At 68.3% G+C, this 45,902-nt stretch carries 33 protein-coding genes; 7 read left to right on the top strand and 26 right to left on the bottom strand.

The window, feature by feature from the left end:
* A partial coding sequence (locus tag WBA97_RS28260; protein ID WP_424233983.1) for a Scr1 family TA system antitoxin-like transcriptional regulator occupies positions 1–173 on the top strand: 173 nt, incomplete at its 5' end.
* 73 nt (positions 174–246) lie between these two features.
* Here the strand turns inward: WBA97_RS28260 and WBA97_RS28255 are convergent.
* The 8 genes from WBA97_RS28255 to WBA97_RS28220 all read right to left on the bottom strand — a co-directional run bounded on the left by WBA97_RS28255 (position 247) and on the right by WBA97_RS28220 (position 9,689).
* Positions 247–861, bottom strand: coding sequence for a GNAT family N-acetyltransferase (locus WBA97_RS28255; protein WP_424233982.1), 615 nt, complete (start codon positions 859–861; stop codon positions 247–249).
* A 216-nt stretch (positions 862–1,077) separates the two neighbouring features.
* Entirely contained in the window at positions 1,078–1,602 is a 525-nt protein-coding gene (locus tag WBA97_RS28250) for a DUF6879 family protein (RefSeq protein ID WP_424233981.1), read from the bottom strand.
* A gap of 354 nt (positions 1,603–1,956) precedes the next feature.
* The gene (locus WBA97_RS28245) at positions 1,957–2,730 is read right to left on the bottom strand and encodes a hypothetical protein (RefSeq protein ID WP_424233980.1); all 774 of its coding nucleotides are present in this window, start codon (positions 2,728–2,730) and stop codon (positions 1,957–1,959) included.
* The gene (locus WBA97_RS28240) at positions 2,724–3,347 is read right to left on the bottom strand and encodes a NucA/NucB deoxyribonuclease domain-containing protein (protein WP_424233979.1); all 624 of its coding nucleotides are present in this window, start codon (positions 3,345–3,347) and stop codon (positions 2,724–2,726) included. Before WBA97_RS28240 ends, WBA97_RS28245 begins: the two co-directional genes overlap by 7 nt.
* Before the next feature lie 1,358 nt (positions 3,348–4,705).
* Entirely contained in the window at positions 4,706–5,104 is a 399-nt protein-coding gene (locus WBA97_RS28235) for a hypothetical protein (protein ID WP_424233978.1), read from the bottom strand.
* 47 nt (positions 5,105–5,151) lie between these two features.
* A complete protein-coding gene (locus WBA97_RS28230) occupies positions 5,152–6,645 on the bottom strand; it encodes a nickel/cobalt transporter (protein WP_424233977.1) in 1,494 nt (497 codons plus the stop codon).
* A 32-nt stretch (positions 6,646–6,677) separates the two neighbouring features.
* Positions 6,678–7,976 carry a tetratricopeptide repeat protein gene (locus WBA97_RS28225; protein ID WP_424233976.1) on the bottom strand — a complete coding sequence of 433 codons (1,299 nt, stop codon included), beginning with the start codon at positions 7,974–7,976 and terminating at the stop codon, positions 6,678–6,680.
* Positions 7,977–8,129: 153 nt separating this feature from the next.
* Positions 8,130–9,689, bottom strand: coding sequence for a DUF4331 domain-containing protein (locus WBA97_RS28220; RefSeq protein WP_424233975.1), 1,560 nt, complete (start codon positions 9,687–9,689; stop codon positions 8,130–8,132).
* 228 nt (positions 9,690–9,917) lie between these two features.
* On the opposite strand from WBA97_RS28220, the gene WBA97_RS28215 reads away from it, so the two are divergent.
* Positions 9,918–10,382: a hypothetical protein gene (locus WBA97_RS28215; RefSeq protein ID WP_424233974.1), complete on the top strand. Its 465-nt coding sequence runs from the start codon at positions 9,918–9,920 to the stop codon at positions 10,380–10,382.
* Positions 10,383–10,620: 238 nt separating this feature from the next.
* Here the strand turns inward: WBA97_RS28215 and WBA97_RS28210 are convergent, their stop codons facing one another.
* The 7 genes from WBA97_RS28210 to WBA97_RS28180 all read right to left on the bottom strand — a co-directional run bounded on the left by WBA97_RS28210 (position 10,621) and on the right by WBA97_RS28180 (position 26,550).
* Entirely contained in the window at positions 10,621–11,049 is a 429-nt protein-coding gene (locus WBA97_RS28210) for a hypothetical protein (RefSeq protein ID WP_424233973.1), read from the bottom strand.
* Positions 11,050–11,077: 28 nt separating this feature from the next.
* On the bottom strand, positions 11,078–12,133 hold the full coding sequence (locus WBA97_RS28205; RefSeq protein WP_424233972.1) for an MDR family NADP-dependent oxidoreductase: 1,056 nt from the start codon (positions 12,131–12,133) through the stop codon (positions 11,078–11,080).
* Positions 12,130–13,809: a phytoene desaturase family protein gene (locus WBA97_RS28200; RefSeq protein WP_424233971.1), complete on the bottom strand. Its 1,680-nt coding sequence runs from the start codon at positions 13,807–13,809 to the stop codon at positions 12,130–12,132. The genes WBA97_RS28205 and WBA97_RS28200 overlap by 4 nt, the downstream gene beginning before the upstream one ends.
* Before the next feature lie 2 nt (positions 13,810–13,811).
* Entirely contained in the window at positions 13,812–15,485 is a 1,674-nt protein-coding gene (locus WBA97_RS28195; RefSeq protein WP_424233970.1) for a phytoene desaturase family protein, read from the bottom strand.
* Positions 15,475–24,636 carry an amino acid adenylation domain-containing protein gene (locus WBA97_RS28190; protein WP_424233969.1) on the bottom strand — a complete coding sequence of 3,054 codons (9,162 nt, stop codon included), beginning with the start codon at positions 24,634–24,636 and terminating at the stop codon, positions 15,475–15,477. Before WBA97_RS28190 ends, WBA97_RS28195 begins: the two co-directional genes overlap by 11 nt.
* A 37-nt stretch (positions 24,637–24,673) precedes the next feature.
* The gene (locus WBA97_RS28185; protein WP_424233968.1) at positions 24,674–25,471 is read right to left on the bottom strand and encodes a sterol desaturase family protein; all 798 of its coding nucleotides are present in this window, start codon (positions 25,469–25,471) and stop codon (positions 24,674–24,676) included.
* A gap of 428 nt (positions 25,472–25,899) precedes the next feature.
* Entirely contained in the window at positions 25,900–26,550 is a 651-nt protein-coding gene (locus WBA97_RS28180) for a TetR family transcriptional regulator (RefSeq protein WP_424233967.1), read from the bottom strand.
* Between the two features lie 116 nt (positions 26,551–26,666).
* Between WBA97_RS28180 and WBA97_RS28175 the strand changes: the two genes are divergently transcribed.
* A complete protein-coding gene (locus tag WBA97_RS28175) occupies positions 26,667–27,686 on the top strand; it encodes a hypothetical protein (protein ID WP_424233966.1) in 1,020 nt (339 codons plus the stop codon).
* A 25-nt stretch (positions 27,687–27,711) separates the two neighbouring features.
* Here WBA97_RS28175 and WBA97_RS28170 read toward each other — a convergent pair whose 3' ends face one another.
* The 6 genes from WBA97_RS28170 to WBA97_RS28145 form a co-directional block, all read right to left on the bottom strand.
* Positions 27,712–28,461 (bottom strand): class I SAM-dependent methyltransferase, encoded by a 750-nt coding sequence (locus WBA97_RS28170; RefSeq protein ID WP_424233965.1) that lies wholly within the window; start codon positions 28,459–28,461, stop codon positions 27,712–27,714.
* Between the two features lie 63 nt (positions 28,462–28,524).
* Positions 28,525–29,064: a hypothetical protein gene (locus WBA97_RS28165; RefSeq protein ID WP_424233964.1), complete on the bottom strand. Its 540-nt coding sequence runs from the start codon at positions 29,062–29,064 to the stop codon at positions 28,525–28,527.
* 276 nt (positions 29,065–29,340) lie between these two features.
* The gene (locus tag WBA97_RS28160) at positions 29,341–29,655 is read right to left on the bottom strand and encodes an AMP-binding enzyme (RefSeq protein ID WP_424233963.1); all 315 of its coding nucleotides are present in this window, start codon (positions 29,653–29,655) and stop codon (positions 29,341–29,343) included.
* A 77-nt stretch (positions 29,656–29,732) separates the two neighbouring features.
* Positions 29,733–30,266 carry a hypothetical protein gene (locus tag WBA97_RS28155; RefSeq protein WP_424233962.1) on the bottom strand — a complete coding sequence of 178 codons (534 nt, stop codon included), beginning with the start codon at positions 30,264–30,266 and terminating at the stop codon, positions 29,733–29,735.
* Positions 30,267–30,383: 117 nt separating this feature from the next.
* The gene (locus tag WBA97_RS28150; protein ID WP_424233961.1) at positions 30,384–31,304 is read right to left on the bottom strand and encodes an aminoglycoside phosphotransferase family protein; all 921 of its coding nucleotides are present in this window, start codon (positions 31,302–31,304) and stop codon (positions 30,384–30,386) included.
* 64 nt (positions 31,305–31,368) lie between these two features.
* A complete protein-coding gene (locus tag WBA97_RS28145; protein WP_424233960.1) occupies positions 31,369–32,118 on the bottom strand; it encodes an esterase/lipase family protein in 750 nt (249 codons plus the stop codon).
* Positions 32,119–32,427: 309 nt separating this feature from the next.
* Here WBA97_RS28145 and WBA97_RS28140 point away from each other — a divergent pair, with 309 nt between their 5' ends.
* Positions 32,428–32,646 (top strand): hypothetical protein, encoded by a 219-nt coding sequence (locus WBA97_RS28140; protein WP_424233959.1) that lies wholly within the window; start codon positions 32,428–32,430, stop codon positions 32,644–32,646.
* A 26-nt stretch (positions 32,647–32,672) separates the two neighbouring features.
* Here WBA97_RS28140 and WBA97_RS28135 read toward each other — a convergent pair whose 3' ends face one another.
* From WBA97_RS28135 to WBA97_RS28120, 4 genes are all read right to left on the bottom strand, one after another.
* Positions 32,673–34,112, bottom strand: coding sequence for a hypothetical protein (locus WBA97_RS28135; protein WP_424233958.1), 1,440 nt, complete (start codon positions 34,110–34,112; stop codon positions 32,673–32,675).
* Positions 34,113–34,346: 234 nt separating this feature from the next.
* Positions 34,347–35,384, bottom strand: a complete 1,038-nt coding sequence (locus tag WBA97_RS28130) for a toll/interleukin-1 receptor domain-containing protein (protein WP_424233957.1) — start codon at positions 35,382–35,384, stop codon at positions 34,347–34,349.
* 445 nt (positions 35,385–35,829) lie between these two features.
* Positions 35,830–36,411, bottom strand: coding sequence for a hypothetical protein (locus tag WBA97_RS28125; protein WP_424233956.1), 582 nt, complete (start codon positions 36,409–36,411; stop codon positions 35,830–35,832).
* Positions 36,412–36,531: 120 nt separating this feature from the next.
* Positions 36,532–37,053 (bottom strand): hypothetical protein, encoded by a 522-nt coding sequence (locus WBA97_RS28120; protein WP_424233955.1) that lies wholly within the window; start codon positions 37,051–37,053, stop codon positions 36,532–36,534.
* A 258-nt stretch (positions 37,054–37,311) separates the two neighbouring features.
* Here WBA97_RS28120 and WBA97_RS28115 point away from each other — a divergent pair, with 258 nt between their 5' ends.
* Entirely contained in the window at positions 37,312–37,896 is a 585-nt protein-coding gene (locus WBA97_RS28115; RefSeq protein WP_424233954.1) for a hypothetical protein, read from the top strand.
* 101 nt (positions 37,897–37,997) lie between these two features.
* Positions 37,998–38,219, top strand: coding sequence for a hypothetical protein (locus WBA97_RS28110; RefSeq protein ID WP_424233984.1), 222 nt, complete (start codon positions 37,998–38,000; stop codon positions 38,217–38,219).
* On the opposite strand, the gene WBA97_RS28105 is transcribed toward WBA97_RS28110, so the two are convergent.
* A complete protein-coding gene (locus WBA97_RS28105) occupies positions 38,119–38,334 on the bottom strand; it encodes a hypothetical protein (protein WP_424233953.1) in 216 nt (71 codons plus the stop codon). The genes WBA97_RS28110 and WBA97_RS28105 overlap by 101 nt on opposite strands.
* Before the next feature lie 194 nt (positions 38,335–38,528).
* Between WBA97_RS28105 and WBA97_RS28100 the strand changes: the two genes are divergently transcribed.
* Positions 38,529–45,902, top strand: a 7,374-nt coding sequence (locus tag WBA97_RS28100) for a beta-ketoacyl synthase N-terminal-like domain-containing protein (RefSeq protein WP_424233952.1), incomplete at its 3' end; no start/stop codon positions are given.

Below are 45,902 nucleotides of genomic sequence, written 5' to 3'. Positions count from 1 at the left end.
TCTACCTCGAATATCCGGCTGGAGGTGAGTGGGTGGACAATGCGGACGACGTACAACGCTTCACCACCACGTTCGACCAGGCGGCAGCCCGAGCGTTGTCCCCGGCCGACACCACCCACCTCATCCAGCGGCAACTCGAGACGCTCGCGCGGCGAGGCGAGGCCATCACGTAGCGGAATCGGGCGACGCATCCCGCGGCGAGCCCGCCAGCCAGGTGCGGATCGACGGCAGTCGCCTGGGAGGCGGCTACCAGTCCTGAATCCGACCGGCGGCGCGGTCCATGTCGGTGCAGTAGTCCGGCTGGCCGAGCGTGCCTGGCCACGAGATGCCCGACCAGAACGCCCTGGCGACCGGGTCGTCCGCGATCGGGGTGGTCGACCAGCGGTACATGCTCGGCGGTGCGCGCACCAGTGCCGCGGCGACGAGCACGCGCCCGTACCCCCGGCGTGGTTGGTCGGTACGTACGTGTTCGATCACGGCACGCCTGCACGGCCCGCACATGGCGAGGTCGAGGTCGGCCTGCGCCTCGCCGTCGACCCAGAGCGCGAGCTGGCCGACGCCTCCGCGCTCTGCCGGGGGAGTCCGGACCAGCACCAGCCCGGAGCCGGGCGCGGACCTGGCGTCATGCTGCTCGCCGGGGTCCACCAGGCACCAGCTGGCCAGCGGGTCGCCGAGGGCGTGGCAGGCGCCGCAGGTGATCTCGGTCAGGTCGTACCAGTGGTGGTAACCCGACCGCGCGGTGGCGATCGCCAGGTCGTGTCCACGCGGGCACCTGACCGGGGAGCGCCCGCCGGGCGCGGGCCGGACCGGCACCGCGCGGCCGTACATGCCGCGCCCGAGGTCCCGCCGCTGTTCGCTCACATGTTCGATTATGAGCATGGCGGGTACGCGGGCGAAAGAGTTTCTCCTGGTGAGCGGACTCACGAGGGCCATTTGTTATCGACATGGCGTGCGCACGGCCGCCGTCGGCGTCGGTTGGAGGACGGTCGTGAGCGCGGGCGTCTGTCAGCCGAGTTCGTCGGCGAGTGCGAGCCGCCGCTGGTCCAGCTCGGTCAAGTGGTCATCCGTGTCGTTGGCCTACTCGGTCAGGTGCCGTTCGTGCGGCACCGCGCGTGGCCAGATCAGATCGCGCCAGGCGATGTGCCGCGCAACCACCTCCACCGCCTCGTTCGTTCTGGCGCCCGCGAACCGGCCGCCGCTGTCGAAGTCCAGGACGGCGACCATGTCGTCGTCGATGACGTAGAAGTCGTGGTCCGGCATACCCGCGCCGGTCGCGACCGACGGCGCGACCCAGCGAACGTCCTCACCCGCGTCGACGTTCATGTAGGTGAAGTCCAGCTGCATGCGCAGGTACTCGGTCAGCGGCTCGGTGAACCGTCTGGCTCGCTCGAACCGCACACCTCGCCGCCGCAGGCCCTGGACGTACTCCGTCCAGAAACGGTCGTCCGCGGGGTCGCGGCCGAGTCCATCGCGCCACCGCCGCAGCAGGTCCGCGTCAACGGCGGAGTAGTCACCGCGGCACTCCCACCGCCACAACCGGGCCCTCGCATCGTCGAGCAGCGCGGCGAGCCGGTCAGGCCCGACGCGCTCCCAGGCGGTCACTCGACCGGGTCCGCGAACCGGAGCAACGCGGCCGGGATCTCGACGACCGTCTCGTGATCGGGCAACTCGCCTGCTACGGCCGGGCCACGTCGCAATCTACCCCGACGTTCACGACCGTCGGCGGCAGCGCTGGGCTGACATTCACCTACAACTCCCAGCAAACGCGACGCGGTCGGGCTGCGTGCCTCAGTCGGCCAACAGTCGAGACGGTGCACCATCCGGCGCCAACGGTTGCAGGTACGGTGTCCGGTCCGGGACGGAGTCACGGATGTCGACATTGAACACGGTCCTTCCGTGTGCGCTGGAATCCGGTTGATCAATCGCATGAATATGGTTGTAGGCCGATTCGGGTCTTCAGATACCGAACGGCCACCTCGGTTCTGGCGGTCCGTCGGGGCGCGGTCCTTCGGTGACGGGGTCCCTGTCGCCACGCTTCTGGTCTGTGTCGCGGACCTCCTGTCCGCTGGCGGCAAGCTCGTCAAGGTCCGGCAATGCTCCGGGAGGACGTTCATCCTCACGAAGGAAGTCAGTGGCCACGAACCGTGCGGTCTCCATGTCCTTCAGCCTCTCGTCCGCGTCCGGCATGCGGTACGTCGGCAGCCTTCGCTCCAACCAGACACGGTCGAAAGCCACCCCGGTCTGCTGTTCCATCGCCGCCAGACACGATGACTTGAGGTGTTCAAGCGGGAAGTCGTTGTCACCGACCCAGCCCGGCAGGAGATCGTTCGCGCCGGCCGCGAAGCCTGTGAAGTTCGGGTCGAAGTTTGCGGTGACCTGCCCATCTCTGGCCTGAACGACCCGGAAGGCGGACGGGCTCCAGTAGACACTGATGAAGCTGCCACCAGCTCGTGAGGCTCGCCGGGCGATCTCCGGGAGGTTGCCAGTCCAGCCGTTGGGTTCGACAGCCACCACGAACCGCTCGTGGACGAGCAACTGGAGGACGGCGTGGTCGTCGAAGTGCTCGTTGCGGTCGTTCATGGCTTCGGCGAACGTCAGCTCGCCGAGCCGGGTAGTCGCGCTGCCGCCGTAGATGGTCAGCACTGTCTCGATGTCGAGGTCCTGGATGACGGCCACCGTCCACGCCAGGTCGTAGTCCTCGTCGGCCCAGGCGTACCTGTCCCTCAGCATGTGGTCTGGTCCTCCGCGATGTCCGGGCCGGTGAAGGCTTGCTGGGCAACGTTGGTCGGGTGCGAGATGATTACCAGGAACTCCTCGCCCTGCTGGATACCGGCCTTAGCGTAGCCAGCGTTGAGCGCACCGCCCTGACACCGCTGCTCCCGGATCGGTACCTCTTCAGTGCGGGCGTTGGCGCCACCCTCGTCTGTGGTGGCGAACGCATATTCGTCACACGAGCCACCCGGATACTTGGCCACGAATTTGCCGCAGGCTGCGGCCCGGTTGGTGGCCTGCTTGGCCGAGTTGCGGTGCAAGATGTACGGCTGGCCCTCGCCCCAGGCCAGTTGGATGTTGCGAGCGATGAACGGCATCTTGGCCGCGTTTATTTCCACCGCCTTGAGGTCGTAACAGCGCTTGTCGACTAGGAGTTGGGTCGTGGTGCACTGCTCGACCTTGGATTTGGCCCCACTCGCCACCATGACGGCCGTGTCGCCAGCCCCGATGATGACCGGGTCATCACTGAAGAAGTCCTCGATGTTGTCCCACACCTTGGAGCCGCCGAAAACCGCCACCAGACCGACGACGATGACCACTGGCAGGAGCAGGCCGGAGCCGGTGCGTTTGGCCATGGAGGGACTCCCCGGATGACTCTGGAAGCAACAGAACGTGACGCATCAGAAACGGACGGTACCGAGGTGAGGACAACCATCTGGGCAGGTTGGGGAAGTGTCACGCAGATGGAGCAGCGGGACCGCGTCACGGACTTGCAGAGGCTGCCCTGGACCCGGGTTCCCCTCCTCCGTCGGCAGGGGGTCGGCAAAGTCATGTGCTCCGCCTTGAATGGCGCGTTCAGGACGCAGCTGGTGTCCCGTCTTTCGGGTCGTTGAGCCTGGATCGTTTGCCTCCGGCGGCTCCTCGCCGGAGGGACAGGTCTCCGGAATGGCCTGGGATTTCGAGGTTTAGTTGGTGCCACGAAAGGCGCCTTTGGGACGTTCAACGCCCTGAAAGCGCCTTTCGGGACATCACGCCAGTCCGCCACCCTGACAGAACGCCACTGCGGGGCGGGCGCTACGCGCCCGGCCCGCGAAGCGGGCTTCACCAGACCGACACCCATCACACGACCAGAAAACCAAGAAGAACACCGGTGGATCCAGGCTCAACGTCCCGAAAGCGCCTTTTCGGGGCACTGGGATCGCACCCCGCAGGCGCGGGCCCGGGGCGGCGTCCGTTGTGCGACCAGACAAACTGAGACGAACGTCGGTGGATTCAGGTTGAACGCCCCGAAAGCGCCATTCCAGCCATGTCCCCGCGTCTTTCACGGCATCGAATTGCCTCCCACTGACCAGCGGAAAGGACTTTGCCGACCCCTGCCTCCGTCGGGAGGCCCAGGGAACGAGACGGAACACTGAGGTGATCTCACCGACTTTCAGGTGAGTCGGCGGTGTTCGAAGTAGGTGAGGACGAGTGCGGCTTTGACGATGTCGCCGATTTTGCTGGGGCTGGCGGTGCTGTGGTGGAGAGTGCGCCAGCGGCCGGTGAGGACGCCGAAGCCGCGCCACGGTCAGGTCGTGTATCGAGCCGGGTTCCACGTCGGCCACCCACAGTTGGAATCCGTCCAGCCAGGAGACCGCATGCACGTTTCCGCTGTGCTCGTGGGCCTTCCCGGAATACCACAACAACCGCGCCCCCACAATATGCGACGTCGTTCAGTCGGCCCCGAACGCATGGGCGCAACCTACAATAACGTCAACGGGATCTGGACCGCTGTGCGTAGCGCCTATCAAAAGCGGGTAATTTCGGCGAACGCCGACGAGTTGCGGAACCATCAAGCCGCGTCGGCCGAACAACTCCATAAGGCAACAAACGTCCTGGCCACACAGTAGGACTGTGCCGCGAAAAGCGCGATACCCGCAACTGGCTCGGTCCCGTCTTCGATTGGGCGTGTCGGTAGTTGCCGATGTTCGATGGTCCTGCGATCTTCGCCCCGCTAGTTGGTGTCATCGAGAACCGTGGCGATGTTGGCGCTGTCCGCGCCGAGACGCACGTAGATCCTTGCCCACTGCCGGTCTGTTTCTGTCGGGCCCTTGTTGTCGCAGTAGGGTTTGGTGCCGTTGGCGGTGTAGTAGCGCAGCAGTGCGAGGCTGTCGTCGGTGCGCCGCAACGACTTGTCGGTGTAGCGCGGGCCTGGTGGGTGCGGCTGGTGTTTCATGCACGCCAGTCCGTCGGGTGAGTTCGTGTCACCGGCCTTCGCCTGGTTCGTGGTCTCGTCGTCGAACCGAGGGCCTGGATCGGGTGGGCTCTGAGTGCACGCGGTCAGTACGGCGAGCAATGCGCCCGTGACGAACACGGTGCGTCCGCGAGCGCGGCCGGTCGTGGGGTGGAGCATGAGGTGTTGCCGCCTTTCTGCTTCATGGGCGTAGGTGCGGAGGATCCTCAGGTGATGCCGGTGGCGGCACGAACGGCCAGTCCGGCTCCGACGATGAGGACGAGCGACGCGGTGAGGATGGGCATGTGGTGGCGCAGCCAGGTGAGCCGGTGGCGGAGCCCGGCGAGTGCGAGCCGGTCGCGGAAACGGACCAGGACGATCCCGACGAGTGTGAGGGTCGCGGCCATGCCGAGCCCGTAGCCGAGAACGAGCAGGACCCCGAACCAGGTCCGGCCCAGCGCGATCGCGCCAAGGAGAACCACCAGAGCCGATGGGCTCGGCACGAGCCCGCCTGCGATGCCCATCCCGATCAGGCCCGACCTCCCATAACCGTGCCCGTGCCCGTGCCCGTGCCCGTGCCCGTGTCCGTGTCCGTGTCCGGCGTGGGGGACTTCGTGGTCCGGGATGGGAGCATGGTTGCCGCCGGTTCGCACGAGTGCGAGCAACGGTCGGGCCGCGGTGGCGTTCCGGGTGTGCGCGAGGTGACGGACCGAGGACCGGAGCAGGACGGCCCCGACGGCGGCGACCAGCAGGCCGCTGGCGACACCGAGCCAGGCCAGGACGGTCTCACCGGCCACCGCGCTGGACGCGCTGATGACCAGGCCAAGGACGAGCACGCCCGCGGTATGGGTGACGGTCACGGTGGCACCCACGGTGACGGCGTCCCGGATCGAACCGTTCTTGCCCGCGAGGTACGCGGCGATGACCGTCTTGCCGTGGCCGGGCAGGGCCGCGTGGGAGGCACCGAGGACCAGGGACAGCAACACGGCGAGAAACCCGACGAGCGGGGTGAGGTCACGGCTGCCGGTGAGGTCGGTGAACCAGGACGTGGCCGCGGTGAGTCCGGTGTCCAGCCAGCCGGTCGACGCGCCGGGTCCCGTTCCGGTGGTGTCGGCGAGTGGGCCGCCCGGTTCGGTCCGGAACGTGGCGGTGCGGACGTCGAGGGGGTCGGCCAGCAGGTCCTGGGGATAGGCGCGGAGGTCGTCGCTGACGCTCGCGGTGGGCAGCGGCGAGTCGACGGCCCTGACGTCGCCGCCGGTCACGACGATCTCGTGCCAGCCGATCCGGTCCGGGCGGAACCCGTCTCGGAACTCGACCTCGGCGGGCCGGGTCAAGGCGGTGGACGTGGTGAACCCACAGGTGAGGCGGGTGGTCTCCAGCCCGGCCTCACCGAGGGGGAACTCGAGCCGGTGCCCGGTCTGCCGCCACTGGCCGCGGCCGCCGTCGACGGCGATGGTCGCCCGCGTTCGGAAGCGGCCGCACTGCTGGTCGGCGTAGGTCGTGGCCTCACCGGCTGACACGGTGCCGTCGCGGTCGCGGTCGATGGCCGGTCGTTCCTGCAGGGTCGGTATCTCCGCCAGGTCGATCACCGTGTGCAGGTCGATCCGGTTGGCGTGCAGTGTGAGCCGGTTGAAGTGGTTGACGGTGAAGTTGCCAAGCGGGTGCGCGCAGGCGGCCGAGGGTGTCGCCACCAGCGCCCCAGCACACAGGGCCAACAGCACGACGGCTCGCCGCGGAACGCGGCGTGCTGGCGTCATCGTCGGCCCCGCAAGGTCGACAGCGTCTGCCGGGCCACCCGCACGTCGACGGGTGAGAAGTGCGGATTCACGCGCAGTGCCTCGTCGAGGGCGGTGATGGCCTCCGCGTCGCGGCCGAGGGCGGCGAGGATCATGCCGCGGTGATAGGCGAACGTGGCGTTGCGCCAGCCCAGACCGGCCGCGCGGTCGGCATAGGTGATCGCGTCGGCGTGCCTGCCGCTCAGGTGCAGGGCCCAGGCCAGGGCATCGGCCGCGAACACCGGCTGCCTTCGGGTCCACTCCGCCCGCGCGTGACGCAGCGCCGAAGAGGCGTCGCCTCGGTCGGCGGCGACCAGCGACGCGGCAAGGTCATCGGTCGCGCCCGCCGCGGTCAGTAGTCGTTCCTGCTGGTCGATGATCGTGAACTGCCGCCGCGCCGCCTCCGGCCGGTTCGCGGCGGTCAGCAGCACGGCGTACTCCTGGAGGTACTGGGTGCTCGGCAGGCGGGACACGAGGTTGTCGTAACCGGCCAGGGCGGTCGCGGTCTCCCCCCGGGCGGCCGCGACCTTCGCGACTCCCTGCGCCAGGGCGGGATCCTCGGGGACGACGACCAGCCCCGTCCGGTACTGACGCGCCGCGGTGGACAGGTCGCCGTTGTCGAAGGCGAGCTCACCGAGCCGGTACCGGCAGAACCCGATGTCGCCGGGATCCACCGCGTCCGCCAGCGCCCGCTCGAGCGTGTCGCGGGCCTGCTCGACATGGCCGTGCAGCTCGAAGTCGTAGGCGGCGCGCGTGAACGAGGACACGCCCGGCTTGAGGTCGAGCATGCGCTGCACCGCCGCTGTCGCCGCCGCGGTGTCGCCGAGCTGGGTGTACGCGTCGGCGAGCACGCCGTACGCCGCCGCGGTGTCCGGCAGGACGGCACGGGCCCGCTCACCCCAGCCGCGAGCGGCGGTGAAGTCGTGCCGGGCGTTCGCGAGGGCACCCATGCCGATCAACGCGAGACCGTTCGCGTCGGGTTGCTGTGCCAGCGAGGTCCGCAGCGCGCCATCGGCCTTGGGGTAGTAGGAGGGGTTCGCGGTGATCCGCGCCTTCTCCACGTACGCGGTACCCAGCTCCGCCCATGTCCCGGGGTCCTGTTCCCGGCGGGCGAGCTTGGCCTGCGCCGTGGCGATCTTCCGGTCCAGCGTGCCGAGCGCACCGGTATGCGGAACCGGTGCGCTCGGCGCGGCAGGCGGGAAGAGCGCGGTGACGCTGACCGCGAGAAGACCCACGCCGAGGATGACGATGAGGATCGCGGGGAAGCGCTTGCGCACAGCGGCGCCATGGCGCCGTCGACGCGTCCCGCTGGTTGGGTTGTCAGCCGACATCGATCGTGCCTTCCGGGAGAGGTGTGCGAAGTCCGGGCTGGACGGCCGCCGGTACCCGTGCTCTGGCCGCGGCCACCGGCGGCCGCCGTCGTGGCAGGGTCAGGTGACCGGCACCGGCCCGCCTGCCGCGTTGCCGCGGGACTGGCGCCGGTAGAGCACGACACCGGAGCCGATCAACGCCACCGCGACCAGTCCGGCCAGCGCCGGTTTGATCGGGAGGTTCCCCCAGCCGAACGGCGCCGCCGCGCCACCGGACGAGGACGAGTTGACCGAGGTGTTGTGTGGCAGTGCGACGTACGGGAACGACGAGCCGAACGCGGAGTCGTTCTGGTTGACTCCATCGCCCGCCGCGAGCGGCTCCACGATGCCGTTGACCGCGGCGCCTTCCAGCGCTTGGACGCCGATGTCGAGCACGTCGTCGGTCAGGCGGCGGCCGTTCGGGTACCCCTGGAGGTCACCGGCGAGCACACCGAGCCGGTTGGGCTGCGCCGTGGGGGCGATCGCGGTGTTCAGCCGCAGTTGCTCCGACGGTGCGAACCGCCGGGGATCGACGTCGGCGTTGTTCAACTGGGAGTTGAGGTCGGCCTTGATCGGTCCGTCCAGCTTGGTGGTGATCCCGGTCAGGAAGATCTCCACCAGGTCGGCGCGCGGCCCAGGCGGGGCCGGGATGCCATAGATCGCCTCGACCAGCTTGGGCACTTCCGGGTCGCTGACCCGGTTCACCAACGCGGGCACCTTGCGGTCCTGCTCCGGCTTGAGCCCGTTGAACGTGTCCTTGAGCGCAGCGGGCACCACGACCTCGTTGACCAGCGGGTTGCCCAGCCGGGACACCTGCACGTCCCGGCCGGCCGATTTCTGCGCACCGGGACTGCGCAATGTGATCGACTTGCGTTCGGTGTCGCTCCAGATCCCGATGACCGGGTTGCGGCCAGGATCACCCTTGAGCGCCAGCGCCGCCTTCGGCACCTGCAAGGCGATCGTGTTCACGTTGTAGCCGGCGAGCGTGTCCTGCCCGACCTCGGACAGGTCACCGCCGTACAGGAGATCGAACACCCGCAGATCGAGGAAGAACGCGTCGTCGGCCTGCCCGGCGAAGCTCTTCCCACCACCCTTGACGTCGCTGATCGCCTGGTCGCGCAGTACCGGGTAGTCCGGCATCGACGCGGGCCCGGTGTTCGATGGCGCGACGCGGCCGGACTTGATCAGCGTCGTCGATCGCCCGTACCGGTCGAATACCTGCAGCGAGTACGACTGGCGGAACAACAGGTTCTCGTCGTCCAGTGAGGTGACCGGCCCGTTGTTGTACAGGAACGTCGCCTTGCCGCGCCGATCCTCGGTGCGGAAGGTCCACCGGTAGACGAGGTCGGCCTTGGCGTCGCCGTCATTGTCGATGTTGACGTCGTAGTGGGCGTCGGTGGCCCACGGGTAGAAGTTCGGTCCTCCGTTCGGTTCCTGGAACGGATACCAGTTCGCGAGCAGCGTCACGGTATCCGGCTTGTCAGGGCTGACGAACGCGTACACGTCCGTGTTGTCCACCGGCGGATCTCCCGCGATGAGCGGGGCCTCCCGGTGACTTGAGGCGACCGCGGGGTCGGACGACAGTCCGGCCAGCGCGCTCGCCAGTACGGTGCTCCCGGCCGCGACAAGCGCGACCGCCACACGTCGTCGTGTGATCCCTCCACGACGAGCGGGAGACGGTGATGACATATCGCTCCTTTCGGGCAAGCGTCGCCCGCACAGCGCGAACGACACCGCTCATTCGGAGCGAGACGTGGCGCGGTTCACTTTTTTGGGTAACTCTTTCGAGTGACATTTTCATTGCGCGGAACTCAGTTCGACTCCCCATAATGCCCAGGCGAGGATGTCAACCGGCAGGGGAGAAGCAGAGTGACTTTCCGCGGCCCACGGCTTGTGGAATACGCATCGGAGTCGGCGCGGCAGGGGCCTGATGTATCCGAAAGAGCCTTCGACCTGGTCTACCGGGTGTGTCGTCTCGTTGGCAGGCCGGAAGCCTCTTCGGCTCGCCTCGCGCGCAGGATTCTCCGTGAATTCGACTCGACTGCCCGCGGCCGCCGGGCGCGTGACACCTACGTTCATGCCATCAACGAGCGACTCGCTCGTCGCGTCCACGCGCGCGACCTGGACAACGCCCTGCGCGCGGCGATTCTGTGCGACGAGATGACATTGCTGCCCCCTCGGCAGCGGCTGGCATTGTCCTCGGTCGTGCTGGACGGCAGTTCGGTCGCGCAGATCGCGCAGCGCACCGGCTGGAGCACTACGCAGACCGCGCGCCTGTTGCGTTCGGCATTGGTCACGCTCTCCGCGCGTGAATCAGCGACCGTGTCACGGTGACGGCCAGTTGCCGAGAAGGCTGGCGATGCGCGCACCACGAGCGCATGGCCAGCCTTCTCGGCGCCTTCGATCGACAGCGCCGACAGCCCCGGGAACAACCACGCCGACCAGCATGCCAACTCAGCCACAAAAGATCACGACAGCAGGCAAGCCCGTCGAGGCCAGGGCCCACCACCGAATGTCCGCCAGAGCCAGAACTTCGACAGCCCCCGGCTGAATGACCGCCGGAATCCGGCGGTCATTCAGCCGCGGTCAGGCCCACGGTCTGGATGTAGATGCGCTGATCCTTGCCGACATGGAAGGCGTGCATCCTGTGCTGTTGTGTGACCAGGGCGGTGGCGATCGCGGTCGCTCCTTCGTCGTCGTATCTGCTCCAGGCGGTCCAGCCCTCCCTGAGCTGCAGCGTCGCGTGATAGAGGTATCCGTCCTCGCCGACGTGGACAACGGTGACGTCGTCGTAGGGGTTGCGTGTTGCGGCCACCGGCAGGGTCGTCCTGGCGTCGCCGGGGATGGTTTCCCAGCCGGTCCAGGCGTCGTCCTGGTCCAGGCGGTTGACATAGATCTGCCGGTCGGTTCCGGTCAGGAAAATGAAGACGTGGTCATCGGTACTGGCGGCCACGACAGGCAGGTCGGTGAGGGCGTCGCCGGGGATTTCTTTCCAGGTCATGATATTTGCTCCTTTGCGAATTGACCGGTCAGAGTTTCACCAGAACTTTGCCGCGGTTGGCGGCGCGGTTGACGTAGAGCGTCTGGTAGGCGTGGGGGATGTCGTCGAAGCCGTGCCGGACGGTGTGGTCGTAGGTGATCTCGCCACGGCGGATCATGGCGCCCAGTCCCTGGTGCAGGGCGTTCCAGTTCTCGTCGGTGAACCATTCGAGGACGAAGATGCCCCGGATGGTGGCGCGCGGGAACATGATGTGGGGCAACAGCCGGGGGCCGGTGTAGTCGCTGCCGACCTGGGTTGCCCACTGCCAGCAGACGGCCACCTGACTGTGGATGTTGAGCATGGTGAACGCGGCGTCGGTGAGGGTGCCGCCGAGGCAGTCGAAGTACTTGTCGATCCCGTCGGGGGCGGCCTTGGCCAGTGCGTCGCGGACAGCGTCGCCGTCATCGCCCTGCCGGTAGGCCATGACGGCGTCGAAGCCGAGATCGGTCAGGTACGCCGCCTTCTCCGGTGAGCCCGTGGTGCCGACGACCCTGGCCCCTGCGCGTTTGGCGAGCTGACCGACCAGCGCGCCGACCGAGCCGGACGCGCCACTGACCACGACGGTGTCGCCGGGATTGACGGTCATGAACTTGGTGAGGGTGCCCCACGCGGTCATGCCCGGCCCGCCGAGGACGCTCAGCGCGGTGGAAAGCGGCAGGATGTCGTCGTAGTCATCAGGGTCCAGCCTGCGGTAGGCGGGGAAGACCATCGGGAACGTCCCGGTCTGCCACAGCGCGGGCTCGCCGGTGCTGACCACGTGGCTGCGCCAGCCGCCGAAGCCCTGCACCAACTCGCCAGGCCGGTAGGTGGCACGCGGCCCGGCCTCGATCACCTCCATGATCGAGTCGGCGCCCATGTGATCGCCGATCGGGGTGTCCATGCAGATGCCCTGGAGATACGGGTCGACGGAGACGTACAGGGTCCTGAGCAGCATCTGGTCATCGGCCAGCTCGCCATCGAGCTCCTCGGTGACCTTCTCGTAGATTCTGCCGACGTCCGGCACACCGGGGAGGTGCTCGCGCACCACCCACTTCTCGACCTTCATGTGAACACTCCTTCTCGTGGTATCCGTCGGCCGACCGGGATGACCACGTGTGTCGGCGGCGGCGCGTTGCGGTCGACGCTCGCGGTGAACGGCCTGCCGTCGTCGCGGCAGACGAACTGCATGACGTGCCTGCCCGCGGCCGCCGCGCGGATCAGGCCGCCGGTGGTGGCCCACACGCCGGACTGGTAGAAGTTCGCGAGCCCTGGCAGGCCAGGGCCGTGTTTCTTGACCAGTTTCTCCAGGGTCTCGCCACTGTCCACAAAGGGCTGCCAGCCCAGCACCGTCCCGTCGTAGTTGCCGGTGTAGCGGACCTGGGTGAGCGGGGTCGAGATGTCCCGCGTGGCAACGGACTCACGCAACCCCGGGTAGCGCTGTTCGAGGAAACGCAGGATCGCCTCCCGCACCCGGCGCTTGCCCGCGTAGTAGTCCAGGGCGCGGCGTACCGGCAGGGTGTGCTTCTCCTGTCCCTTGCGGACCCGGCTGCGTTGCTCCTGGCCGTCGTTCAGTGCCCGCCACGGCGCGATGTCGCAGAAGTAGGTCGCATAGACGACGGTGGTCTCGTCCGGAGAGAGTTCCGGGTAGTGCATGCTGCGGAACTGGACGTTGATGCTCTGGTGCCGGATGCCGATGAGGTCGGCGGCCTCGGCGTCGGTGAGCAGGTGGGTCGTGCACGGCTCACCGTCGGGGAAGGGCCTGCGCAGCCCGAGGAACACGGTGACGTAGCCGGGGAACACCATGCCCGGCTCGGTGATGGTCTCGGTGTAGAGCCGCCGGTAGTCCTCTGTGAGGTAGCGCCCGCCGAGGAACTTCATCATGGTGGTGTGGCCGTCGCACGCGGAAACCACGATGTCCGAACGGAACTCGCGCCCGTCGCACAACCGGACGCCGACCGCGCGGTCGTTCTCGACGAGTACCCGTTCGACCTTGGCGTCGTAGGTGATGGTGCCGCCGAGGCGCAGGTAGCGCTGCTCGATCGAGCGGGCCAGTCCGAGTGAGCCGCCTTCCGGCACGCCGGCTGACAGGTTCGCGTGCGAGGCCAGCTGGAAGTAGAACGGCAGCACGGGAAACGCCGGGTGCCGTTCGTAGAGGATGAAGTTGAACGCCTCGCGCAGCAGCGGATCGGTGAACCTGGCGGAGTAGTCCGCCATCAGCACGGTGATCGACTTGCGGATGACGTTGAAGTACGGGATGAACGAGGCCAGCATCCGCCACCGCTCCACGCGTCCCATCAGGCCGACCGGTGTGAGGAACGGGTACACGGCGAGGCATTTGCGGAACTTGCGCAGGCCGTCGCAGAAGTCCCGGATCAGCTTGGCGTCGGCGGGGGAGAGCGCCAGCAGATGCGCCTGCAACCGGTCCGGGTCGGAGTAGAAGTACACCGCTCTGCCGTCGCGTGCGCGCACGATGTTGAACGTGTCGAAGTGACGCATCTGTTTGCCTTGCAGTGCACCGAGTTCGAGCCAGATCTGGTGCATCTCGTTGCCAGGACCGTTGCCGAGCAGCCAGCTGATGCAGCAGTCGAAGGTGAACCCGCCACGGTCCCAGGCCGTGCAACAGCCACCGGGCAACTCGTGCATCTCGAAGATCTGCGTCCGGTACCCGTTCATCTGTCCATAGCAGCCGGTGGACAGCCCGCCGAGCCCACCGCCGATGATGATCATGCTTTCGCGGGGCACCGTCATCGCCTCCTCGTCGCCACGGGCCGCGGCCGGTGTTCCAGCTGCGGGAGGTAACCCAGATCGTCGCGGTGCCACGGTTTCTCCCGGGTGCTTTCCGTCGCGCGGAACTCGCGCCCGAGCTCGTGGCACAGGTACTGGGTGACGAACCGGCCGGTCGATGCCGCCCTGATCAGGCCGCCGCCGCCGATCCACTGGCCCGCCATCCAGAAGTTACGCAGGCCGGGCAGGCCCATCCGGTCCTTGCTGATCATCTTGGCGGTCACGTCGTCGGCCTCGGTGAACGACTTGAACGCCAGGATCGCGCCGTCGAGGTTGCCGGTGTAGCGCATGGTCGTCACGGGGGACGCGACGCTGACCAACTCGATGCGCAGGCCGGGAAAGCGCCGGGTGAGGAAGTCGCGGACGAAGTCGGCGACGGAGTCCTTGCGTGCCCAGTACTCCCGGCGGCTGGTGCGCCGCAGTGCCTGCCAGTACCCGAAGTCGCTGAAGTAGGTGCAGTGGATCACCGACTTGCCCGGCGGCGCGAAGCCGTCCGAGTAGTGCGAGCGCAGCTGCACCACGATGCTGTTCTGCGCCACGCCGGGCAGGGCGGCGGCCTCCTCGTCGGACAGCAGGTAGGTCGTGCTGTGTGCCTCGGCCGGGTCGAGTTCGCCGTCCACGCCGACGAACGCGGACACCACGCCCGGGTAGAGGACGTTGGGCCTGTGCAGGATGTCGGTGTAGAGCTTGTCGACGCGCGGGCTCGTGTGGCGGCCCTCCAGCAGGTCGTAGATCGTGGTGTGTCCGTCACAGGCGGACACGACGTGGTCGGCGTACTGCCGGGTCCCGTCCCTGAGCTCGACGCCGACCGCGCGGCCGTCCTCGACCAGGATCCTGCGGACCCTGGTCCGGTAGGTGAGCACGCCGCCGAGCGAGAGGTAGCGCTGCTCGATCGAACGCGCGAGCCCGAGCGAACCGCCCTGCGGGAACCCCGCGTTGTCGTTGTGGGCGCCCGCCAGGTTGAACAGGTAGGGCAGCAGCGGGAAGACCTCGTGGTCCTGGAAGAAGATGAACGGCAACGCGCGGCGCAGCAGCGGGTCGGAGAACCTGCCCGCGAAGGTGTCCATCTGGGTCGCCGCGGTCCGCCAGAACAGGCGGAACGCGGGCAGCACCGTGGCCAGGGTGCGGAGTTTCTCGCGTGTGGTCCGCAATGGTGGCGGAGTGAGGAACGGGTACAGGTCGATGTCGACGAACCGGCGCAGGTCCTGGCAGAACGACCGGATCAGCGCCGCGTCGATGGGGGACAGGTCCAGCAGGTGCCGCTGCAGCCGGTCCGGGTCGTGATAGAAGGTCACCGCCCGGCCGTCGGTGTCGACCACCCGGTTGAACATCTCGAAGTTCTTGATCGTCTTGCCGTCGAGCGCGCCGAGCTCGCGCCAGATCTGGTTGGCGTCGTTGCCTTTCGCGGTGCCGATGAGCCACTCGATGCAGTAGTCGAAGACGTAGCCCTGCCGTGACCATGCCGTGCAGCAGCCACCGGGCAGCACGTGTTTCTCGAACACGCGGGTCGCCAGCCCGTTCATCTGTCCGTAGCAGCCGGTGGCCAGGCCGGCGATGCCCGCGCCGATGATGATGACCCTGGGTTCGCCGCCCGGCGTCCGGTCGCCCCAGTCCGGTCCGATGTCACGCGACATGGGTCTGCGCCAGGCTCGAGCCGGTGAGAATGTCCCGTAGCACGGCCGCGTTGAGCGCGACGTTGCGCTCGTCGAGCATGGCGGCGTGGACGCCGAAACCGGGGAGTACCTCGGCACCGGTGGCCGAGCTGCCCTGCCAGGTGCCGTGCTCGCCGTCGGCGTAGAACGGCATCTTCACCTCGTCGGAGATCACGCTGACCGGTGCGGTGAGCATGCCGACGTTCGGGGTCCGGCCGCAGAACTCGATGTACTCCCTGGCCTGGGACAGGGTCTCCTCGGCGACGATCTCCGAGCCGGTGTGCAGTCGGAGGTGGCCGCCGAGTTCCTGTTCGAAGGCCGCGAACGCCTCGGTACCCAGCTCGAATTCCTCGGAGATGCGGTAGGAGTCCATGATCACCACCTGGGGCACCTTGTGTCCTCGGTGTTCCAGCTCCTTTGCCACCTCGAACGCGACGTTGCCGCCCAGCGAGTAGCCGAAGAGCACGCCCGGCCCGGCCAGCGATTCGACCAGGTCGGCGTAGCGGGCGATCCGGTCGTCACCGGGCAGGTGGTTGAACGCGACGAGCTGGTGGTCGGGCAGGTGGGTGGCGAGCCCGCGGTAGATCAGGCCGTGCCCGCCTGCCGGCGGGAAGCAGAAGATCGTCGGCCGCCCGTCGCCGGTGTTGAACCGCAGGTACGGGGCCGCGCCTTCGGTCCGGCCGGTGACGATGTCCTCGACCGCCTTCGCCATGCCGTGCAACGTGGTGACCGCGAACAGTCTGCTGACCGGGATGGTCACGCCGAACTCGGCCCGCAGGTGGTAGATCAGCTCGATCAGCCGCACCGAGCTGCCGCCGGACTCGAAGAAGTCGTGCCGCAGACCGGCTTGTTCGAGCCCCAGCAGGCATTTCCAGTGCTCTGCCATGCGTACCTCGTAGAGCGTCGCCGGTGGCTCGTAGGTCGCCTCGGCCCGCCCCGGTGCCGGCAACGCGGCGAGGTCGACCTTCCCGTTCGGTGTCAGCGGCAGCTCGCCGAGTGAGATGACGTATGACGGGATCATGAACGTCGGCAGGTGTCTGCCGAGGAGTCGGCGGGTCTGGTTGCCGTCGACGACCGCGCCCGCCACGGGCACGCAGTACCCGCACAGCACGGGGTCGCCGTCCTCGCCGGTGCGCACTGTGACCACGGCCTCGGCCACCTCGGGCAGGGCGAGGAGCCGTGCCTCGATCTCGCCGGGCTCGATGCGGTGGCCGCGTACCTTGACCTGGCTGTCCGCCCGGCCGAGCAGGTGCGCGTTGCCCTCGGTGTCCCAGTGGGCCAGGTCGCCGGTGCGGTACCGCCCGGCGGCGCTCGCGTAGCCGGTGGTGACCCCGTCGCCGCCGACCCAGAGCTCGCCGGTCACGCCGGGCGGTACCGGTTCGCCGTGCGTGTCGAGGATGTACAGCGTGCTGTTCGGGAACGGACGGCCGATCGGCACCATCCGGCTGGGTTCGAGGTCGTCGACGGGGCCGTCGAAGTAGGCGCTGTCGATGGTGGTCTCGGAAAGGCCGTAGGAGTTGACCACGCGGGTGTCCGGGCCGCACAGCGCGGTCAGACGCCGGTGTTCCTCGACCCTCCAGGTGTCCGACCCGACGATCAGCAGGCGCATGAAGTCCAGCGACAGCCCGCCGCGCTCGCAGTGGCTGATCAGCCCGCGCATGACCACGGGGACGAACTCGGCGCAGTCGACACGCTCGGCACGCATGGTCTCGTAGAGGGCCGCGGTGTCGAACAGCAGCTCGCGGCCGACCAGCACCAGGGTGCCGCCCGAGCACAGCGCGCGGACCAGGTCACCGGTGAACACGTCGAACGAGAAGCTCGCCATCTGCAGGTGTACGTCGTGGCGCAGGTCGTACTCCTGGCGCCACGCCGCACCGGCCGACGCGAGGTTGCGGTGGCTGACCCGCACGGCCTTGGGGCGGCCGGACGAGCCGGAGGTGTAGATGACGTAGGCCGTGGCGGCCAGGTCGGTCGCCTCCGCGGGCAGCGGTTCGCTCGTGGGCTCCGCACGCAGCTCGGCCGGTGTCAGCACAACCGCGGCCAGTCCGGCGAGGCGCGCCTGGTCGGCGGCGTCGATCACGGCCAGCGCCGCGCCCGCGGTCCGCGCCTGGTAGCCGAGGCGGTCGGCCGGATGCGCCGGATCCAGCGGCAGGTAGGCGCCGCCCGCCCTGAGCACCGCCAACAGCATGAGGACCAGCTCGGGTGACTTGTCCAGGCACAGCGCCACCACCGCGCCGTCGCGCACGCCGAGCGCGCGAAGTCGGCAGGCCAGCTGCCCGGCGCGCCGGTCCAGTTCTGCGTAGGTCAGCCCGCCGGCCCCTGGCATGGTGACGGCGATCGCGTCCGGACGCGCCGCGGCGACCCTGCTGATCAGCACGTGGACCGGCTCGTCGTAGCTCACCAGCCGGTCGGCACCGCTCCAGCTGTCGAGGATGCGTGCGCGTTCCCCGGCACCCAGCATGGCCAGCTCGCTGACCGGCAGGGTCGGCGCCGCACCGGTCAGCGCGTCGAGCAGGTTCATGTAGTGACCGGCCATCCGCCGCATCGTCGCGGGCGCGAACAGGTCGGTGTTGTACTTGAACACGCAGTGGAAGCGCCGCTCCGCCTCGTCCTCGTAGGCCGAGAGGGTGACGTCGAACTGTCCCTCCTCCTCCGGCAGCTCGACGTACTCCAGCCGGTAGCCGTACTGCTCGGTGGAAACCTTGTGTGCCAACAGGATGAACATCGCCTGGAACACCGCGGAGCGGCTCGGGTCGTGGCGCAGACCGAGCTTCTCCACCAGGAGCACGAACGGATAGGCCTGGTTGTCCAGCCCGCCGAGTACGGTCGCCCGGATCTGTGCGAGCAGTTCGGCGACCGACGGGTCACCGGCGAGGTCCGCGTGCAGCGGCAGCGGGTTGACGAAGTAGCCGTAGACCGAGGCGAACTCGTCGCGGGTACGGCCGGTCACCGGGCTGCCGACGATGATGTCGTCCTGCCCGGAGTACCGGTGCAGCAGCAGGTGGTAGGCGGCCAGCAGCACCACGAACACGGTCACGTCGTGCTCGCTGGCGCACGCGTGGACGCGGGCGCTGCGCTCGGCGTCGAGCACGAAGAACTCCGACGCGCCGTTGTGGGTCTGCACGACTGGGCGGGGCCTGTCGGTTGGCAGGGTGAGTTGCGGGATCCGCTCCGGCAGCCGCTGCCGCCAGTACTCGAGCATCCGCTGCGCGTCCTTGCCCGCCAGCACCCTGTTCTGCCAGTTGAGGAAGTCCAGGTAGGTCGCGGGCACCGGGGCCAGTTCGACGTCGCGTCCCGCCAGGAGCCCCTCGTAGACGGCCAGCAGCTCCTCGATGAACGTGAAGGTCGAGATCGCGTCCGAGATGATGTGGTGGACCGCCTTCATGATCACCCAGTGGTCGTCGGCGCGGCGGTACAGCCGGAAGCGCAGCAGCGAGTCGTGCTCGAGGTCGTAGGGTCTGCGGTACTCCTGGATGATCATCCGGTAGACGTCGTCCCACGGCGTGCCCTCGACGTCGACGACGGCGATGTCCGGGATCGCCGTGGTACGCAACAGCTGTACCGCCTGCCCGTTCTCCAGCGCGAAGTTGGCCCGCAGGCTGGGATGCCGCTCGACGAGCGTGTGCGCGGCGGCGCACATCAGCCCCGGATCGAGGGCGACCCGCACCTGAACCGCGCCGCCGATGTTGTAGGCGAAGCCGTCCGGGTTGAGCTGTTTGAGGAACCACAGAGCCGTCTGGTTCTGGGTCAGTGGGTGCCGGTTCGGGTCGGTGAAGACCTCGATGTCGGTGTCCTCGTCCTGATCGTTCACCGTGAGCAGCGCGTCGTGCACCTGCCGGGCCAGTTCGCCGACCGTCGCGCGGCTGAGCAGGGCGACCATGGGCAGCGAGACACCGAGTTCGGTGTGCATCCTGGCGCGGAGTTCCATGGCCAGCAACGAGTCCAGCCCGAAGCCGGACAGCCGGGCCGTGTGGTCGACCTGATCGGCAGGCGCCCCCAGCACCTCCGCGACCAGTTGGGTGAGCCGCGCGGTCACCAGGAGCTCGCGCTGCTCGTCGTCCGCGTCGCGGACGGTGTCCAGGAAGCGGCCGCTCCTCGGCGCCTGCGCGGGGCCCGCGGCCGCGGCCAGCCCGGCGACCAGCGGTGGCGGCGTCGGGTACCAGGCCAGGAAGACCTGCCAGTCCACGACCGTCGCGACCACCAGCTGCGCCCGGTCCTGCCCGATGACGTGTTCCAGCACCGCCATGCCCGCCCGGGGGGACAGTGAGTGCATGCCGCGGCTGGTGCGGTAGTGGTCGATCAGCCCGAGCTCCTCGATCATGCCGGTGGCCCACGGGCCCCAGTCGATGCTCAACGCGGGCAGGCCGAGGGCGCGGCGGTGGTGGGCCAGCGCGTCGAGGAAGGCGTTGCCCGCCGCATAGTTGGTCTGGCCCGCGGTGGTCAGCAGCGAGGCGATCGACGCGAACAGCACGAAGTGCTCCAGCGGCTCGTCACGCAGGTGCTGGTGCAGCAGGTACGCGCCGAGGACCTTCGGGTCGTACACGGCATCGAAGTCCGTCCGGTCCAGCTCGCCGACCAGGGTGTCCCTGACGTGGCCCGCGAGGTGGAACACGCCGCGGACCGGCGGCAGCTCCCGCTGCCGGTAGTCACGTAGCCAGGTCGTCAGCCCGGCCTCGTCCGTGATGTCCAGCGGCGCCAGGATCGGTTGCGCGCCAAGGGCTTCCAGCTCCTTGAGGAATCGCACGTTGCGCCCGGCAGGCGAGTCGGGATCGACCTCGCGCCACCAGTCGCGCTCCGGCAGCCTGCTGCGCCCGACGAGGATCAGCCTGCGGGCACCACGCAGCACGAGGGTGCGGCACAGCAGCCTGCCGAGCGCCCCGAACGCGCCGGTCACCAGGTAGCTGCCGTCGGCACGCAGCCGTAGCGGCAGCGGGCGGGGGAGGTCGGCGGCCTGCGTGAGCCTGCTGGTGTAGCGCTCGTCGCCGCGTAGTGCGATCTCGCCGGTGCCGGTGCCGGTGCCGCCGGTGATCTCCCGCAGCAGCGCTCGCGCCTGGCCCTCGGCGGTGCCCGCCGGGTCGAGGTCGATCAGCGTGCCCCGGTGGGCGGTCAGTTCCTGGTGCCACAACACGCGGCCGATGCCCCAGGCCGGTGCCCCCAGCGGCTCGACGACGTCACCTGGCACGACGGCCTGGGTGCCCCGGGTGACGATGTGCAGCGTCGTGTCGCCTGCCGGTTCGGACAGCAGGGCCTGTGCCTGCGCGATCAGCGAGTAGGAGCCGGTGCTGGTGTGCCGGGTGAACTCATGCCGTGCGGTCTCGTCGATCGGCGGGAGGTCAAGGTTCCACAGGTGCACGATCGTGTGCACGGGGCCGAGTTCGGTGAGCAGCCGACTCAGGTCGGCCGCGCGGCCCGGCACGACCGTCGACTCGTCGGCGCCGAATCGGTAGTCGCCGGGGCGCACCAGGTGGCAGCGGCCGCCATCGGCCCGTACCAGCTCGGCCAGTTCACCGGCCACGCCGTGGCTGTCGGCGAACACCAGCCAGGTGCCGGTGATCGCGCCGGTCTGTTCGATGGGCGGTGCCGGGATCCACGACACCTCGGTCAGCCAGCCGTCGATGGTGTGCCTGCTGATCGCGGTGGGCGCCTTCTCCACGTCGGCGGCGCGGAAGCCGCTGATCCGGCCGAGTGGGGTGCCGTCGTCGCGGTAGACCGCGATGTCGCCGGTCAGTTCGTCACCGGCGTTGGTGACCGTCGCGTGCGCCAGCAGCGGACCAGGGCCTGCCTGGTCCATGCGTACCTCCGTGATCGACACGGGCAGGCGCATGCCGGCCGGGTTGCCGAGGAGCTGCGGGGTCAGCAGCGTCTGGAAGCAGGCGTCCAGCAGCACCGGGTGCATGTGGTGGTCCTCGGTGTCGAGTGGCTCGGCAGGCTGTATCAGCGCCAGTGCCTCGCCGTCGCCGAGCCAGACCCGTTCGATGGACTGGAACGCCGGGCCGTACCCGTAGCCCATGGCGGCCAGCCCGGCGTAGCAACTCGTCCGGTCCAGCTCGCGGACGCAGCGTGCGCGGACGGCCGCCGCGTCCAGTGCGGCGTCACTGCTTCGGCGCTGGCTTGCGCGAACCACCCCGCTGGAGTGCACGGCGCCGTCGACCGTCGCCACGGTGAACGCGGCGTCCGAGGAGAAGGACAACTGCACCGTCCTGGCCTCCGCGCTGGTCAGGAACAGGGCCTTGCGCAGCTCGATGTCGGCGAGCGCGGCCGTGGCGCCGCCGGTCATCGCCCGTACCGCCTGCATCGCCATCTCCAGGTAGCCCGCCGCGGGGAGGACCACGTTGCCCTGGAGCCGATGGTCGGCAAGGTAGGGCAGCGTTTCGACGTCGAGCCTGGTCTCCCAGGTCGGCTCGGCGTTGGCCAGGCGGCGGCCCAGGAGTGGGTGGTCCAGCCTGCCGAGCCTGACCTGCTCGACCACCGCGGGCTCGACCCAGTAGCGGTCGCGGCGGAACGGGTAGCGCGGCAGCGTGACCGGTCGCCCGCCCGGGTGCAGCACGTGCCAGTCGATCTCGACGCCGAGGTTGTGCAGTGCCGCCAGTGAGGTCATGAACCGGGCTGGCTCATCCTCGTGGCGGCGGATCGACGGCAGCGTGACGCCGTCGGTGATGTCCATGGCCGCCAGGCATTCCTTGATGGCGTTGCCGAGCACCGGATGCGGGCCGACCTCCAGGAACACCCGGAGGCCGTCGGTGGCGAGGCGGTCGACCGCGGCGCGGAACCCGACGTGCTCGCGCACGTTGGTCCACCAGTAGCCCGCGTCCAGTTCCGGGCCGTCCGCGCGGCCGGGGCGCCCGGTCAGGTAGAGCGGCAGCGTCGCGGGACCCGGCGTCAGGCCGGCCAGCGAGTCGAGCAGCTCGTCCTTGACCAGTTCCATCCGCGCGCTGTGGTAGGGCACCTCCACCGTGAGGAACCTGGCGAAGATCCGCTCGGCCTCCAGTGCGGCGGCCAGGACGGCCAGCGTGTCGCGGTCCCCGGCGAGCGTGACCGAGGACGGACTGTTGACCGCGGCGACCGACACCCGGTCGCCGTAGGGCAGGATCCGGTGCCGCGCTTCGTCCTCGGCGAGGCTCGCCGCGAGCATGGTGCCGGTGCCGACCAGCCGTTGCTGTAACCGGCTGCGGTGCAACACGACCGTGATGGCCTCCGTGAGGCTGTAGACACCGGCCGCGTGGAACGCCGCGACCTCGCCGGTGCTGTGCCCGACGATCGCGTCCGGCACCACTCCGTGGTGACGCCACAGCGCGGCGAGACCGGTCTGCACGGCGAAGTTGGCCGGTTGCGCGAGCCAGGTCTGGCTCATGTTCGAGGACGCTTCGTCGGCCGTCATCTCGTCGATGAGCGACCAGCCGGCGAGCCGGGTGATCTCCCGGTCACAGGCCTCGACGGCCGCGCGGTAGACCGGCTCGCTGTCGAAGAGCTGCCGTCCCATCGCCCACCACTGCGGGCCCATGCCGGTGAAGACCCAGACCAGGCGGCGGTCGGCCGGTTCGCGCTGCCTCCCGGTGAGCACGTGCGGGTGCGCCTGTCCGTCCAGATAGGACGCGAGCCGTTCGTCGAGCGACTCCCGCGAGTCGTGCACGACCGACAGTCGGTCCGGCAACTGCTGGCGCCGGTGCGCCAGTGTGTTGCCGAGGTCGGTGACGTCAGTGCGCTCGGCCCGGATACCGGCGGCCAGGTCTGGAAGGGCGGCCGGATCCCGTGCGGTGATGGGAAGAATGGTCCAGCCCGCCCGCCGGATCGCGGTGGTTTCCCGCTGTTCCGGTGCTCGCTCCAGCAGTACGTGCGCGTTGGTGCCACCGAACCCGAACGCGTTCACCCCGGCCCGCGCAGGCCCGTCATGGTCCGGCCACTCGGTGAGCCGGGTCGGGATCTCGAACGGTAGCGACGCCATGTCGATACCCGGGTTGATCCGCTCCAGGTTGATGTGTGGCGGGATCATCCGGTGTTTCAACGACAGCGCGGTCTTGATCAGCCCGGCGATGCCCGCGGCGGACTCGGTGTGCCCGATGTTGGTCTTGACCGACCCGACGTAGCACCGGTCGCCCGGTCTGCGCCCGATCGACAGCGCGCGGCCGAGCGCGTTGGCCTCGACCGGGTCGCCGACCGGCGTCGAGGTGCCGTGCGCCTCGATGTACTGCAGATCGCCCGGCGTGATGCCCGCCTGCGCGCAGACCCGCTCAATCAGGCTGGTCTGCGCGTCCGGGTTCGGCACGGTGATGCCGTTGGTCCTGCCGTCCTGGTTGACCCCGCTGCCGAGGATCACCGCGTGGATCGGGTCGCCGTCCCGAAGGCAGTCCCGCAGGAGTTTGAGCACGACCACGCCGACGCCTTCGGCACGCACGTAACCGTTGGCCGCCGCGTCGAAGGCCCGCGACCGGCCGTCCGGGGACAGGAAACCGCCCTTGGTCTCGGCGATCGTGTACTGCGGGGTCATGTGCAGCAACGTGCCGCCGGCCAGCGCGACGCTGCTTTCGCCGCGACGCAGGCTCTCGCACGCCAGGTGCACGGCGACCAGGGACGAACTGCACGCGGTGTCGATCGACACGCTCGGACCGCGGAAGTCGAAGCAGTACGAGATGCGGTTCGACACCATCGTCATCATGGTTCCGGTCGCGGTGTGTGCGGCCAGGGTGTCGAAGCTGAGGTCGGCGAACTGGATGATCTTGTAGTCCAGTGTGAACGCGCCGACGAACACACCGACGTCCTGCCCGGCCAGGTCCGAGGGCCGTTGTCCGCCGTCCTCCAGCGCCTCCCAGCTGACCTCGAGTAGTTTGCGCTGCTGCGGGTCCATGTGCTCGGCCTCGCGTGGGCTGATGCCGAAGAACGCGGGGTCGAACTCGTCGAAGCCGTCGATGTACCCGCCCCGGCCGCCGACCAGCCTGCCCGGCTTCGCCTTGTCCCTGCTGGCGAGCGTGGTGACGTCGTAGCGGTCGGCAGGCGTCCGCGTGATGCAGTCCTTTCCGCTGACCAGGTTCTGCCAGAACGTCCGGTGGTCGGACGCGCCGCCCGGCAGCCGGCACCCGATGCCGATGATGGCAATTCTTTCGTCCTGATCGCAGGCAGCAGCAGCCGATGAGTCCATATTGGGCAAATCCTCGTGTCAGTGAAATGTCGCGGATTCAGGCGGATGGTTCGACGGGTTTATTCGAACGCCACGGGTGGAGCATGCTCGCGATGACCGCGTCGGTCGCCGGGAAAGAATCCGGTACCGACAACCCGACCGCGGCCGGTGCCCGTCCCGGACGCCAGGTGAAGCTACCGAATGCCCGATCCCAGATCGACAGATCGGAGCTGAAGTGACCGGCCTCGGCCACCACCGTACTGTGGTGGAGGCGATGTTGCTCCGGGCTCGCCAGCACATAGTTGAGCCAGCCGATCCGCACGTCGATATTCGCGTGCACGAAATATCCCTGCGCGATCACGAAGATCCCCACCACGAATACCGACTGCTGGGAGAACCCGACCAGCGCCAGCGACGACTGCACGACACCCTGCGCGAGCACGATGTCGACGATGTGGTTGACCCCGTTGTTCCCGACGTTGACCTTCTCCGGCACGTGGTGCACCCCGTGCAGGCGCCACAACCAGGTGTTGGTGTGCTCGACCCGGTGCACGAGGTAGCTGGCCAGCGAGCCGAGCAGCAGCGCCAGCGGAATCTCGACTCCCAGCGGCAGCGCGGGATCCGTCGGCGAGATCAGCCCGACCACGGCCACCACCAGCAGCTGCGCCAGCCCGCCGCCGAGCATGGTCAGTACGAAGTAGACGCCGTAGAGGCCCCACTCCTTCGTGCTGGGCAGCCATGCCCGCAGGTACGGGATCACCCGCTCCACCGCGGCGAGATAGCCGATCGTGCCGGCCAGGAAGAAGAAGCTCACCAGGCCGAGATCCCACCCGAGGTGCAGGGTCGCAAAAACCACCACGGCCACGGCGGCCAGAAGTATCGGATAGGCGAAACAAGACAAGAAGGAACGAAACATATGCATAGTCGGCCTCAATAACACGACTAGTTCACAATGAGCAGAGTTCAGTCATGACTATGATCGTCGCCTTTTCGATCAACGCTCTTCGTCGACGATGACTGAGCTTGACTGGAACGAGGGCGGGGTGCTCATCCCCGCAATCATGGTCGTTTGGGAGCGGGATTCTTGGCGAACGTTCTTCAGGTTAGTTGACCGTCATCTTCGCGCAACCCCCATTCGGGTTATGTCGTACCGAAAGTCGACTCCCGTAGTACCAAAACCATGGGCAAGGGAAAATGTGATCAATTCATCTCCACGGCTGGCGTCCACTTCGGACGGTGACCATCGTCCTGCGGGATCGCAGATCCGGACTGCCGGCGATGGGTTCACTCGCCAGGCGGGTGGCTGTTCTCGGCAGCGTCGAGTGCGGGGGTGAGTGGGGCCAGCGCGGCGCGGAGCAGGTCGGGCAGGGAGCCCGATGGCACGACGAGTCCCGCGGCGGGGAGGGAGGTGGCTGCCGGTTGTGTCCACTGGTGGAGCGCGATTCGCACGGCTGCCGCGACGCTGGCCGCCAGCACGCGGGGGGTGTTGGGGTCGACGGTGTCGCCGAGGCGGTGGGCGATCGCGTCGGCGAGGGAGTCCGCCATCGCGCCGGGCGAGTCGACGTACGCGGCCCGTAGTGCTGGTCGGGCGATGATCAGCAACAGGGCGTCGCGGTGTGACTCGTCTGGAGTCGTGTACTGCGCAACGACCGCGTCCGTCACGGCTTGGGCGAGGCCGACGTCGGCCTCGCGTGCGGTCACCGATGCCGCGACTCGTGTTTCCCGTTCGGCGGTGACCGCCGCGACGATCGCCTGTTCGCGGCTGGCGTAGTAGTTGTTGTAGGTCCTGGGGGAAACCCCCGCTGCCTCCGCGATGTCCTCGACGCGCACGTTGTCGGGGCCGACGGTGAGCGCCAGACGGAGGGCTGCCTCGCGCAGCGCCTCCTTGGTGGCCAGCTTCTTCTGCTCGCGCAGGCCTGTGCGTCTGGTCGTCACGGTCCCAGCATTCCAGTGGAGCTGCGTGTCCGCAAAATTGCGTGACACCAAACTTGCGTGCACGCAAGTTTGGTTCTAGTGTCCGTCGGCGTACCCGACGGAGAGGAACACCGACCATGCGTGCTCGAGGCATCGCCTACGACACCGGCTTCGTCCGCGGCGGCGAGAACTCCCGCGACCGGTTGGATGTGGACCTGGTCAGACGGGAGATGGGCATCATCCGCGACGACCTGCATTGCGACGCCGTCCACGTGGTGGGAGGCGATCCGGAGCGGCTCGAACTCGCCGCTCGCTGCGCGGCGGATCTCGGCCTGGAGGTCTGGTTCTCGCCCTACCCGCTGGAGCTGACCCCGGAGGAGATCCGGTCGCTGTTCATCGACTGCGCCCAGCGCGCGGAGGTCATCCGGAAGTCGGGTGCCGAGGTCGTGTTCGTGGCCGGTGTGGAACTCAGCATCATGAACCGAGGGTTCCTGCCCGGCGACTCGGTGGACGAACGGGTCGGACTGTTGTTGGGGCAACCCGAAGGCCGGGCCGAGCGGCTCGCCGAGGCGACCGCCGTGCTCGACGATCTCTTCCGCGCGGTCGTCCCGGCCATCCGCGACCGGTTCGGGGGAAAGATCACCTACGCCTGCATACCGTTCGAGCGAGTCGACTGGGATCTCTTCGACATCATGTCGGTCGAGCTGATCCGGTCAGCCGAGGTGGCAGACCAGTTCCGGACCGGGGTGCGCACCCTCGTGGCACAGGGAAAGCCGGTCGCGATCACCGGCTTCGGCACCGCCACCTGGCGCGGCGCGGGCGACGTCGCCCCACGCAGCATGGAGATCGTCGAGACCGACGAACGCGGTGCTCCGGTCCGGCTGACGGGTGAGTACGCCCGTGACGAGGCCGGTCAGGCCGCGTACCTGCGTGAGCTGCTCGAGATCTTCGACTCCGAAGGTGTCGACAGCACGTTCGTGTACCTGTTCGCGCTCTACAACTACCCCCACCGTGCCGACGACCCACGTCGTGACCTCGACCTGGCCAGCCTCGGCATCGTCAAGGTGCTCGAAGACCGCCTCGGCGACACCTACCCGGACATGCCGTGGGAACCCAAAGCTGCCTTCGCCGCCATCGCCGACTGCTACCGCCGCTGATGCCGACCACCCGCGAGAGGCACCCCTAACGACGAGCCTCGATCAGGTGCCGAGTCGAGTGTGCGACGAACACGCCCTCCGATCGGATCCGCGTGTCGAGCCGCCGGAGAACATCGTCGTAGCGCTGGACGGTGAAGTCCGGCACCCACCACACACATTTCCGCAGGATGTACACAATCGCCCCGATGTCGAAGAACTCCATCCGACACCGAGCGGTACGGAGGTCGGCGACGGTCAACCCTGATGCCTCTGCGTCAGCCCGCTCGCGTCGCGGGTCACGGTTGGCGCGTTCCTTCGGCAGCGGCCCGCGAAACTGTTCGATCAGCTCGAACGCCGATGCCGGACCGACGTGCTGCGCGAAGTAGTGCCCGCCAGCCCCGAGTACGCGGCGAATCTCCCGCCAGTCGGGGCGAACCGGGTGCCGACTGACCACGAGCTCGAAGGAGCCATCCGGGAACGGCAACGGCGCGCCATCGGTCGTCTGGACGACCTCGACCCCGCGTGGCCCGAGCAAGTCAACCGCACGCCGGGCGTTGGGTGCCCAGCTCTCCGTCGCGCAGGTCCGTGCCGGAAGGCTGGGCATCTCGGCGAGCACCTCGCCGCCACCGGTGTCGACATCGAGCACCGCCGACACGGTGGGGAGCCGCCGCGCCAGCTGCCGCGCGAAGCCCCACGGAGGGCGCTCTTCCGTGGCCCTACCGGCCAACCACCCGAACCCCCAGCCGGACACATCTACGGACTCCGCTTCGGCGACCAACTCCTCGAACGTGCGCATGAGATCATCGTCGCAAGTGCGAGCAACGCAATTCCCGGGACCAAAGCACGTTCCGTGACAGCGTTACGTCTGGTTGGCCGATTCGGGTTTCCGGCTTTGGTTTCGCTGCACTGTCCACCCGGCCACCGTGAGTGCGAGCCAGACGACACCTGCCAGAACGGTTTGGGCAGTTGTCTGTGGTGTGTGCAGAAAATCGAGCACGCTGGGGGCGATCCGTGCGGTGCCGGACATGGTCAGCGCGGCGCCGCCCAGTGCGCACATCACGGCGAGCATCTGGGTTCTGAACCGCTGCGTCGCCAGGCCGCCGAGGCAGGCCAGCGCCAACACGACGATGATCGCCAGCAGGACGTTCTTCTCGCCGGGTTCGAGGAGTCCGTAGAGCTTGAGGCCGATCACGCCGCCGGTCAGCGCGCCGACGAAGAACAGCGCCGACCGGAACACGAAGGTGACCACTGCCCAGCACCCGAGTGCCGCCGCCAGTGCGACCAGGGATGCCGTCAACGGCGACGCATCGAGCGTGTCGGCCAGTAGCCATCCCAGCGCGAAGCCCGAGACCAGCACCGCCAGGTGCAGGGAGCGCCTGCCGAAGAAGCACAGCACCACACCGACAGCGAGTACACCCCATCCGCTCCAGTCCATCGCGGCCTCCCACCGTCGTACCTACCGCTCATCGTCGCGCGGCGCGATCGAGCTCACTTCACCCGAAATAGGTGAACACGGGCCGAGTGGCCAGGCGACCACATCGCAACGCGGTCAGCGTCAGGCGGTCTGGCCCGCTTCACCTCACCCGGCCCGTGTGAGGCGGTGGGGTGACAGGCCCTCGCGCGGGTCGATCACAACTGCCTTGCACTGTGCGCCGATCCCCGCGGGCGACCTCGGCTACCGCTTGGTGCGGTTGGCGGCTCGACGGCGTAGTTCCTTCTTGTCGGGCTTGCCGACCTCGGTCAGCGGCAGGGCGTCGACGACGTCGACGTGGTCCGGCACGTACATGGCGCCTCGGCCGGTCTGGACCATGGTGCGCAGGTCGTCGGGGGTGGTGGTGCTGTGCGGAGTGAGGACGACGGTGGCGTGGACGCGTTCGACGTTGCCCTGGTCGCGGACGCCGTAGACGGCGGCCAGGCGCACGTCGGGGTGCGTGGTGAGGAACTCCTCCAACTCGGTGGTGTACACGTGGCCGCCGACCACGACGATCATGTCCTGCACGCGGTCGACCGACCGTGAGATAGCCCTGGTCGTCGAGGTGGCCCAGGTCGCCGGTGTGCACCCAGCCGTCAGACGAAGGTCATCGTTCCCACGGTGTATATGCTCGACACGGTTCCCAGCCCAGCCAGACACAGCGCGATGTCTGTCGCTGCCCCCGTCTGGTTGCTCACCACGGAATCTCCCGCGAACAGGCCGCCCGTCACCGCCCCGGTCACCGTGGAGGTGTACACGCCACCCACGATCTCGGTGAGGAAGTTCAGCGTCAGTTCACTGGTCTGCCCGGTGTTCCACGTGATGGTGGACGTGCTGGTCCCCGAGCCGGCCAGCGTGAGGCAACTGCGGTTCGGCACCGTCACGTTGACGCTGGTGTACCCGGACGTGACAGCGGGAACAGTCGTCGAGACACACGGCCCGAACACATTCGTCGACCGCACCGTCGCGGTCTGCGGCGAGGTCGTGAGCGGCGGGGTGAACGTGATGGCGGAACTCGTCGGCGGCGCGCACACGAGATCACCGACGGCGGCCCGAGCCGGAGTGGGTACCACCGAAAGAGTGAGAACCGCCGAAAACACGACAATAATGGTGGCGATTGACCGAGGCATGACTGAATCCTCTCAACGCGACAGCAAGGGAAAACCCGAAGATCCAAGGTGTCCGGAAACGAATGTACCTATCACTCGCTCCATCCGGCGATGACGACGACTCTGGTTCCGACGAGGTCAGTCGTGCCAGGGTTTGGTGGCTCGCCAGGTTTCCAGCATCGACGACAGTCCGTCGACCAGCAACGGGAGCTGCGGGGCCATCGCCAGGCAGGCGATCATCTGCAGATCGCGCAGGCGTTCCATGGCGCGCAGCACGCCGATGTCCACAGTGCGCAAACCCAGGCCGACCGCGGCGGCGTCGTAGGCGGCGATCGCCTCCTCGCCGGTGTGCGCGAGGTCCCACTCGACCGGTGCGACGCCGACGTGCTCGTAGTCGGAGTACAGCAAGGAGTCGGCGGTCTCGATCAGGTTGTAGTACGGGGCGTCGCCGTGGACCACCTGAACGGTGACGCCGGGAAACATCCGGTCGAAGGCCGAGGGCGATTCGATCGCGGGCGAGAGGACGGCCCACTCGGCGCGGGCGCGGGTCAGGTCGGCGGCGGGCAGCAGGTCCTCGCGACCATCGAGGTCATCGAAGGCGAGGTCGAGGTACCCCTGCATCCCAGGGAAGAAGCCGGTCTCCGCCGGGTACTCGGCCAGTATCGAGTGCAGACGGGCGACGGCGGGCATGCGCTTCACCACGTCGTGGTCGCTGGGGACGATGCCATCGACCTTCTCCCAGAAGGTCATCGCGAAACCGTCGCGCACGACGGGTTCGGCCGGGACGAGTCCGCTCGGCACGACCGTCGGCTCGCCGCGCGACGCCATCCACCGTGACACGGCCAGTTCCGTGCGCTGGAAGCCCGACGAGGTGAGGCCGCGCGGGGTCACCACCGGCACCCGCGCGACGACCGGCGACGGCGCGAGGTCGACCACCACCGAGAACACGTCGTACACGACCTCCGCCTCTGCGGCGTCCAGTCCCAGGGCGGTCGCCGCGGCGACGGCGGCGTCGCGGGCGCGTTGTGAGCGAGCGGTGCGTTCTTCCTCGGTGATCACGCCAGCCACTCTAGGACCTGGTGCCGGCAGGCCGTTTCCTGACCACGGCCTGCCGGCATCCGGCTCAGACGGCGAAACAGTTCAGCCGGATCGGATTCCCGAGCAGCGCGTCGTGCACACCGTCGTACACGGTGCCGTCCAGGGCGAGGCCGACGTGGGCCACCGCCCGGACCGGGCACTGCGACTGGATCAGCACGTTCGTGGCGCCGTCCCGCAGCGAGGCGTTGGCGACCGGGCGGACCAGTTCGTCCAGTGCCGTGTACAGGTTGGTGTAGCGCACGGAACCGATGGTGTCGTCCCCGGCGTTGAGCTCGTTGACGAAGTCCGACCCGACGGCCATCTGCTGACAGGCGACGATGCCGAGGCAGTTACCCGCACCGAAGAAGTCGGCGATGTTGGCGACCGCCGTGCCGTAGTGCGGCGCGCCAAGGCTCACCAGACTGTCCACAGTGGCCTCGCCGCCGAGGTACTTGACGTAGTGCCGTGCGACGAGCCCACCTTGAGAGTGGCCGACCAGGTCCACCTTCGCCGCGCCGGTGGCGGCGCGGACCCCGTCGACGAACCTCGCCAGATCCCGTGCGGTGGCGGCGATGTCGCCAGTACCGAGGTTGGTCAGCTCGAAGATGTGCGCATCGTTGCCGTCGGCACGCAGCCGCGCGGCGAGGGGCTCGTAGAAGAACGCGGGCCCGAACGTGCCGTTGACGATCACCACCGGATCGGGCCGGTCGGCCGCGCCCGCGCTGGCCGGTGTCACCACGAGCGCGGCGAGTGCGGCCAGGAACGCGACAAGGAATGAGAGCAGGGGACGCTTCATCGAGTCCTCCATGGGTGCAGGGCAGGTGACACTCACGCTAGGGGAGGCCGCAGAAGTTACTCAAGAGTAGAAAGTCGGTTGCCGGGATAGGGTGGACGCCTGAGGTGCCACCGATCGAACAGTGACGCGCACCGCTCACCCCGCTCGGCAGGCAACTCGTCGCAATGGCTACTGCGGTCGGCGACGCCAGGCGCCAGCGCTTGCACGAGCCTTCCCGTACTCCGCCCGTATCGGCCCACCTGGTGGACCGCTTGCCGTGGAGCGTTATGGTCCTGATCTGGTGTGATCGAACAGGGGAGGTGGCGTGCGGTGGGTTTCGCGCGATGGACGCTCGGTATCGGACTCGGGCTGATCGTCGTGGCGGTGACATGCTCGGTGCTGGACCTGATCCCCGCCGCCGTGATCACCGGCGTCGTGGGCCTGGTGGCGGTGAGCATGGCCGTGTACGGCGCGGTGGACACCTGGGCCGAGCGCGCTCAGCAGCGCCGTCAGGCGGTCAGGAACCAGCGGGACGGTCAACACCGCTGAGCGGGTGATCCGCACGTCAGAGCCTCTTACTGGAGTGGCGCGATGCGTGCGATGCCGGTGAGAGTGCCCTGGTAGTAGACGCGGCCGATGGCGGTGCCCGCGGTTTGCAGTGGGTTGCCGAGCAGCGAGCCCAGGAGCGCCTGGTCGGTGACCGCACCGGTGTCGGCGTTGATCGCGGCGTAGGAGAACGGGTCCAGTTCGGTGCCGGGGCCGTTCTGGATGGCGGTGTAGAGATGCCGGTCGGTGACCGACAGTCGGGGCAGGGCGGCGGAGCGGGTGGCGGACTCCCAGGCCACCTCGCAGCCGCTGCCGTCGGCGCGCACGTCGACGCGGGTGAGGCCGCCGGTGAAGGTGGCATCGTCGGGGACACTGGGGCCGGCGTCGGGCGGCAGGGTGGGGTAGTTGTATCCGTAGGTGTTGGTGAGGAACACGGCACGCCCCGCCGCGACGGGCGCGTTCTCGGTGCCACTGGCCGGCTGGTTGGCGAACAGGCTCTGGCTACAGACCGGCTGCGGGGTCGCGGCGCCGGTCCGCAGAACGAGGAGGTTCATGCGGGGACGGGCGTTGTCGGTGATCGCCACGTAGTCGTAGCCGTTGGTGGGCCCGAAGAACACCGGTGTGGCGCCGCTGCCCCAGCTGAGCTGGCCGGGCTTGCGGGCGGGTCCGCGGTCGTAGGCGTAGCGCCAGCGAGGCTGCGGAACGGCGGCGTTGGTGTCGAAGAGATAGAGCGCGTGGTCGCTGGTGACCGCGAGAGTGCCGGGAACGGTCGATATGCTGTTGTCCACCCGCTCACCGGCCGGTAGCTGGTAGGTACCGACCGCGTTCGTCGCGGTGTCCACCACCCCGACGGTGCCGTTGCCGGTGACAAACCAGACCCGCCCGTCGTACCCGGGTATCACACCCGTCACCGCGTCGTCGGCGGCTATCGCGGCGGCCAGCGGGATCCGCTGTGTGACCCGCAGCGTCCAGATGCCGAACGGTCCCCGGTGATGCGCGATGTGCAGCAGATCGCGGTTGCCGTCCACCATCACCACCTGGTCCTGGTCGTCCAGGTAGGCGTAGACCCCGCCGAGCAGACTGCCCTTGGCGATCGACAGCCGGGCCAGCGGGAACCCGGTCGCGTTGTCCAGCACGTGTACCGCGGGCGTCTGGCCGAGAACGTCGGTACACAGCCCGAGCAACTGACCGTCGCTGCCGTGTAGCAGGGTGGGGCAGGCGGCGAGCAACGTGGACCGGGTCACCACCACCGGCGAACCAGCCGGACCCGCACCGGTGAAGGTCTTGGACGAGGCGCTGTCACCGTGGCTGCTCGCACCACCCGCCGGTGCCGTCGCCGGGTTGACCGGCGCGCCAGGCCCGAACTCCAGCCCCGTGGCAGCGGCCGGGCCAGGTGCCGCCAGCCCACCCAGCAACAGCGCTACGGCAGCCACACCGACCCGGAACCGTCCCCCGTTGTGACCGCTCATCGGACTCCCCACCTCGCGTTGGTACCGCCATACAGTCCGGGGCTCAGTCCAGCATGAATGCGTCGCGGCGGACACGGGTCCCATATCTTGGGCGCCCCCGCACACAGTGACATGCCACCGTGCCGCGCCGCGGCACGACAGAACCGCATCGGGCAATGGATGATGGCGATGACCAAGAAAAGCGGAACTGGAGAGGGCTTGGCCAGCTGGAGCGGTTCGGCAGGCCCGCAGCGGTCATCGCGGCGGTACGTTCCACACCTTCACGTCGATCTTCATTTGCCCCCGTCCGCTGATCTCGACCACCTCCAGGTGCCCGACGCGCTTCTCAACGGTGCCGAAACATGCCTTGGTGCCGACCTTCACGCTCAGGAGCCGTTGACCCGGGTTGCTGTTCAGCAGGTTCGCGCACTGCTCCCGTGCCGGGAAACCGGCGTCGGTCCATGCGGCGAACTCGGTGCCGCCGATTTCGTTCGCGGCGCAGCCGAGTTGGCACACCAGGCCGATGTCACCGGCCGGCTGACGCGAGGGCGGGGACGTGTCAAGCGTGTAGCCCGTGGAGAACGCGTTGCCGTCCAGCGTCAGCGTGCCCTCCCACCAGAGCTCCGGTTCGTTCGTGGGAGGCGTGGACGACGACTCGGTCGTCCGGTTCTCCTGCGAGGTCGTGGTAGTTGTCCGAGTCACCGACGTGGTCGTGCCGGGGCCGGGAGCGGAAGGGTGTTGGTCCTGACTCAGCACCGATGGCAGCACCACCCCTACGCCGAGCAGGAGCATGGCCGTCGCCACGACGATGAGTAGGAAGCGGCGTCGACGTGCAGGCACGTACACCGAGACTCTGCGAACGATGGACTCGATGTCGTCGCCGGAACGGACCCGTCGCAGTGGCAGTCCGTTCTGCCGGCCCAGTTGTTCGATGTCGTCCGGCAACTCGGTGGGACGCGGTGGCCTGGCGCCCTCGGTGAACACCGGGATGACGATGACCCCGCACTCGAAGGCGGTCGCCAGTTCGCGGCGGATCCAGTCGTTCGGATTGTCGATGAGGCGCGCGCCGGTGTCGTCACGAGCGAACCACCGGGGACCGATGACGGCAAGCAGCACCTTCGAGGCGCGGACACCTTCCAGCAACCGCCGCACGTAGTCCTCGCCTGGAGCGATCGTCCGGTCGTCCAGGAACAACCTGCGATTGCCGAAGCGGCGGGACAAACGCTCGAAGAGCAGGGCGGGCGCGTAGTCCGCATCGATGCCGCGGTAGTTGATGAAGATATCGGCTGACACGATTGCCCAGTCTCCCAGAGGCATTCGTCGCCTGGACCTCTGTCCAGAGCAGCATCACAGGAGGCCAGTCATGATCGTGCCGTCGCCATCCACTGGGCTACTGCGTCCCAACGATGTCAGCGGTCCAGACACGAACTACGAAGTCGTCTGGCTGCGTTTCGTCAGCGTCGCCGTCCGATGCTGGGCATACCCAACGCCAACATGGCCGCGCCACGTCGTGACGGTCACGGGCCGTGCGCCGAGCTGCGGGGTCCGCGACGACCAGGCATGCATTGGTGGCGGCTTGTTCGGGTGTGCCGACCAGCACCAGACGCCGAGGGCGGCGGCCGCCCCCGCCGACCCGGTCCGACAGACCTGGCCGAAGACCAGATCCTACGGGCGAGCGCGGGCGGCCCGCACTGGACGTCGGACAGTGTCGACCCGGGGTGGCGAGTGTCGTGAGTAGTTATGTGGCGTACGGCTTGAGTGCCGGTTCGGCGGTCACCACGTCAGCCAGGCCGAGGCGTACGACAGCTGTTGCCAGCAACGCCGCGTTGGTGAGCGCGGCCTCCAGCACCGTGAGGTAGGGCAGAATTGTCTGTGAGCACTTGTTGGCGGGTAGGCGGCTTGGCGATGCGGTGCCGGAGTTGGTGAGTGCGTCGACGGCGAGCAGGTAGGTCACGGCGTCATAGAGCATCCCGCCGTGCGTGACCGCTCGGAGCGGGCATACGCTTTGTATGGAGATGTTGGTGGCCGTGTCGAGCGGGGCACTGGCGACCGGGACGAGGGCGTCGGTGGTGCTGTAGAGGTTGGTGTAGGAGATCGGACCTGGCGTCTTGTCCCCGTCGTTGAGGGCGGTGATGAAGTTGGACGCCAGACTGAACTGGCTCCCCGCGGCGTAGCACGGCAGCACACAACCGAGGTTGGCGAGCACATCGCCGTTGTTCGGGCTGGCCAGCAGGACAGCATCGTCTACTTTGGGCTGAAGGCTGGTCCACCACTTGACGGCCCAGCGGATCTCCAGGTTGCCCTGGCTGTGCCCGATCACGTCCACGGGCTGGCCGCTTTCGGCGAGGCGGCAACTTGGCGATCCCCACCGGGATCCAACGGGCGAACCCGCTGGACCCGGTGGGGGTGACGTCTCCGAACCGGACTTCTACGCAGGGGGTCACACCGAGGAGATCGAGGTGCTGACCGTGCCGAAGAGACTGTCCACAGTGGTCAATCCGAGTTGGCAGGAGACGAGTTCGAGCCGGGAACTGACCAGCGCCTCGACGAAGGCGTCGCCTGCGAACAGGCCGCTGGTCACGGTTCCGGTCAGGGTGACGAGCGCCAACGCGGGGGTCGTCGTTATCGTGCGGCTGGCGGTCACCGTGCTGGTGTCGCCGGTGTTCCAGGCGATGGTGAACGTCACCGTGTTCGGGGACAGGACGTTGGTGCAGCTCAGCGGCGCCCCGGAGACCTCGTTGGTTCTGCTCCCGGAGGTCAGGTCTCCCTCGCTGAGTGACACGCACGGTCCATACTGGACTGAAAGGCTCACGTCGGTCGCGCTCGCGGTGTTGTCCAGCGGCGGGTCGAACTCCACCACTGCGCTGCTTGGCGGGACGCAGGTGACATCCAGGATGTCGGCGTGCGCGGGCACCGTCCCGACCAGGACGGACGCGGCAACCGCTGCCAGAATTGCGGACAAATGAACAAGAAGACGACGCCTCATCTGGTTCTCCTGTCGAGAGTGATCGGGCAGCGGGACATTACGTAGCGGCGTTGTTGTTTCGCAACAAGGTGTGCCGCCCCGCGGGACGCGGGTTCGCCGAGCGAGCGGGAAACCTGTGTGCCGCCCGGCGGAACGCTCCGTTGAGGTCGTGTCACGGCCAGGCATAGCGTTTGGACTCCGTTGGGACCCGTTGTGGTCCGGCTTGGTTCGGTCTTGCCGAGAGGAGCAGCCGTGATGGCCAACATCGCTGGAGGTCGTCGTCGCTTGGCGAGGGTGGCGTCGGCCGGGCTGGTGGTCGGTGTCACGTCCATGACCGCGCTGCTGGTCACGTCGGCACCGGCTGTTGCCGCGCCGGCGAGTACGGAGTTGGTCAGCATATCCACGGGAGGGACGCAGGGCAACGATGAGAGCGACACGTTCACGCCCTTCGGGACAAGCGACGACGGCCGGTTCGTCGCCTTCGTCTCGTCGGCGACGACCCTGGTCGCCGGGGACACCAACGGGGTCGACGACGTCTTCGTCCGGGACCGGCAGTCGGGCGCGACCGAGCGGATGAGCGTCGCCACCGGTGGCACCCAGGGCAACGGCGCGTCGAGGGCACTGGCCATCAGTGGGGACGGCCGGTACGTCGTGTTCAACTCGTCGGCGACGAACCTGGTCGCCGGGACACCAACACCGTCATCGACAGTTTCCTGCGCGATCGGCAGTCGGCCACCACCACCCCCTACCGCTACGTCCGCTTCCAGGCGGGACTGCTGCAGGCATTCGGACTCGACGCCATTGAGGCAACCGCCACCGTCCCCTAAGGAGCGTCCGTAAAGGGCGGACTGGTCGAATGCTGGTGAGCGGCCACCAGAATTCGACCGGGATAGGGACGCCGATCCATGTCGACTGAAGGAGCACCTCCCAACGATTGGCGTGTGGTCGTCCTGGAGCCGCCCGCACCGCAGCGTGACGGGCGCCTGCCGACTCTGGACGACCTCGCAGCGGACCTCGAAACGCGCCACCCCCGTCACGGCATCGGTCCGGCATCGTGCTGGGTCATTCGATGGGGCGCGGTGATCGCGCATCGGCTCGCGCTGCGCGCGGGCTGGCCCGCCGACCTCGCCCTGGCGCTGTCAACTCGGCACGGCGGTGGTTGAACACGAGCCCGTCCGGCATCGACAGTGCACCGGCGACCACCGCGGCGGTGATCTCCCCGCGCGACTGTCCGATCACGCCTCCCGCCTCCGGGATGTCGCCCCGCGACTGCCACATCCGTGCCAGCGCCTGGCTCGCGAACGGGGTCGGCTGGATCGTTCCACCCCGATCAGCCGCTGTGGACGGGCGATCACCTCACGCCACCGTGCCCTGCATCCAGCTCGTCGAGAGTGTGCCGTGGAACGGCACGCGGGCTGGTTGGTCCCGGTCTTCCGGCGTAGCGTCCGCTGTGGTCGGCCGGGAGGTTCATCGTGATCGATCGGTATGCTGTGAGCAGGGATGATGTCGCCGTCATCGGTATGGCGTGCCGGTTTCCGGGTGCTTCCACGCCGAGTGCGTTCTGGCGGATTCTCCGGGATGGCACAGCCACGATCGCGGAGCCGTCCCGCGATCGCTTGACTGGTGACGAGACGGCCGGTCCAGGTGGATACCTCGACTCCGTCGATCAGTTCGACGCCGGCTTCTTCGGGATCTCACCGAGGGAAGCGGGCCAAATGGACCCGCAGCAACGATTGATGCTGGAGCTGGCCTGGGAAGGGTTGGAAGACGCCGGAATCACCTCGAACCGGCTTGCGGGCAGCCGCACCGGCGTCTTCGTCGGCGCCATGCGGGACGACTACGCGGTGCTGGTCCACCGCCGCGGTATCGCGGCCGTGGGCCAGCACACCCTCGCCGGCCTCAATCGGGCCATGATGGCGAATCGCGTCTCCCATTTTCTCGGGCTCAATGGACCGAGTCTGGCGATGGATACCGGGCAGTCGTCATCGTTGGTCGCCGTTCACCTTGCCCTGCAAAGCTTGCGCAGCGGGGAGTGTGCCGTGGCGCTCGCCGGTGGCGTCAACCTGATGCTGACCTCGCACAGTACGGCTGAGACGGCGAGTTTCGGCGCGCTGTCGCCGGACGGCCGCTGCCACACCTTCGACGCCCGAGCCAATGGCATCGTCCGCGGTGAGGGGGGTGGCCTGGTCGTACTCAAGTCACTCGTGTCCGCGTTGGCCGACGGGGACCGGGTCTACTGCACGATTCGTAACAGTGCGGTGAACAACGATGGACCTGGTCGTCTTGTGGTCCCGAATGTCCTTGCGCAACGGGAGGTCCTGCGGTTGGCCTGCCAGCGGGCAGCCGTCGAGCCGGGTGAGGTTCAGTATGTGGAACTACACGGCACCGGAACCCGCGTCGGCGACCCGGTCGAGGCGGCGGCGCTGGGCGCCGTGCTGGGCGCGGCCGAAGGGCGTCGTTTCCCGCTTCGTGTTGGCTCGGTCAAGACGAACATCGGGCATCTGGAGGGCGCCGCGGGGATAGCCGGTCTTCTCAAGACCTGTCTGTCCCTTTCGCACGAGGAGTTCCTGCCGAGCCTGAACTTCGAGTCGCCGAATCCGGAGATCCCGCTCGATGAGTTGCGGCTGCGGGTGCAGACTCACCGGGAGCACTGGGATCGGCTGGAGATCCCGAGGTTGGCCGGAGTGAGCTCGTTCGGCATGGGGGGTACGAACTGTCACGTCGTCCTCTCCGACCTCGTTGTTCCACCCGCACCCGACCTACCGAGGGCCACGGCGCCGCCGGGACCTGTCGTCTGGGTCCTCTCCGCCAAGACCGCCGACGCGTTGCGCGCTCAGGCACGAGCCCTCCGCCTTCATGTCGAGTCTCGTCCAGACCTGAGGACAGAGGACGTGGCGTGGTCCCTGGCGCTCACCCGGGAGGCTTTTGCCCATCGGGCGGCGGTCCTGGGCACGGCGGATCGACACGAGTCGCTGCGGGGCCTGCTGGCTCTGGAACACGGCGAATCGGCGCCCAATGTCATCCAGGGAGCGGTCACCGAGCAGCGGCGGGAGGACGCTGATGGTGGCCGCCGCGGCCTGGATCGGCTGGCGGAGGACCACGTACGCGGTGTCGAGGTCGACTGGCCCGCCATCCTGGCGGCCACTGGCGGTCAGCGGATCGACCTGCCCACCTACGCCTTCGAGCGGCGCAGGCACTGGCTCCAGGACGGGCCGGAGCCGGCCGCATTGGCTCCCGAGTCAGCGCCGCACGACCTGCTGGACCTGGTACGGCAGGAAGTGGCAACGGTCCTTGGTTACGAGAACCCACAGCAGGTGAACGGCGAGTTCTCCTTCGAGGAGCTGGGTGTCGATTCGATCACCGCCGTACAGTTGCAGGAACGCCTGACATCGGCAACGGGTCTGGCGTTGCCGACGAGTCTGGTGTTCGATCAGCCGACACCTGCGGCGGTGGCGCGGTTTCTCCACCATGAGTCCCGTCCTCGGGAGTCGTTGGCATCGTCGCCGACGCCGACAACGACGTCGAGCGAGCCGATCGCGGTGGTCGGCATCGGGTGCCGTTTTCCCGGGGGAGTGCGTTCTCCGGAGGACCTGTGGGACCTGGTCAGCGCGGGCCGCGACGTCATCGGCGGTTTTCCCGCCGATCGTGGCTGGGACTTGGCGCGCTTGTTCGACACCGACCCGGACCATCGGGGAACCTCCTACGTCCACGAGGGCGGATTTCTCGATGATGCCGCCGGTTTCGATGCCGGACTCTTCGGGATCTCCCCGCGCGAGGCGTTGGCCATGGACCCACAGCAGCGGGTGTTGCTTGAGGTGTGCTGGGAGGCCTTCGAACGGGCCGGGTTCACCCCGGCCGCGTTGCGCGGCAGCCCCACGGGCGTCTTCGCCGGAGTGATTCCGCAGCAGTACGACCGACTCGCGGAAGTGGCTCGGGAGGATCTGGAGGGATACATCTACACCGGCTGCACGACAAGCGTTCTCGCCGGGCGGATCGCCTATGTCTTCGGGTTGGAGGGCCCGGCGCTCGCGCTCGACACCGCATGCTCGTCTTCATTGGTGGCCCTGCATCTGGCGTGTCAGGCGCTGCGGGCAGGTGAGTGTTCGCTGGCGCTGGCCGGTGGTGTCACCGTCATGGCCACCCCCACGATGTTCGTCGAGTTCAGCCGGCAACGCGCGTTGGCGAAAGACGGACGGTGCAAGGGGTTCGCGGCTGCGGCTGACGGCACCGGCTGGTCCGAGGGGGCCGGCATGCTGGTGCTGCAGCGGCTGTCCGACGCGCGGCGGGAGGGCCGCACGGTGTGGGCGGTGGTTCGCGGCAGCGCCGTCAACGAGGATGGCGCGAGCAATGGCCTCACCGCACCGAATGGACCCTCGCAGCAGCGAGTGATCCGCCAGGCGCTGGCGAACGCCCAACTCACCACCGGGGATATCGACGCGGTCGAGGCGCATGGCGCCGGCACGACTCTTGGCGACCCGATCGAAGCCAACGCGTTGCGGGCCACCTATGGTCGCGATCGCGCCAACGGGCATCCGTTGTGGCTCGGGTCGGTCAAGTCCAACATCGGCCACACTCAGGCGGCGGCCGGAGTCGCCGGCGCAATCAAGATGGTGATGGCGTTACGCACCGGCGTACTGCCCAGGACCCTGCATGTGGACGCGCCCACCCCGCACGTCGACTGGTCCGACGGGGCGGTCAGCATACTGACCGCGGCCCGAGCGTGGCCGCACACCGACCGGCCCCGGCGGGCAGGGGTGTCGTCCTTCGGCGCGGGCGGCACGAACGCGCACGTCATCATTGAGCAGGCCGATCCTGGCGATGCCCGGTCCCCGGCGACCCCGCAGGACCGTCGTATGGTCGCGTGGCCGATCTCCGCGAAGAGCCCAGCCGCGCTTCGGCAGCTGGCGACAGAGTTGGTGTCCTATATGGACGACAACCAGCAAGCGTCGGCGGTCGACATCGGGTTCTCGCTGGCCTCCCGAGCCGTCTTCGACCATCGTGCGGTGGTTGTCGCCGATGACCGCGACGAACTTGTCCTCGGCCTGCGGGCATTGGCGCGGGACGACCCGGTTTCCCCGGTTCTGCGGGGCGCCGCCGCCTGCGGTGGCGGCAAAGCGGTGTTCGTGTTCCCTGGCCAGGGTGCGCAGTGGGCCGGGATGGCCAACGTCCTGATGGACACGTCGACCGTGTTCCGCGAGACCGCGCAATCCTGCGCGGACGCCTTCGCGGAGCACCTGGACTGGTCGGTCCTCGACGTTCTGCGTGGCGTACCCGGTGCCCCGGACCTGGCTCGCGTCGATGTGGTGCAACCGGCCTTGTTCACCATGATGGTGTCGTTGGCCGCGGTGTGGCGTTCCTACGGGATCGAGCCGGCCGCCGTTGTCGGTCATTCCCAGGGTGAGATCGCCGCGGCCGCGGTCGCTGGCGCACTGACCATCGAGGACGCGGTGATGATCATCGCGGTGCGCAGCGGCGCGCTGGTCGGACTGGCCGGGCGTGGCGCGATGGCGTCGGTGGCCGTGTCCGCGCAGGCGTTGCGCGACCGGTTGGCGAAGTGGGAAGGCCGGCTCGACGTCGCGGCGGTCAACTCGCCTGCCTCGACCACCGTGGGTGGCGACCCGCCAGCGCTCGACGAGCTGATCGCCGACCTGTCCCGCGAAGGCATCCGGCATCGGCGCCTGCCTGGCGTCAACAACGCGGGCCACTCCGCACAGGTGGAAAGTCTGCGCGGAATGCTGCTGGACGCGTTGGATTCCGTGCGGCCACACGGTTCCGCGATCCCGTTCTACTCGACCGTCACCGGAAGCCGGATCGATACGACGGCATTGGACGGCGACTACTGGTATCGCAACGCTCGCCACCCGGTGCTGTTCGAAGCGGCCACCCGTGCACTGCTGGACAGTGGACACCAGATCTTCGTGGAGGTCAGCCCGCATCCGTTGCTGGTGGTGGCGATGGAGGAGACCATCGCCACCGCGTCCGGGCCTGGGATCGCGGTAGGTTCGCTTCACCGTGACGAGGACAACGCGAAACGTCTCCTCGTCTCGATGGCGGAGGCATGGGTCGACGGCGCACCGGTGACCTGGGCGGCGCAGTTCGCCGGGACCGCGCCGGCCCGGCTCGACCTGCCCACCTATCCATTCCAGCGATCGCGTTACTGGTGTGCCGAGCCGGTGCAGGCAGGCGACGCCACCAGCCTCGGTATGACCCCGATGGATCATCCGCTGCTGGGTGCCGCGGTCCCTCTGCCGCACAGTGACGGCTTGTTGCTGACCGGACGCCTGTCGCGGTCGACCCATCCATGGCTGACGGACCATGCACTCTGGGAACGTCCGTTACTTCCCGGAACGGCGTTTGTGGAGTTGGCCGCGACGGCCGCCCGCCGAGTGGCATGCACCGTGATCGAAGAACTCGTCATCGAGACTCCGCTCCTGCTACCCGACGACGGCGGGGTCGACCTGCAGGTCGTCGTGGACGGCGCGGACGAGTCCGGCAGACGCACGATGAGCGTGTACGCCCGCCAGGACCACGCCGCGGACGACCAGCCGTGGTCGCGGCACGCGACCGCCACACTGTCGGACATCGCGGTGCGGACGGACCTCGCCCCGGCTGAGCTGACGACGTGGCCGCCCGACGATGCCGAAGCGGTCGACATCGATGGGCTCTACGACGACCTCGCGCGTCGAGGCTACTGCTACGGGCCCGCGTTCAGGGGCCTTCGCGGCATGTGGCGGCGAGGAACGGAAACCTTCGCCGAAGTCGCCGTGGAACAGGTGCGGACGAGTGGGTTCGGCCTGCACCCAGCCCTGCTGGACGCGGCACTGCACCCCGTGGTGTTCGACGTGCTGCCGCACATGTCCGGCGCTTGGGCGCCATTCTCCTGGACCGGCGTGCGATTACCCGGATCCGGCGCTTCGCTGCTTCGGGTGCGGATCTCGCCGACGGGCCACGACGAGATCTCGCTGCTCGCCGTCGACGGCGCCGGAGAGTTGATCGTGTCGGTCGACTCGCTGGTCTTCCGCGCCGTCGGCCCGGACGACGTGCGCGCGGGCCGAGCGGCGGATGGTGACTCGTTGTTCCGCGTGGGCTGGACGGCCATGTCACAACCCGCGGCGGTCGGCGGGTGCGCCGCGATCGACGCCGGCGGTCCGCTGGTCGCCGCTCTGACCGCGGCAGGCGTTGACGTCGATGCGGTGGCGGACCTGACCACGCTGGCGGCGGCCCACGGTCCGGACCGGCCAATCGCGGAGGTCGTGCTGGCCGAGGTATCGGGAGCCACCATGGACGGCGGCGACCTGCCGTCGGCGGTACGGACGGCGACCCACCGCGCGCTGGCACTCGTGCAGTCGTGGCTGGCCGACGAGCGCTTCGACCCGAAACGACTGGTGATCGTGACGCATGGAGCCATCGCCACCAGCCAGGACGACGAGGTGTGCGACCTCGCGGGTGCCGCGGTATGGGGACTGTTGCGATCGGCGCAGTCCGAGCACCCCGGCCGGTTCGGCATCGCCGATGTCGATGGCGAGCCGCAGTCGTATCGGGCGCTGTGCGCGGCGGTCAGTCATGGGGAACCGCAGCTGGCCATCAGGTCGGGGGTGACGATGCGGCCTGTGCTGGCGAGGGTGGAACCGGCCACCGGCCGGCGACGTCCGCCGCCAGAGACCGCCTGGAGACTCGACATCCCCGATCCCGGCACCCTGGACAACCTGACCTTCGTCCCAGGCGAGGACGGAACCGAGCCACTGGACGTGGGACGGGTGCGTGTCGCGGTACGGACCGCCGGGCTGAACTTCGTCGACGTCCTGATCGCGATGGACATGTTTCCCGGCGGCCGCGCGGCGCTGGGCAGGGAGTTCGCGGGCACCGTCATCGAAGTCGCGGCCGACGTCGCCGGGTTCGCCGTGGGTGACAAGGTCATGGGCATCGTCACCGAGCTCGGATCGGGCTCGATCGGACCACAGGTCACAGCGGACCATCGTCTCCTCGCGCCGGTACCCACCGGGTGGACCTTCGAACAGGCGGCTTCGGTGCCGGTGGCATATCTGACCGCGTACTACGCGCTGGTAGAGGTGGCGCGGCTGCGGCCAGGAGAGTCGGTGCTGGTGCACGCGGCGACCGGAGGTGTCGGAACGGCCGCGGTTCAGCTGGCCCAGCGCATCGGCGCGACCGTGTTCGCCACCGCACGCCAGGACAAGTGGGAAACCCTTGAGGCGATGGGTGTCAGCGGTCGGTGCACGGCCTCATCTCGCACGTTGGAATTCTGTGAACGGTTTGCCGAGGCCACCGAGGGTCGCGGAGTGGACGTAATCCTGAACTCGCTGGAGAAGGACTTCGTCGACGCGTCCCTACGGCTACTGCCGCACGGTGGGCGTTTCATCGAAATCGGCAAGACCGACATACGTGAGGCCGGCGCCGTCGCCGCCGACCATGCCGGTGTGGTCTACCGGGCCGTCGACATCCTGGCTGTCGAACCAGAAACGATCCAACGAATGCTTGCCACGATCCTCGACATGTTCGCGGAAGGAACCCTGCGTTTACCGACCATTACCACCTGGCCCGTATCGATGGCCGTTGACGCGTTCCGCCATTTCCGCGATGCCCGGCATATCGGAAAGATCGTCCTCACCGTGCCGCCGTTGTTGGGTGGGGGGACGGTGTTGGTGACGGGTGGTACTGGTGTGTTGGGTGGGTTGGTGGCGCGGCATTTGTTGTTGGTTTATGGGGTGGGGCATGTGTTGTTGGTTGGTCGTCGGGGGGTGGTGGTTGATGGTGGGTTGGTTGGTTTGGGTGGTTCGGTGTCGGTGGTGGCGTGTGATGTGGGTGATCGGGGTGCGTTGGCTGGGGTG

The sequence above is a fragment of the Actinophytocola sp. genome (assembly GCF_049647105.1).
Lineage (GTDB): Bacteria > Actinomycetota > Actinomycetes > Mycobacteriales > Pseudonocardiaceae > Actinophytocola.
The sequence above is the reverse complement of the archived record's forward strand: the minus strand, read 5'-3'. Positions and strand labels throughout refer to the sequence as shown.

What these genes read in the sequence shown, in the direction of transcription:
- WBA97_RS28160 (WP_424233963.1), bottom strand. Translation starts at nt 29,655, where the DNA reads ATGATCGTCGTGGTCGGCGGCCACGTGTACACCACCGAGTTGGAGGAG.
- WBA97_RS28245 (WP_424233980.1), bottom strand. Translation starts at nt 2,730, where the DNA reads ATGCTGAGGGACAGGTACGCCTGGGCCGACGAGGACTACGACCTGGCG.
- WBA97_RS28170 (WP_424233965.1), bottom strand. Translation starts at nt 28,461, where the DNA reads ATGCGCACGTTCGAGGAGTTGGTCGCCGAAGCGGAGTCCGTAGATGTG.
- WBA97_RS28105 (WP_424233953.1), bottom strand. Translation starts at nt 38,334, where the DNA reads ATGTGGCAGTCGCGGGGCGACATCCCGGAGGCGGGAGGCGTGATCGGA.
- WBA97_RS28145 (WP_424233960.1), bottom strand. Translation starts at nt 32,118, where the DNA reads ATGAAGCGTCCCCTGCTCTCATTCCTTGTCGCGTTCCTGGCCGCACTC.
- WBA97_RS28235 (WP_424233978.1), bottom strand. Translation starts at nt 5,104, where the DNA reads ATGCTCCACCCCACGACCGGCCGCGCTCGCGGACGCACCGTGTTCGTC.
- WBA97_RS28210 (WP_424233973.1), bottom strand. Translation starts at nt 11,049, where the DNA reads ATGACCTGGAAAGAAATCCCCGGCGACGCCCTCACCGACCTGCCTGTC.
- WBA97_RS28135 (WP_424233958.1), bottom strand. Translation starts at nt 34,112, where the DNA reads ATGAGCGGTCACAACGGGGGACGGTTCCGGGTCGGTGTGGCTGCCGTA.
- WBA97_RS28240 (WP_424233979.1), bottom strand. Translation starts at nt 3,347, where the DNA reads ATGGCCAAACGCACCGGCTCCGGCCTGCTCCTGCCAGTGGTCATCGTC.
- WBA97_RS28190 (WP_424233969.1), bottom strand. Translation starts at nt 24,636, where the DNA reads ATGGACTCATCGGCTGCTGCTGCCTGCGATCAGGACGAAAGAATTGCC.
- WBA97_RS28195 (WP_424233970.1), bottom strand. Translation starts at nt 15,485, where the DNA reads ATGTCGCGTGACATCGGACCGGACTGGGGCGACCGGACGCCGGGCGGC.
- WBA97_RS28115 (WP_424233954.1), top strand. Translation starts at nt 37,312, where the DNA reads ATGGCCAACATCGCTGGAGGTCGTCGTCGCTTGGCGAGGGTGGCGTCG.
- WBA97_RS28175 (WP_424233966.1), top strand. Translation starts at nt 26,667, where the DNA reads ATGCGTGCTCGAGGCATCGCCTACGACACCGGCTTCGTCCGCGGCGGC.
- WBA97_RS28205 (WP_424233972.1), bottom strand. Translation starts at nt 12,133, where the DNA reads ATGAAGGTCGAGAAGTGGGTGGTGCGCGAGCACCTCCCCGGTGTGCCG.
- WBA97_RS28155 (WP_424233962.1), bottom strand. Translation starts at nt 30,266, where the DNA reads ATGCCTCGGTCAATCGCCACCATTATTGTCGTGTTTTCGGCGGTTCTC.